This is a genomic window from Paenibacillus oryzisoli, from assembly GCF_001653565.1.
GTDB lineage: Bacteria > Bacillota > Bacilli > Paenibacillales > NBRC-103111 > Paenibacillus_E > Paenibacillus_E oryzisoli.
The window spans coordinates 1-56,038 of sequence record NZ_LYPB01000049.1; the positions used below are offsets into that span (position 1 = coordinate 1).

General features: G+C 44.8%; 62 protein-coding genes, 1 tRNA gene, 1 pseudogene and 1 riboswitch (1 of these 65 cut by a window edge). Of the genes and pseudogenes, 35 read left to right on the plus strand and 29 right to left on the minus strand.

All coding sequences use genetic code 11. The features are described from left to right. The coding region (locus tag A8708_RS36035) for a hypothetical protein (RefSeq protein WP_204787473.1) at positions 1 to 195 on the plus strand (195 nt) is incomplete at its 5' end. Between the two features lie 132 nt (positions 196 to 327). Here the strand turns inward: A8708_RS36035 and A8708_RS06020 are convergent. The 5 genes from A8708_RS06020 to A8708_RS06040 all read right to left on the minus strand — a co-directional run bounded on the left by A8708_RS06020 (position 328) and on the right by A8708_RS06040 (position 4,035). Next, on the minus strand, positions 328 to 540 hold the full coding sequence (locus A8708_RS06020; protein ID WP_068662609.1) for a hypothetical protein: 213 nt from the start codon (positions 538 to 540) through the stop codon (positions 328 to 330). Between the two features lie 99 nt (positions 541 to 639). Then, positions 640 to 1,515 carry a M14 family metallopeptidase gene (locus tag A8708_RS06025; protein WP_068662610.1) on the minus strand — a complete coding sequence of 292 codons (876 nt, stop codon included), beginning with the start codon at positions 1,513 to 1,515 and terminating at the stop codon, positions 640 to 642. Positions 1,516 to 1,646: 131 nt separating this feature from the next. Further along, positions 1,647 to 2,456, minus strand: coding sequence for a glutamate racemase (gene racE, locus A8708_RS06030; RefSeq protein ID WP_068662611.1), 810 nt, complete (start codon positions 2,454 to 2,456; stop codon positions 1,647 to 1,649). A 113-nt stretch (positions 2,457 to 2,569) separates the two neighbouring features. Then, complete coding sequence (locus A8708_RS06035; protein WP_068662612.1) at positions 2,570 to 3,559, minus strand: polysaccharide deacetylase family protein; 990 nt, start codon at positions 3,557 to 3,559, stop codon at positions 2,570 to 2,572. Positions 3,560 to 3,645: 86 nt separating this feature from the next. Beyond that, on the minus strand, positions 3,646 to 4,035 hold the full coding sequence (locus tag A8708_RS06040) for a disulfide oxidoreductase (protein ID WP_068662998.1): 390 nt from the start codon (positions 4,033 to 4,035) through the stop codon (positions 3,646 to 3,648). Positions 4,036 to 4,271: 236 nt separating this feature from the next. On the opposite strand from A8708_RS06040, the gene A8708_RS06045 reads away from it, so the two are divergent. Next, the gene (locus tag A8708_RS06045; protein WP_068662613.1) at positions 4,272 to 4,934 is read left to right on the plus strand and encodes a helix-turn-helix domain-containing protein; all 663 of its coding nucleotides are present in this window, start codon (positions 4,272 to 4,274) and stop codon (positions 4,932 to 4,934) included. A 119-nt stretch (positions 4,935 to 5,053) separates the two neighbouring features. Then, a complete protein-coding gene (locus tag A8708_RS06050; protein ID WP_068662614.1) occupies positions 5,054 to 6,181 on the plus strand; it encodes a phosphodiester glycosidase family protein in 1,128 nt (375 codons plus the stop codon). 52 nt (positions 6,182 to 6,233) lie between these two features. Here A8708_RS06050 and A8708_RS06055 read toward each other — a convergent pair whose 3' ends face one another. After that, positions 6,234 to 6,599 carry a YtxH domain-containing protein gene (locus A8708_RS06055; protein ID WP_068662615.1) on the minus strand — a complete coding sequence of 122 codons (366 nt, stop codon included), beginning with the start codon at positions 6,597 to 6,599 and terminating at the stop codon, positions 6,234 to 6,236. Between the two features lie 14 nt (positions 6,600 to 6,613). Beyond that, the gene (locus tag A8708_RS06060; RefSeq protein WP_068662616.1) at positions 6,614 to 7,060 is read right to left on the minus strand and encodes a DUF948 domain-containing protein; all 447 of its coding nucleotides are present in this window, start codon (positions 7,058 to 7,060) and stop codon (positions 6,614 to 6,616) included. Between the two features lie 180 nt (positions 7,061 to 7,240). On the opposite strand from A8708_RS06060, the gene A8708_RS06065 reads away from it, so the two are divergent. After that, positions 7,241 to 7,876: a bifunctional 4-hydroxy-2-oxoglutarate aldolase/2-dehydro-3-deoxy-phosphogluconate aldolase gene (locus A8708_RS06065; protein WP_068662617.1), complete on the plus strand. Its 636-nt coding sequence runs from the start codon at positions 7,241 to 7,243 to the stop codon at positions 7,874 to 7,876. A gap of 79 nt (positions 7,877 to 7,955) precedes the next feature. Here A8708_RS06065 and A8708_RS06070 read toward each other — a convergent pair whose 3' ends face one another. From A8708_RS06070 to A8708_RS06085, 4 genes are all read right to left on the minus strand, one after another. After that, positions 7,956 to 9,206, minus strand: a complete 1,251-nt coding sequence (locus tag A8708_RS06070) for a S1C family serine protease (protein ID WP_068662618.1) — start codon at positions 9,204 to 9,206, stop codon at positions 7,956 to 7,958. Positions 9,207 to 9,481: 275 nt separating this feature from the next. After that, positions 9,482 to 11,101, minus strand: coding sequence for an S-layer homology domain-containing protein (locus A8708_RS06075; protein ID WP_068662999.1), 1,620 nt, complete (start codon positions 11,099 to 11,101; stop codon positions 9,482 to 9,484). 432 nt (positions 11,102 to 11,533) lie between these two features. Beyond that, positions 11,534 to 12,166: a helix-turn-helix transcriptional regulator gene (locus A8708_RS06080; protein WP_068662619.1), complete on the minus strand. Its 633-nt coding sequence runs from the start codon at positions 12,164 to 12,166 to the stop codon at positions 11,534 to 11,536. 83 nt (positions 12,167 to 12,249) lie between these two features. After that, a complete protein-coding gene (locus A8708_RS06085) occupies positions 12,250 to 12,681 on the minus strand; it encodes a DUF86 domain-containing protein (RefSeq protein ID WP_068662620.1) in 432 nt (143 codons plus the stop codon). Between the two features lie 269 nt (positions 12,682 to 12,950). Between A8708_RS06085 and A8708_RS06090 the strand changes: the two genes are divergently transcribed. Then, on the plus strand, positions 12,951 to 14,012 hold the full coding sequence (locus A8708_RS06090) for an acyltransferase (protein WP_068662621.1): 1,062 nt from the start codon (positions 12,951 to 12,953) through the stop codon (positions 14,010 to 14,012). 11 nt (positions 14,013 to 14,023) lie between these two features. Here the strand turns inward: A8708_RS06090 and A8708_RS06095 are convergent, their stop codons facing one another. Then, complete coding sequence (locus tag A8708_RS06095; protein ID WP_068662622.1) at positions 14,024 to 14,689, minus strand: tetratricopeptide repeat protein; 666 nt, start codon at positions 14,687 to 14,689, stop codon at positions 14,024 to 14,026. Between the two features lie 157 nt (positions 14,690 to 14,846). On the opposite strand from A8708_RS06095, the gene A8708_RS06100 reads away from it, so the two are divergent. After that, on the plus strand, positions 14,847 to 15,110 hold the full coding sequence (locus tag A8708_RS06100) for a hypothetical protein (protein WP_068662623.1): 264 nt from the start codon (positions 14,847 to 14,849) through the stop codon (positions 15,108 to 15,110). Between the two features lie 16 nt (positions 15,111 to 15,126). Here A8708_RS06100 and A8708_RS06105 read toward each other — a convergent pair whose 3' ends face one another. Further along, positions 15,127 to 16,947 carry an SgrR family transcriptional regulator gene (locus tag A8708_RS06105; RefSeq protein ID WP_068662624.1) on the minus strand — a complete coding sequence of 607 codons (1,821 nt, stop codon included), beginning with the start codon at positions 16,945 to 16,947 and terminating at the stop codon, positions 15,127 to 15,129. Between the two features lie 113 nt (positions 16,948 to 17,060). On the opposite strand from A8708_RS06105, the gene A8708_RS36040 reads away from it, so the two are divergent. Continuing rightward, complete coding sequence (locus A8708_RS36040) at positions 17,061 to 17,210, plus strand: hypothetical protein (protein ID WP_204787474.1); 150 nt, start codon at positions 17,061 to 17,063, stop codon at positions 17,208 to 17,210. On the opposite strand, the gene A8708_RS06110 is transcribed toward A8708_RS36040, so the two are convergent. Beyond that, positions 17,188 to 17,706 (minus strand): VanZ family protein, encoded by a 519-nt coding sequence (locus tag A8708_RS06110; protein WP_068663000.1) that lies wholly within the window; start codon positions 17,704 to 17,706, stop codon positions 17,188 to 17,190. The two genes, A8708_RS36040 and A8708_RS06110, sit on opposite strands and share 23 nt — an antisense overlap. A gap of 17 nt (positions 17,707 to 17,723) precedes the next feature. After that, complete coding sequence (locus A8708_RS06115; protein WP_068662625.1) at positions 17,724 to 18,011, minus strand: hypothetical protein; 288 nt, start codon at positions 18,009 to 18,011, stop codon at positions 17,724 to 17,726. A gap of 213 nt (positions 18,012 to 18,224) precedes the next feature. Here A8708_RS06115 and A8708_RS06120 point away from each other — a divergent pair. Continuing rightward, positions 18,225 to 18,297 (plus strand) — tRNA-Ala (locus tag A8708_RS06120). Positions 18,298 to 18,832: 535 nt separating this feature from the next. Here A8708_RS06120 and A8708_RS34710 read toward each other — a convergent pair. The 4 genes and pseudogenes from A8708_RS34710 to A8708_RS06135 form a co-directional block, all read right to left on the minus strand. Further along, positions 18,833 to 19,104, minus strand: a pseudogene (locus A8708_RS34710) (PD-(D/E)XK nuclease family transposase); the annotation flags it as partial. A gap of 99 nt (positions 19,105 to 19,203) precedes the next feature. After that, on the minus strand, positions 19,204 to 19,428 hold the full coding sequence (locus A8708_RS06125; protein ID WP_068662626.1) for a hypothetical protein: 225 nt from the start codon (positions 19,426 to 19,428) through the stop codon (positions 19,204 to 19,206). Between the two features lie 117 nt (positions 19,429 to 19,545). Further along, complete coding sequence (locus A8708_RS06130; protein WP_068663001.1) at positions 19,546 to 20,451, minus strand: VOC family protein; 906 nt, start codon at positions 20,449 to 20,451, stop codon at positions 19,546 to 19,548. Between the two features lie 145 nt (positions 20,452 to 20,596). Continuing rightward, on the minus strand, positions 20,597 to 21,358 hold the full coding sequence (locus tag A8708_RS06135) for a metallophosphoesterase (RefSeq protein ID WP_068662627.1): 762 nt from the start codon (positions 21,356 to 21,358) through the stop codon (positions 20,597 to 20,599). Positions 21,359 to 21,539: 181 nt separating this feature from the next. Between A8708_RS06135 and A8708_RS06140 the strand changes: the two genes are divergently transcribed. Next, positions 21,540 to 22,019, plus strand: a complete 480-nt coding sequence (locus A8708_RS06140; protein WP_239696565.1) for a CBO0543 family protein — start codon at positions 21,540 to 21,542, stop codon at positions 22,017 to 22,019. A 49-nt stretch (positions 22,020 to 22,068) separates the two neighbouring features. Continuing rightward, positions 22,069 to 23,247, plus strand: coding sequence for a PQQ-dependent sugar dehydrogenase (locus A8708_RS06145; RefSeq protein WP_082927294.1), 1,179 nt, complete (start codon positions 22,069 to 22,071; stop codon positions 23,245 to 23,247). Here the strand turns inward: A8708_RS06145 and A8708_RS06150 are convergent. Continuing rightward, positions 23,244 to 23,864, minus strand: a complete 621-nt coding sequence (locus A8708_RS06150; RefSeq protein ID WP_068662629.1) for a DUF5701 family protein — start codon at positions 23,862 to 23,864, stop codon at positions 23,244 to 23,246. The genes A8708_RS06145 and A8708_RS06150 overlap by 4 nt on opposite strands. A 156-nt stretch (positions 23,865 to 24,020) precedes the next feature. On the opposite strand from A8708_RS06150, the gene A8708_RS06155 reads away from it, so the two are divergent. Further along, on the plus strand, positions 24,021 to 24,602 hold the full coding sequence (locus A8708_RS06155) for a TetR/AcrR family transcriptional regulator (RefSeq protein WP_068662630.1): 582 nt from the start codon (positions 24,021 to 24,023) through the stop codon (positions 24,600 to 24,602). 62 nt (positions 24,603 to 24,664) lie between these two features. Continuing rightward, positions 24,665 to 25,375, plus strand: a complete 711-nt coding sequence (locus tag A8708_RS06160; protein ID WP_068662631.1) for an SDR family oxidoreductase — start codon at positions 24,665 to 24,667, stop codon at positions 25,373 to 25,375. Positions 25,376 to 25,510: 135 nt separating this feature from the next. On the opposite strand, the gene A8708_RS06165 is transcribed toward A8708_RS06160, so the two are convergent. Then, a complete protein-coding gene (locus tag A8708_RS06165; protein WP_068662632.1) occupies positions 25,511 to 26,635 on the minus strand; it encodes a serine hydrolase domain-containing protein in 1,125 nt (374 codons plus the stop codon). 121 nt (positions 26,636 to 26,756) lie between these two features. Here A8708_RS06165 and A8708_RS06170 point away from each other — a divergent pair, with 121 nt between their 5' ends. Both A8708_RS06170 and A8708_RS06175 read left to right on the plus strand, forming a co-directional pair. Next, positions 26,757 to 27,296: a PadR family transcriptional regulator gene (locus A8708_RS06170; RefSeq protein WP_068662633.1), complete on the plus strand. Its 540-nt coding sequence runs from the start codon at positions 26,757 to 26,759 to the stop codon at positions 27,294 to 27,296. Positions 27,297 to 27,391: 95 nt separating this feature from the next. Beyond that, positions 27,392 to 27,550 (plus strand): hypothetical protein, encoded by a 159-nt coding sequence (locus A8708_RS06175; RefSeq protein WP_056616564.1) that lies wholly within the window; start codon positions 27,392 to 27,394, stop codon positions 27,548 to 27,550. An 83-nt stretch (positions 27,551 to 27,633) separates the two neighbouring features. On the opposite strand, the gene A8708_RS06180 is transcribed toward A8708_RS06175, so the two are convergent. Further along, positions 27,634 to 28,215 (minus strand): NAD(P)H-dependent oxidoreductase, encoded by a 582-nt coding sequence (locus A8708_RS06180; protein ID WP_239696567.1) that lies wholly within the window; start codon positions 28,213 to 28,215, stop codon positions 27,634 to 27,636. A 111-nt stretch (positions 28,216 to 28,326) separates the two neighbouring features. Between A8708_RS06180 and A8708_RS06185 the strand changes: the two genes are divergently transcribed. From A8708_RS06185 to A8708_RS06200, 4 genes are all read left to right on the plus strand, one after another. After that, a complete protein-coding gene (locus A8708_RS06185) occupies positions 28,327 to 29,361 on the plus strand; it encodes an AraC family transcriptional regulator (RefSeq protein WP_068662634.1) in 1,035 nt (344 codons plus the stop codon). A 239-nt stretch (positions 29,362 to 29,600) separates the two neighbouring features. Beyond that, complete coding sequence (locus tag A8708_RS06190; protein WP_068662635.1) at positions 29,601 to 30,197, plus strand: TetR/AcrR family transcriptional regulator; 597 nt, start codon at positions 29,601 to 29,603, stop codon at positions 30,195 to 30,197. A 20-nt stretch (positions 30,198 to 30,217) separates the two neighbouring features. Beyond that, the gene (locus A8708_RS06195) at positions 30,218 to 30,667 is read left to right on the plus strand and encodes a DoxX family protein (RefSeq protein WP_068662636.1); all 450 of its coding nucleotides are present in this window, start codon (positions 30,218 to 30,220) and stop codon (positions 30,665 to 30,667) included. An 80-nt stretch (positions 30,668 to 30,747) separates the two neighbouring features. Continuing rightward, positions 30,748 to 31,203: a VOC family protein gene (locus A8708_RS06200; protein WP_068662637.1), complete on the plus strand. Its 456-nt coding sequence runs from the start codon at positions 30,748 to 30,750 to the stop codon at positions 31,201 to 31,203. Positions 31,204 to 31,217: 14 nt separating this feature from the next. Here A8708_RS06200 and A8708_RS36745 read toward each other — a convergent pair whose 3' ends face one another. Beyond that, positions 31,218 to 31,349 (minus strand): hypothetical protein, encoded by a 132-nt coding sequence (locus A8708_RS36745; RefSeq protein ID WP_275667872.1) that lies wholly within the window; start codon positions 31,347 to 31,349, stop codon positions 31,218 to 31,220. Positions 31,350 to 31,500: 151 nt separating this feature from the next. Further along, positions 31,501 to 31,902 carry a TetR/AcrR family transcriptional regulator C-terminal domain-containing protein gene (locus A8708_RS06205; protein ID WP_068662638.1) on the minus strand — a complete coding sequence of 134 codons (402 nt, stop codon included), beginning with the start codon at positions 31,900 to 31,902 and terminating at the stop codon, positions 31,501 to 31,503. A 95-nt stretch (positions 31,903 to 31,997) separates the two neighbouring features. Between A8708_RS06205 and A8708_RS06210 the strand changes: the two genes are divergently transcribed. The 6 genes from A8708_RS06210 to A8708_RS06235 all read left to right on the plus strand — a co-directional run bounded on the left by A8708_RS06210 (position 31,998) and on the right by A8708_RS06235 (position 39,453). Next, a complete protein-coding gene (locus A8708_RS06210) occupies positions 31,998 to 32,411 on the plus strand; it encodes a VOC family protein (RefSeq protein ID WP_068662639.1) in 414 nt (137 codons plus the stop codon). 261 nt (positions 32,412 to 32,672) lie between these two features. Next, complete coding sequence (locus A8708_RS06215; protein ID WP_204787475.1) at positions 32,673 to 34,460, plus strand: sensor histidine kinase; 1,788 nt, start codon at positions 32,673 to 32,675, stop codon at positions 34,458 to 34,460. Continuing rightward, positions 34,438 to 36,039: a response regulator gene (locus A8708_RS06220; protein WP_068662641.1), complete on the plus strand. Its 1,602-nt coding sequence runs from the start codon at positions 34,438 to 34,440 to the stop codon at positions 36,037 to 36,039. The genes A8708_RS06215 and A8708_RS06220 overlap by 23 nt, the downstream gene beginning before the upstream one ends. Positions 36,040 to 36,128: 89 nt before the next feature. Next, entirely contained in the window at positions 36,129 to 37,496 is a 1,368-nt protein-coding gene (locus A8708_RS06225; RefSeq protein ID WP_068662642.1) for an ABC transporter substrate-binding protein, read from the plus strand. A 146-nt stretch (positions 37,497 to 37,642) separates the two neighbouring features. Beyond that, on the plus strand, positions 37,643 to 38,548 hold the full coding sequence (locus A8708_RS06230; protein WP_068662643.1) for a carbohydrate ABC transporter permease: 906 nt from the start codon (positions 37,643 to 37,645) through the stop codon (positions 38,546 to 38,548). A gap of 20 nt (positions 38,549 to 38,568) precedes the next feature. Continuing rightward, complete coding sequence (locus A8708_RS06235) at positions 38,569 to 39,453, plus strand: carbohydrate ABC transporter permease (RefSeq protein WP_239696569.1); 885 nt, start codon at positions 38,569 to 38,571, stop codon at positions 39,451 to 39,453. Between the two features lie 57 nt (positions 39,454 to 39,510). On the opposite strand, the gene A8708_RS06240 is transcribed toward A8708_RS06235, so the two are convergent. Beyond that, positions 39,511 to 40,701, minus strand: coding sequence for an oxalate decarboxylase family bicupin (locus A8708_RS06240; protein ID WP_068662644.1), 1,191 nt, complete (start codon positions 40,699 to 40,701; stop codon positions 39,511 to 39,513). Positions 40,702 to 40,868: 167 nt separating this feature from the next. Here A8708_RS06240 and A8708_RS06245 point away from each other — a divergent pair, with 167 nt between their 5' ends. From A8708_RS06245 to A8708_RS06260, 4 genes are read left to right on the plus strand one after another with little or no spacing between them, the layout of a single operon-like run. After that, positions 40,869 to 42,434 carry a spore germination protein gene (locus A8708_RS06245; RefSeq protein WP_082927295.1) on the plus strand — a complete coding sequence of 522 codons (1,566 nt, stop codon included), beginning with the start codon at positions 40,869 to 40,871 and terminating at the stop codon, positions 42,432 to 42,434. A gap of 30 nt (positions 42,435 to 42,464) precedes the next feature. Continuing rightward, complete coding sequence (locus A8708_RS06250) at positions 42,465 to 43,628, plus strand: Ger(x)C family spore germination protein (protein WP_068662645.1); 1,164 nt, start codon at positions 42,465 to 42,467, stop codon at positions 43,626 to 43,628. A 36-nt stretch (positions 43,629 to 43,664) separates the two neighbouring features. Next, entirely contained in the window at positions 43,665 to 43,910 is a 246-nt protein-coding gene (locus tag A8708_RS06255) for a hypothetical protein (protein WP_068662646.1), read from the plus strand. 41 nt (positions 43,911 to 43,951) lie between these two features. Continuing rightward, positions 43,952 to 45,070 carry a GerAB/ArcD/ProY family transporter gene (locus A8708_RS06260; protein ID WP_068662647.1) on the plus strand — a complete coding sequence of 373 codons (1,119 nt, stop codon included), beginning with the start codon at positions 43,952 to 43,954 and terminating at the stop codon, positions 45,068 to 45,070. Positions 45,071 to 45,094: 24 nt separating this feature from the next. Here A8708_RS06260 and A8708_RS06265 read toward each other — a convergent pair whose 3' ends face one another. Continuing rightward, positions 45,095 to 47,347: an FAD-dependent oxidoreductase gene (locus A8708_RS06265; RefSeq protein WP_068662648.1), complete on the minus strand. Its 2,253-nt coding sequence runs from the start codon at positions 47,345 to 47,347 to the stop codon at positions 45,095 to 45,097. Positions 47,348 to 47,541: 194 nt separating this feature from the next. Here A8708_RS06265 and A8708_RS06270 point away from each other — a divergent pair, with 194 nt between their 5' ends. From A8708_RS06270 to A8708_RS06280, 3 genes are all read left to right on the plus strand, one after another. Then, on the plus strand, positions 47,542 to 48,369 hold the full coding sequence (locus tag A8708_RS06270; protein WP_068662649.1) for a helix-turn-helix domain-containing protein: 828 nt from the start codon (positions 47,542 to 47,544) through the stop codon (positions 48,367 to 48,369). 95 nt (positions 48,370 to 48,464) lie between these two features. Beyond that, positions 48,465 to 49,217 carry a hypothetical protein gene (locus tag A8708_RS06275; RefSeq protein WP_068662650.1) on the plus strand — a complete coding sequence of 251 codons (753 nt, stop codon included), beginning with the start codon at positions 48,465 to 48,467 and terminating at the stop codon, positions 49,215 to 49,217. 27 nt (positions 49,218 to 49,244) lie between these two features. After that, positions 49,245 to 49,925: an NAD-dependent epimerase/dehydratase family protein gene (locus A8708_RS06280; protein ID WP_068662651.1), complete on the plus strand. Its 681-nt coding sequence runs from the start codon at positions 49,245 to 49,247 to the stop codon at positions 49,923 to 49,925. A gap of 34 nt (positions 49,926 to 49,959) precedes the next feature. On the opposite strand, the gene A8708_RS06285 is transcribed toward A8708_RS06280, so the two are convergent. Then, positions 49,960 to 50,715: a PIG-L deacetylase family protein gene (locus A8708_RS06285; RefSeq protein WP_068662652.1), complete on the minus strand. Its 756-nt coding sequence runs from the start codon at positions 50,713 to 50,715 to the stop codon at positions 49,960 to 49,962. Positions 50,716 to 50,894: 179 nt separating this feature from the next. Between A8708_RS06285 and A8708_RS06290 the strand changes: the two genes are divergently transcribed. Then, positions 50,895 to 51,566: a DUF559 domain-containing protein gene (locus A8708_RS06290; protein WP_068662653.1), complete on the plus strand. Its 672-nt coding sequence runs from the start codon at positions 50,895 to 50,897 to the stop codon at positions 51,564 to 51,566. Between the two features lie 811 nt (positions 51,567 to 52,377). Then, positions 52,378 to 54,258 carry a molecular chaperone HtpG gene (gene htpG / locus A8708_RS06295; RefSeq protein ID WP_068662654.1) on the plus strand — a complete coding sequence of 627 codons (1,881 nt, stop codon included), beginning with the start codon at positions 52,378 to 52,380 and terminating at the stop codon, positions 54,256 to 54,258. Positions 54,259 to 54,323: 65 nt separating this feature from the next. On the opposite strand, the gene A8708_RS35265 is transcribed toward htpG, so the two are convergent. Next, complete coding sequence (locus A8708_RS35265) at positions 54,324 to 54,497, minus strand: hypothetical protein (RefSeq protein WP_157264563.1); 174 nt, start codon at positions 54,495 to 54,497, stop codon at positions 54,324 to 54,326. An 81-nt stretch (positions 54,498 to 54,578) separates the two neighbouring features. Beyond that, positions 54,579 to 54,684, plus strand: a riboswitch (cyclic di-GMP riboswitch). Positions 54,685 to 54,725: 41 nt separating this feature from the next. Here A8708_RS35265 and A8708_RS06300 point away from each other — a divergent pair. Next, positions 54,726 to 54,914 carry a hypothetical protein gene (locus A8708_RS06300; RefSeq protein WP_068662655.1) on the plus strand — a complete coding sequence of 63 codons (189 nt, stop codon included), beginning with the start codon at positions 54,726 to 54,728 and terminating at the stop codon, positions 54,912 to 54,914. A 336-nt stretch (positions 54,915 to 55,250) separates the two neighbouring features. On the opposite strand, the gene nrdR is transcribed toward A8708_RS06300, so the two are convergent. Beyond that, complete coding sequence (gene nrdR / locus A8708_RS06305; RefSeq protein ID WP_056616650.1) at positions 55,251 to 55,730, minus strand: transcriptional regulator NrdR; 480 nt, start codon at positions 55,728 to 55,730, stop codon at positions 55,251 to 55,253. Positions 55,731 to 55,841: 111 nt separating this feature from the next. Between nrdR and A8708_RS06310 the strand changes: the two genes are divergently transcribed. Beyond that, positions 55,842 to 56,038, plus strand: partial view of an alpha/beta-type small acid-soluble spore protein gene (locus A8708_RS06310; protein ID WP_068662656.1) — the 5' portion only. It continues 22 nt past the right edge of the window; 197 of the gene's 219 nt are visible here — the first part of the coding sequence; its start codon is at positions 55,842 to 55,844; its stop codon lies off the right edge, out of view.

Sequence of the window (56,038 nt, forward strand, 5' to 3'; positions counted from 1 at the left end):
ACCAGAATGGAGGGTGTTCTTATCCAGTGGTGTTATTTATCCTGCCAACATTCCAATATTTGGCTAATCAACAGGCCTGTACTTTTTCCATCTAAATGGGATTTCGTGCGAAATTCTATTGAATTAACTACAGAAAATACAGTTATTGCTGACAAGCAGCTGATTGCAAGAAGATGCGGGAGTTGGTTCGGCTAATTTTGACGGAGAATTGAGCTAGTTGGGCATGGTGGACTTGGTGAACTAATTTGTGCTTGGGAGCTTGGTGAGGTGGTGCGCTATCCCCACAGAAAACCAAAAATCCACCCCCTAGAGAGGGGCGGATCCAAGTTAATTGATTTTCCTTCGTGTCAAAATACACGGAACGCCTCTGCCGACAGCCCCGGGCTGTGACATCATGTCTAGATAGCGCATTCCCCTTGCGCATGGTGTTTTGCACACCGAACAAGTGGCAGATTCAACAATTCTCATGGTGTATTGCGCACGAGATGAAATTTCCTTTTTCTTCTTAACAACTTTGCCTTTACCTTTAGGTGGTGCCATGTTCACGCCTCCCCAGCAGCTTCCTCTTCACAGTATATGAAGTCTGGGCAAAGTCGGTTCGTGGCGAACACAAGCAAGTTAGAGAGACTTGTCTCGCGATTAGTTATCTAAGGCAGTCAATAAAATCGGAACGACTTCCTCATATAGTAACGCAAAAGTTTCAATCGGCAGCGGATTTACTCCTAACCCTACCTCGACTGTAAAGCCTGGTCGCCCAAAGTGCTGGATGAACCAATCCTTATACCCCGCGTCACTTCCCGTGAGCTTCACAGCTTCGTACTGACTAGCTAAAGCCATTCTCACTGCAAGTGCTTCAGCTTCAGCTGGTTCATAATCACGGTAATTCCAGTAGATTTCTCTCCCCTGAGTATGTAAAGCAACAACAAGCTCGAAGTCATGACACTCGGTGAATCCAGCCAATGCCGCGGCTTCTGGCTCAGATAACGGTGATTCGCCACCGTAGTCACGCTCACCTGGTCCATCATGATCTCTTCGCAGTTTCTCCTCTTCCCAATGAGCTGGGAATTGATCATTGAGGTCGACGCCCCGTATATTTGCTTTCCAATTAATAAACGATAACGAGCCTTTATTCCATGCCAATAATGCATCACGATGCGGGTGATCTTCTGGCAGTCCATGTATAACAAGTTCAACGCCATCTGGATTAACCATGGGCACAACCCACAAGGCATACTCGGACAAAATACGTCTAACATTCCGCCCCTGCCACGCGGTCCCTCTTGCATAAGCACACGCCAGATCCTCAACAAACTGCACCAGCAAGGGTGCTGTTATCCATTCATTCGCATGCATCGCTGCATTAAAATGGATTTCTTTCGTACCGTGCCCGATACGCAGCGCATAAATGTCCTTTCCCATTACACTCTGACCAATACAAGTGGTCTGCAAAAAAGGATATATTTTGCCTAAACGATTCAACTCACTCACCAATGTCTCATAGTCATAACCCAGCATACAATCACCCCACTGCCTTTACTTCTTTCGTATGGCTATTCTTATGATGAGGTTGCTGGAATCATGCGGCATCTCATTTGCACGTAATGAAATGAAATAAAAATAGACCCCTGAGGGTCTATTTGAACCGATTAAATAATAGTTGGGACCTGCCACACGACAGGCATGAAGGCAATATATTCCTTGAGCCAGTTCTCCGCAATCTGCCGGAAAACAGTTGGCGTACCACTGCAGAAAAACTGATGAATCGGCGTTTCTTGGGATTTCGAATGCATGCCTCTCTGAGACAGGATCGTACTTATATCTCTGGCCGTCTCTTCCGCCGAAGAAATTAATGTCACTTTAGGACCCATGACTTGAGAAATGGATTCCATCAGAAATGGATAATGGGTGCATCCCAAAATTAAACAATCGATCGGCTTATCTTTCAAGGGACTCAGGGATTGCTCCACGATGGAATGTGCACGATCACTACTATAAAGTCCTCTCTCAACGAAAGGAGCTAGTAACGGGCACGCCTCACTATAAACATGTATATCAGGCGAAATCTGCTTCAACGCCGTTTCATAGGCTTGACTGCGTATCGTTCCATCTGTGCCAATGACACCGATCATGCCGCTTTGTGTCGTTTTGATTGCTGCTCTTGCCCCTGGTGCAATCACACCTACAACAGGAATCGAGACACGCGCACGTATGTCTTCTATCGCGACCGCGGTCGCTGTATTACAGGCAATCACAATCATTTTGGGATCAAACTGAAGTAAGTAATCTACGATTTGACGTGTAAAGTGACGAACTTCATTAGCAGGACGGGGTCCATACGGGCTCCTAGCCGTATCACCAAAATAAATGACTTTTTCATGCGGCAGCTGTTTCATGACTTCTTTTACAACAGTTAACCCTCCGACTCCGGAGTCCAGTACGGCTATCGCTTGCCCCACACATATCCGCTTCCTTTGCCGGTTGATGAATTGATATAAACCACATGGTTAGGATATGTGCGGCCAAGCTTAAAGGTACCAAGAGTACGACACAGATTTCGACCTAATCTTCTTTACTTTTTGGGCTGAAGCTCGGTTACAAGTCCGAACTCATAGCCTCTCTTTTTGATTTCTTTACAAATACGATCAAGTGCCTGCATGTTCTCAATGGAACCCTGATGCATTAGAATCACGTTACCCTCATGTAAATTATTCATGATATCGTTGTAGGGATCCTCAGCACCATTCGCTCTAGGCTCCCAATCACGCATGGCCGTAGACCAGAACACAGAGGTATAGCCCAATTCCGATACCAAACTTAAGTTATGGGGATTATAGTGACCATAAGGGAAACGGAAATAGTTGCCGACATCTTTACCGGTAATCTGCTTATACACGACTTCAAAATCCTTAATTTCCTTGCGAATTTGATCATCCGTCAAGTCATTAAAATCTGTGTGCGTCATCGTATGGTTCGCTACATAATGACCGTCTGCCACGATTCTTTTCAAATATTCCGGATTCTTCTTAATGTTGTTTCCTGTGATAAAAAAGTTCGCTTTCACGTTGTTCTCTTTGAGTGATTTCAGCATGAGATCAACTTCTATGAGCGGTCCTCCGGCATCAATAGTTAAATATACTTTCTTCCCTGTACCAACCCAGACCGCTTTCTGGTCGCTGGTAAAGGTTTTGGTTTCATGCGGGAAATCAGGAACTTGCCCTGTTTTTTTCTTCATATAGTACCAGGAATACGGTGTCCGATCCGCAGATATTGGTTTCGTTTTGGCAGGATCGGCTGTAGCTTTAGGCGTTGAACTTGGCTTCGGTGAAGCAGTTGGTGACACACTTGGAACAGCCGTTGGCTGTGGTGTTGGTGTAGGCGTTGGAGATGGTTTAACTGTTTGGGTTGGAGAAGGTGTTGGTGAAAATTTAGGGGAAATCACTGGACTGGCTGTGGCAGAGGCTTCCGTGCCGACAGGGGCCGTTAGGCTTATATCTGCACAACCGACCAACGAAACACTCAGTACGATCAGCAGTGCAGCTTTATGGGTATGTTTAGTCATGATATACACCTCGGTTAGGATGGATTCTTCTTCCATCCTATTCGACAGTGAATGACAAATTACCTGCCTAACGATAGATTTTGGCGTTATTTTGTAGCGCGATAAGTCAAGTATTGTAGAACCGTCAGTAGGATAAACGCTGTTCCAGCCAGCATTGGAATGGTAATAAATCCAAGCCAGTTCAAATAGTCGGTATCACAAGCAATGGGACCACACCCTGTACCCGTTTCTTTGAAAACACCCATTTGTAATAAAACATGATAGATGGAGATACAGGCTCCCCAAATCGTTAAGGGCAATACATAGATGGTTAATTTGTAATCTCTGCGCACGGATGCAATACCGAGAATGACAACCAATGGGTACATAAGAATACGCTGATACCAGCATAGTTTACATGGTGCATAATGCAAGATTTCAGAAAAATATAAGCTTCCAAGTGTCGCAACTAAGGCAACTAGCCATGAAATATGCATGCCGTTGTCTCTCAGCCATTTTTTTAACAATGAAATCGTCCCCTCTCTTCTACCCTATTATAAAAAAATAGAAGAAAGAAGTCACGGGGTTGATTCTCCCGACCTACTAAATTCGCATTTTGCTTGCGAATCATATAAGATGTTCACATTCCACTCAGGTAATTAGTACCAATAAGTGCTACAATCGTTTCAATTTTGAGCCAATTCAATTACAATTAACATATGGAGGGATTCCTATGATGAAGCAATTTGAAGGATTCGGTAAATTTCTGGAGAGCTTGCGAGGGAAGATGTCCTTACGTGAAGCTGCCAATAAGAGCGGTCTGTCCCATGCCTATATTCGTGATTTGGAATTAGAGCGTAACCGTTCGACGAATGAAAAGATTAAACCATCCCCTATCACACTAAAGAAACTGTCGGATGCCTATAAGTTTTCGTATACAGATCTTATGGAGAAAGCTGGTTATCTTGAAACAGGTAACCAAGATAGTCAAGCGGGACCGCCCACTCTCCCCCTTGCTGACATCCTTTTTATAGAAATTGGATCTACCGAAATGACGTATCATACTAGGATCGGCAATCGTACGATTCCGATGCAGTCTCTATTAGATTTCAGCCATTTCCTAGATCAACTAGAAGATCAAGGTTTCAAGAAAATGGATACCGATCTATTCGTCAATTTAACACACGTGAAGAAATATGATGCCCAAGCTGGTAAGCTATATTTCGATCCGCTTGGTGTGAGTCTGAGCGTGACGATTGCTGCCTTGCGTCAAAAGAAATACCATGAACTTATCTTACGCAGCGTCGCCTATCATGCAGGAAACGATCTTGAGTATCAATTTGAGAAGAGTCCGATTACGGACTCTCTACTAGCCTCACTTCAACGACAAAATTAAACATTTTACAAAAAAAGGAGAACATTTTCAGGGAAATCTGAAACTTATTCTCCTTTCTTTTCGTCTTACTAGGTGACAGTGTGGACTCCATTAGCGTTAGAGAGGATAGATGCTTAAGCATGGCTGTTCAACAATCAACTACCCGACAGACTACCTTGCAAGCACGCGTAAAGCACAAACGTTCTGCAGGCATACGCTTTATGTCGTATACACTACTTACGATTACACTCCTAGCCATTTTAGGTTTGTGCTGGTTTTTCCTTACTGCTTCGGGATCGAACCTGCGTTATATGATGGCAGACACGATTATCACCACGCAGCATCGAGATTGGGCCAAATATTTCATAGGCACATCCGAGTTGCAGAAACGTGTAGCCGCATATACGAAGAGCTTTGACGAAATGGGTACGGAGAAAGATCTAGGACTTGTAGAACTCACCCCTCTGCCATCCTACACACCTACAGAAGCTCTAGCTCCAGTCAAAAAAGATTTGGTAACCATCGAGAACATATCGGGCCCTAATTTCAAAGGTAAACTTGTTACGATTTCAGATCCTACCAAGCTTCGCATAGCTGTGCCTGAGAAAGCAGGCAAGGGGGAAAAAGTGTCTTCCATGGTCAAACGTACGGGGGCGATCCTCGGTGTGAATGGCGGGGGATTCATTGATCCGAACTGGGAGGGCAATGGCTTTCAACCAGAAGGCGTTGTCATCTCCGGAGGCAAAATCTTTTATAATGACAAGGGCATGAACGGTACCGTACAGATCGTTGGGATTGATAAGCAAGGCCGAATGATATCAGGCAAATACAAAGTATCTGAGCTGCTTGAAATGGGCGTCCAAGAAGCCGTTTCTTTCAGCCCTCGGTTCATCGTAAATGGTGTAGGCCAAGTCAAAAGCCAAGCGGATGGCTGGGGAATCGCACCACGCACATGCATGGCTCAAACGAAAGACGGAGCGATCCTCTTCGCGATCATTGACGGCAGACAAACGCACAGTATCGGTGCAACGCTCTATGATGTGCAAGAAATTTTCTTAGCGCATGGCGCGATTACCGCGGCGAACTTGGATGGTGGCGCTTCAACCGTATTGGTCCATAATAATGCTATTATTAATAAACCTTCAAGTGAATACGGTGAACGCTATCTCCCCACCGCATGGTTGCTCTTCGATCATCCAGAGACCGCTGATATTAAGAATGTGTGGGAAGGTCTGGATATTAGTAAAATTGATCCTTCCAAATGGTAAACAAAAGAAGCAGAGTACGCCTAGACGGTGCACTCTGCTTCTTTCTTTGGAATTAACGTCCTACGATAACTAAATCTTCTGCGGCTTCCGAGGCCGCGATCTCATCTTGGACCTCGTCTTCCGATTGCGAATCTTTCCATGAGCGAACTGTTTCGACAACACTTGCTGCTGTATCCTTAGCTTTACCTACGAGATCCGTAGTTGTCGTACTTACTGTTTTAGCAGCCGCTTGCGTTTTTTGACTAACTGTCGTAGCCAACTGAACGGTTTTGTCACTAACAACAGTAGCTCCTTCTGCAATATCACTACGTAGTTCACGACCTGATTTCGGTGCGAACAACAGCGCTGCTGCAGCCCCAACTAAACCACCTACGACTGCACCGATGAGAAGATCTTTACCTTTTTTTCCATTGGACATGTGATATCCACTCCTTATTGATCTGATTTCGCACTCCGCTGCGCCTTCCATCTCTGCCATAGCTCATACCCTGTGGTTGCCCATTCCATGATGTCGTAGATACGCTTCTGGTGCGTATGTACGACCTTTTCCGCACCTAGTAAGGAATCGTTCATCATCCGTGAGGCTTTGCTTAGTAGGGAAGCAACTTCCCCGACTGCCTTTCCTGCCTTTTCAACCGATTGCATACTTGGCTCTAAAGCAAGAACTTGCAAATGTACCTCTTCCGTAAGCTGCCCTAATTGCTTCATTAGATTCTCCGCGTGCTCTGTCGTATGGACAACTCCCTGCTTAACTTCAATAACCGTGTCCCCTAACAAGCGAAGCGTTCGCGTAGCTGTAATGAGCATTCGAACGATAAAAACAATGAGCACTAAACAAGCAACTGCCAAGCTGACGATACTAATCTCACTCCATGTCATGTAGGTCACCTCCGATGAGCTGAAAGCTGTGAGAATTGATGCGGCTTCTAGACGAATGCCTATGAATTACTACAGTATAGGTAGGTAGGGCTTGTTTTGACACAAACGGATTGGAAAAATTTCTGGAACCTGTCATAATAAACAACAAATACTTAGGAATTGATTTGGGGGAATCCGGAAATGAACCGAGAACAAGGCATACAAGAAATTGAACATACACGGATCGTGGCAATCGTTCGAGGCGTGAAGGAAGATCACATTCTGTCTGTTGCTGAGGCACTTCACCAAGGTGGAGTCACCGTTATGGAAGTAACGCTAAACACGCCTGGTGCACTCTCTATGATCTCGAACCTACAAAAGCAATGGGGAGATCGCATGTTCATAGGAGCCGGCACTGTACTGGATCTGGAGGACGCCAAACAAGCTGTTGCTGCCGGAGCTGCTTTCCTGGTTACTCCGAATTTGGATGAAGAGGTCATCCGTTGGTCAAAACAAGAGGGGATTCCGATCTTCCCTGGTGCGATGACGCCAACCGAAGTTGTGAAAGCATGGAAAGCCGGGGCTACCGCCGTTAAAATATTCCCAAGCGCAAGCCTAGGCTTGCCTTACATCAAAGAATTGATGGGACCTTTGGATACCATTCCTATGATTGCTGTAGGTGGCGTAACCGAAGATAATATCAAGCAATTCCTGGGCGTTGGCTGCTATGGCTTAGGCATTGGCGGCTCGCTCATCAACCTGAAAGAGATTGAAGCTGGCAATTTCGGCTGGATCACGGATAAGGCGGTTCAATTGCTCGCGGCAGCGCGTGCATAAATAATAACGTTGTCGATACATAAGGAAACGGAGCTCGCGAGGGATCGCGGCTCCGTTCTTTAGTGTCTATGTGAACTATTTAACTCTGATAAGCAGTTGCTGTATTTTTATCGCCAACGAGTACAGACACATCCTTCGTTTGACCATCGCGCGAAATTTTCACCTTCAAAGCATCGCCAACTGCCGCGGCTTGCACCGCTTTGGTCAGTTCCTCCGTATTAGTGATTCCTTTACCATTCACTTCCGTAATGACATCATACTGGCGAATTCCCGCTTTGAAAGCGGGTGAACCTTGCTGCACTTCAGCTACTACCACACCATTGGTACTATTAATCTTCAAATCCTGCAGCATGTCTTCGGTAATATTTTGCAAGGAAACGCCAATGTAAGGAGCTGGATCTTTCGGAATGGCTTCATTGTTTTTCAATTTATCGACGACCGCGCTAATCGTGCTTGCCGGAATCGCAAAGCCCATTCCCTGCGCTTCGGCATTGACAGCCGTATTAATCCCAATGACTTCACCATTTAAATTTAAGAGCGGGCCACCGGAGTTACCCGGGTTAATCGCCGTATCCGTTTGTAACAAATGCTTGTAGTTACGTGTCCCCTGCTCATCATCAATGCTGATTTCACGTTCCTTGGCGCTTAGAACACCTGTTGTCACGGAATAATCAAAGTCATATGGATTACCAATCGCAACAACCCACTCACCTACTTCGGCAGCATTTGAATCGCCAATTTTCAAAGCGGGAAAGGCTTTTTCTCCTTGAATTTTGAGTACTGCCAAATCTAAATCATAACTGTTGCCAAGTAGCGTTGCCTTAAATGGGGTATCATAACCTTGTACATATACATCGATTTCATCTGCTCCGTCTATCACATGCTCGTTCGTTAATATATAACCGCTATCTTCAAAAATGAACCCAGATCCGATCCCATTTTCGATCGTATCTCCGCTTTGCGTTCCTTGCTGCTGTGAATTTCGGCGATTGCCTGATGTGCTTGCTTGTTTTACTCTCGTTTCAATTTTGACAATGGCTGGACTCGAAGCTTTCGTAATTTGAGAAATACTATTGGTTCCTAAATTGTTCAGCGATGCTGTTTGGACACCAGCTCCTGCTGCGTTCACTGCTGAAGCAGCGGAGCTACTTGACTGCACTGTCTGCGAATCATAACCAAATAGGTTCAATTTGTCCGATGTAAACATCAACCCGCCAACGACAACTGCCCCTGCCATGAAAGCTGCAAATATTGGCTTTACTCTAGAATTGCTAGTCTTTACAATTTTTATGTCATTCAAGTTCACTTTATTGTTCGTATCTTCATTCATACGATTACCGCCTCTCGATTGCTGTCATTTGGTTATCTTGCTGATAGACCAAGTATAGAACGATAACCTGAAGTGATACTTAAATTGGGCTGATAGCTGTATGAATATAAGCTGAAAGTATGCTGAAGGGTATGGCAAGGGGCGGAGCGCTGGCGCGGTTAGCGGCGTGTAAGTCGATTTTTCGACTTACGGCGGCTCCAACTGCCTTCAGGTCCGTAAAAAAAACCTGATCTTGGGACACGTTAGTCCACAGATCAGGTTTCCTTTTTAATATATTAGTTAATGAATCCTGCTTTACTTAGGAAACGTTTCAACATAGTAGCGGCTTCTGCACGAGTTGCTTGGTTGCTTGAACCGATCGTTGTATCCGTCAACCCATTGATAATGCCCGCATCGATCGCAGTAGCAATTTCTTTCTGTGCCCACACGATACGGTTAGAATCGCTGAATTTGCTTAATAACGCGAGTTGTTGTGAATCAGAAAGATTTGATTTCAATCCTGCATAATTCATCGTTCGTACAATCATAGCGGCAAGCTCTTCACGAGTGATCTGAGCATTTGGTTTAAATGAACCATCTTCATAACCATCAATAATGCCCGCTTTCGCTGCCGTTGCTACTGTTGTAGCGTACCAATCGGACGCATCTACATCGTTAAATGTGGCTGTTGTCGTATTCAGAGATAAGCCTAAGGAACGAACAGCCAAAGCTGCAAATTCTGCGCGGGTAATAGAAAGGTCAGGAGCGAATGTTGAATCTGTCATCCCATCAATCACGAGCTTGTTGGCCAGGAGGCTTACATCAGCTCTAGACCAATGGAATGCCGTGTCTGTAAAGTTTTTGTTCATCTCGACAACCGTGTAGATACTATTGCCGTTACGCTTCAGTGTTGCAACTGTTTTGCCATCTTTAACTTCGAAGATTGCTGGAACAAAACTTAGCTTCTTCGTAGTCTCATTGTAGAGAACACCTGTAACCATCTTCGTATCTACCGTATCGGAGATGTTAATAGAACGTGAAACATACGTTTTGCCAAAATCAATCGAAGTCGTTTTGTCTCCAGGTCCTAGTGCAACAACATTAAAGTCAACTGCATCAGTAATTGCTTTAGCACCGATCGAAGTGGCTGCTGAAGTCACCGCGGCTGCAGAGTCGCCGGTAAGCTTCGTAATACTGACTTTGATCTTCAGATCCTTCATAGGGATTCCTAGTGCTTGGGCTAGCGCATTTAGATCTAAGATCGAAAGAGGAAGCATATAAGTGCCATTGTCTGATCGAACAGTAAGGGTCGAGCCCGCTTTACCTACAGCGTCAACTAAAGCAGAAGCTGGAATAAGGGCAATGTCGCCGGATAATGTGAGTTCTATGTTGGTATACGAAGCTAACGCATTTCTCAAACTATCTTCGTTAACTTCACCTGTCATAGGAACAGAAATACTAGTCCCCGCTACTGGTGGATACCAACCTCCTCCGCCATACCCTCCACTACAGTAACTCGTACATCCTGGTACATCGGGGTTGGCATCCGTCGCATATACGCGGCTTGAAACTGTAGAACTATATTGGCCTGATAAATATACGGCATCATATACATTAGCTGTTATCCCTGTGTTAAATGTAAAATTGTAATATGTAACGCCATTTACAGTCTCTGAATTGGTGTATCCCGACATGTAGGCTTTCTTCAATAAATGAAGATCAGGAGCATACACATTCAGATACACAGCCCCAGATACATTGTCATAAACGTCGCTATAAACGGTTGCTGTTACATTTCCAGTTGTTTTGTCGTATGTGTACGACTTGATGCCTAGCGATGCTCCGAATGCAATGACAGGTACGAGAATAGAAACAATCATGAAGAGAGCCAAAGCATGAGAAATTTTCCCAATCATTGATTTCACTCTGAAAGCACTCCTTTTTCTCTCTATTTGACTAGAACTATTTTTCTTCAAATTCAATAGTTTCACCTCCTCTGCTATCTAGGTAATATAGACTTCGATAGATTAGGAGTGATTTCAGTCCGTAACTTGGAAATTTGTCCCAAAATTATTCTCCCTATGTATGTATAAACAGATCCTGAAGCCGTGAAACGGATAAAGTGAAAATAATAATGTGAGGTTAGGATGTGTTACCGAGATAGTCGAAGAATTCGACTATCTCAGGGGCTACAGGGGCGAATTTGCTGGCGGTAGTCGAAGAATTCGGCATTCGGCATTCGGCACCGCTCCGTGTGTCTCCATGAGCTCAAAGATCAACGCCTAACCCCAAAACGGCAAAAAAGAAGTTAAGCCAGACATAGTCTGCTTAACTTCTTCCCTTCCAAACTATTTATTTTGACGTATGATATACACACATTTGTTAGCACCTTTGGCAAGACACTCTGTCCGTTCTACTTGGGCATCAAGCAAATTACGGAACAACGATAATTCACATTGACATGCCTGCTGAAAGGTATTGGCTACCTTCGCAATCGGACAATTGTGTTCATTGAAGATATAAGCATCGTCGCCTTGCCGGTACCAATCAACCATGTAGCCATTCTCATTCTGAATGTGTGCTAGTTCAGCCACGCGATCCTCTAAGCTTGCGGCTTGCATCCTTGATTGATAACGAGCTTCGAGCTTCCCCTGTCTGCCTTCAAAGAGCCGTTCAATTTTATCTTGACCTTCGTCTTCCAATAACTCATCTAATAAATCCAAGGTTAACTGCGAGTATTTCTTGGGAAATAATTCGTCCGCTTGTGGCGCTAACGTATACACACTTGTTGGACGCCCCATGGCTTGTCTGACAAGCTTAGCCTCAAGCAGATCATCCTTCTCCATCGAATGAATATGTCGCCTTACTGCCATCTCTGTAATTCCGAGTTGTTTGGCCATATCTTGAACACTCAACGGCCCTTGCGTTTTGAGCATAGAAAGAATCACTTTACGCGTTGATGTTTCTAGTGTTGGATTCATGCTCTCACCTGTCCTCGGAACTCGTTTAAGTCTCATTTTACAGCATCACAGGCAATAAGTAAATTATGAAACACTTATGTATGTTATGCCAATTCACTCTTAATAAACGCGCGAACAGAAGCCGCGAATTCCTCAAAAGCCGCTGGGAGTTTAGGTATTAATGGATGCAAGTCCTGACGTTGCCATACTACAAAGTCTTGTACAAGCGGCTTACGCAGCTTCACTAATTGGAGCAAGGTCTCCGTCAAAGACTCTGAATATGCTCCTTCACCATGTACGATCTCTACAATATCCTCATAACTGCTTGCGTCTCTTAGAATAAAAGCATCTATAAGCAAGCTCCCAACATCCGTCACGGTTTCTATCGCCAAATGAAGTACGCGTTCTTGGGAGAGCTGCCAAGTCAGATCTTGCTTACCTTGTGCCCACTGTGCCTCTAATTGCTGACTCGCCTCGGCTAAAACCGATAGAAACTGAATACGTCCATCGATTTGTTCATGATTAATAAAGTACATGGTCTATCTCCGTCCTCTTTTTCGCCATTTCGTCCATACCAACATCGCAAAAAAAGTGATAATCACCAAAAATATGAGCAAAACCGCCTGCATCAAATATTCATAACTCACGTTCATTCACCCTCTTGATTGATCTCATTACATGCTATCAACAGTTTATCTCGGGTAGGTGAGAGCGTCAAGCTGCACAGGCTTTCATTCCTAGAGGCATTGTCCTCCTATGGGGATCATGTTACAGTGAAACGAGAGAAAAAAGGAGAGTTCCCCCCATGTTATCAAAGCCCAAACTGTCGGAAATCGACATTGTACGCGCGCTTGCGATCTTCGCCGTTGTACTCATTCATGGTACCTCTGGCGCCACTCAACTTCCTGTTGGAACAGGGTCTCAGGCATTCTTTTTCATGCTGAATAAAGCAAGTTTGTTTACTGTTCCTTTGTTCATCTGGATTAGTGGTCAAGTCTTGTTCTATTCCTATTATGACCGCTGGGAGTCAGGGATGGCACTTGCATTTTGGACAAAAAGACTGCAAAAGATATTAATTCCTTATGTCAGTTGGTCTATCTTCTATTATTTATATAATCAAATCATGTTTCATGGCACGATACAGGTGGATGCGCTTCATCTATTTAAATTACTTCTGTCAGGCAATGCGAGCTATCATCTCTATTACATTGTCATTATCGTCCAGTTTTATGCGCTTTTCCCCTTGATGATTGCTGCGATTAAACGTTACGCATGGCTTCGTCGCGGCCTGATCCCTCTAGGTATCGGCATTCAAGCAGCTTCCTATACTCTACATCATTGGTTAGTTCCACTGCCTGAATATGCCACGTTGTGCTTAAGCTATACGGCTACCTTCTGCTTCGGCGCTTTCATGGGGATCTATTATCCAGCGATAGTGAATTGGGCGATTCGTTATAAAATGGGGATATGGAGCGCCGTCTATCTGGCTGGTGGCGCTTATGTAGGCATGCTCCTGATTCAGCAGTATGGTTTGGCTATGATCGAAAATACGTGGTTCGAGCTTGCCTTGCTCGTTTACTGCCTGACCATCCCACTCGTCTGCGTGCCGTGGGCGCGCAACCAACTGGCGCGCGGCTCTCGCTTCAGCGCCTTCTTGTCTGCCTTAGGCGCAGCCTCCTTCGGCATCTATCTCGTGCATCCCGCGATCCTCACCCTGTGGGATCGCGTCACACCAGAGCCAGCGCCTGGGCGCATCTGGCTCTATGATGTGCACACCGCAGCAGCCGTACTGATCGGGCTGCTGGGCGCTTGGCTGCTGGCGCGCGGTTACGCGCGCGCCATGCAAAAAGGTTCCGCTCGCAGATGAGCGGAACCTTTCTATTTCATGCGCGCTAGCCAAGCCCAGCGCCGCTGCTGTCTGCGGCTGTAGCGTGGCAAGCCGCGGTAGATATCAAGCGCTTCGCGGTACGCGCGCTTGGCGTCTTCCTGGCGGCCGAGCTGCTGATACAGCTGGCCCAGTCGGTAGTAAGCCTCGACCGACGAAGAGTGCAGATCGCGGAATTGTTCAATAAACTGCGCCGCACGCTCAGGTGCATGGGGAGCCAGAGCCTCGCCAAGGCGCAGGTAGGCTTCGCCATATTTTACGCGCGGATTGAGTTCAATTGCCCTCAGCATATAGGTTTCACCCTTGTCAATCCTGCCTAGCTTCAGTTGACACAGCCCAATTTCATAATGAACGTCGGCAGACTCCTGCATAATTGGCAGTGTTTGCTCCAAGTAGGGCAGCGCATCTTGATATTTCTTGCGTTCAATAAGAATACGTGCCAAGTCCAGCTTCGCTGACGTATTGTGCGGGTTCGCGTGGAGGTCAATTCGCAGACGTGCTGCTTTTCGTTTTAACTGAAACGGTCTCCAGACATTCGGCAGAATGCCAACGTATCTTCTATCCAATACATATAGAATAACAAGTAAAATAAGCAGAGCGAGAAATGGATTACCCACGATTCGCCAGAGTAAACCAAATAGTAGTATTTTGATAAGCATGGTGTATTCCCCCTTTTCAACTTCCTTATACTACCATATTATGCTGATTATGTTTACCCCTCTCCTAAGAAAAACGACTTTTCAAAGTGTGGAGCTTCTATCATTCGAGATTTTTCGCAAGCAGTGCTATACTAGAAAGAAAAAAGGGAGCTTTGACATGAAAGATTCGCATAAGGCTATATGGCTTAAAAGAAAGAACCTAGGCCGCTCCAGATATTTAGTTACGTTCGGCATCGTTCCATGGGGAATCGGAGCCACACTCTTCACGACCTTGCTCGAATTGCTAGTCTCCCACTCCATTAATTCTACGTGGATTCCAATTCGACTGATCGTTTTCGCATTCATCGGCTTTTTCGTTGCGAATGGACGCTGGGTTGCGATGGAACACCGTTTTGAGCCACCTGCTCCTAGACGACCGTGAGGTCGTTTTTTTTCATTCAACCACTAGGTGTAAACCAAATTTCCCGGAAATCAATCCATCCTAAATCGTTGATCCTTACCCCTTTAATTGAATCATGATACGTCGTTTGTTGGGAGCGATGCAAGACGAAAAGGAATGATTTCTCCTCCTGAAGCTCGGCAACCAATTCATGTAATCCTGCAATTCGACCATCCATATTAGGATTACTAAGAATCCCCTGCATTTTCGAATCTACCCACTCCTGCCGCTCTTTGTTCAAATGTGCACGCACATAGCTGTTGCTTTGTTTCAATGTTTGTATGATATGAAGGTCATAATTGCTTTCCATGCATATGTGATAAAAAATAAGATCAGCTTCGTCAATGGTGTCCATTTGCGTCATATCAGACTCACTTCGAATGGTAATCTCGATAGGAATTCCAATCTGCTCGCACTGCCTGCAAATCCACATGGCATCATCATTATTGTTCCGATAGACATACATATGTAGCGTCTCGCCCTTGTAGCCCATTTCATGTAGCAAACGCTTGGCTTCCGCAATATCGGTCCTTGACCCGCTAACTAGTGGTTCCATCGTCGGGATAAAACTGCTTGCAGGCGCTTCACGAAATCCACCAAGCTCACCGATCATACGCTCACGATCTATAACCAAATCTACGGCTTTACGGAAGTTGGGATGGAACTGCGGCCCTCTTTTATTACGATTAAACGTGATTAAACTGCATCCCATTATCGTTTGTTCAATTTGATGCCATTCTGAATCTTTATCGATCGCACCTACTGGCTTCATCGAATTCGATTGCCCGCGATACACTTGAACCATATCCCAACTTGGTGTTGATTCCTGCAGATCGGTTGGCAGCAGCCAGAATTCAACGAGATCCATATGCGGCCTTACACCAAAATAACTATCAAACGCACGCAGCTTGCAAATGTAATCATCGTTTCTCTCCAGCCTGAACGGCCCCGTCCCAATCGGCATTCGCCCGAAAATCGATTCATTATCCCGGCAAATTTCCTCAGGAACAATAGCCATCGAGGTATGTGCCAACTGTTGAAGAAACAGCACGTTCGGCTGGCTTAATTCAATTGCAATCGCACTGCGATTCAGCACGGTAATCGTCTCGATACTTTCGGTCATCCAACCTTGCGTGGCGGCCTGACCAAGCTTCTTTAATCGCGACAACGAGTAACACACATCATGCGCAGTCATTTCCCTACCGTGATGGAACAGCACCCCTTTGCGCAGATAAAACGTATAATGCAAGCCATCCTCACTCTTCTCCCAATAGTGTGCCAAATGAGGCTCGATCACCATTGTCTGCGGATTATAGCGGATAAGGGTATCGAAAATTTGACTCGCCAGATGGAAATCAAACGCAAAAAAAGTCTGCGCAGGATCCAAAGTCACCAACCATTTGTATACGGGGACACGTAAAGTATCCTTGAAACGCTCCTCATGCTCAACCGCCCGGTAGCCAAAAAAGCTGAACAACCACTCGATAAAGGAGTCCTGCAGTGTTTCTCCCTTGCCTAGTTGATGTATCAGCTCAATCGTGCCTAAGTAATCACCTCGATTGGCAAGCTCCACTGCTTGTTTCGAGATCATATCTTCCGATGAAACCAAAAAAGTAAGCTCTGAAATGTTCCCTCTACCCCGTCCGGGTTTCCAAGAAATCCAGTTATGCTCACTCATTTTTTTCAATAAAATCTTCACATTCCGTGTCGAACAATATAATCTCTCTGCTAATTCTTCTAGCGTAATAGGTTGCGGTTTATGCTCAACACCATGCTCAAAACCTGCGCGTAGCTCTAGAAAATGAGTAAGAAGCTGCATTGTTGGCTTCCTTTCTAAAAGGGGAAATCTTTGAAGTGAATTATACACTTTTTGTTCCCCTTATTCTAGCGTAAACTAAACGTATCAGGAAAAGAAAGGAAAGTGACCCTCGTATGCAACCAACAGACCTCTATGTATCAGAGAAATTAATGGAGTGGCAACAACATGATTTGGAAAGCCAATCCCGCGAACATTGGAAATGGCAAGCAGGTAAAAAAAGAAAAGTCTACGTGCTTCTAACTAGCTTATTCTTCTGGCTTTAATTCGATTCCGTATCGTAACTACTAGTACAATCAGAATGAGCGCACACACAATACCAACTCCGTCGACGACTACATCGATGCCGTGCCCCGTTCGGTCTTTCACGAACGATTGATGCCATTCATCCGACATTGCGTACAGCAATGAGATTAGGAAGGAGCTGATCAAAGCTATGTTCATTCTGACAGGTTTGGCAAGTAAAGCAATCGACCAAAGCAGGGCAAGCACAGCGTATTCGCTAACGTGCCCTGCTTTTCTTATGAAGAATTCGATCATATTAATGGGATCTTGCCATGAAATTACTTGTTGATCATAGGTAAACTTCACTTTGGGTATATGTTCTTTTAATTTATCCGTCGAAAATTTCGATTCCAAATAGGGCTTCAAGCTTTGCTGCTGGTAGGGTTCGGCAGACTTCATATAAATGAAAGCCATCCACAGAAGGGCTGCCACTAAGAACACGTAGAATACCGTTTTCGATTGTGTTGACTTTGGCATAACGGCACCTTTCTCTCTCACAGATTCATTTTCTTACGAATACTGAATAAGGCAAAGAATTCAATAACCATTAAATTCACGGCGGATACACCATAGAAGGCCATCCCAAACATCATCTGAAACTGATCTGTGGTGACCGATTTCCACCATAAAACGGCGAGCCCCGTCAACACCATATTTAACGCCGTCGTGATCCAAAAAGAGAATCCTAAACGATTCGTTTTTCGCATCAAAAGGACACCAATTACAAACGGAACAACGAAAGCGATCCCCAAGTAAACCCAATACAATACTGCGTTTGACACTTCTACTTCACTCCCAAACGATCAACTAGTTAATACTACTAGGTTAGCATGAAAATAACTATGAAAACAACGTTCAGCCCCCCATTGCAACAGAATCGCCATACAGCTTGAAGGAATAAAAGCCATTGAAAAAATCCTATGTCTCAGGTATTGCTTGCCCCTTGATATTCATGTATAATACAAAAAGTCGACGTTACTTGTAAGCGACATCACGGGGCCTTAGCTCAGCTGGGAGAGCGCATCGCTGGCAGCGATGAGGTCAGGGGTTCGATCCCCCTAGGCTCCATACAAGATAAACCACGATCCTTCAGGATCGTGGTTTTTTGTATGGATCATGGGGGTAAGAACCCCTCAGGGTTCGCCCGCGCGGACGGAGCGTAGCGTAGGAGCACGGCGTCTGAATCTACCGCTAAAAGTCCTCTTCGAGTTCGCTTCGTCAGCCATTTAAATCAGGATTCGGACATCCCTTATCGGGGTGCCATCCAAGTGGCAGCTCCTAGGCTCCATATTGAACAAAAAAAGAACATGTCATGCGACATGTTCTTTTTCGTTCTTGGAGCCGTATGGGGGTGAGAACCCCTGAGGGGTTTGATTTATATATTTGAGGCAGTGCAATTAATAATGGCGAGCGAGCGCATCGCTTACAGATCATACAAAAAACTTGATCAAACACCATTAGAAAAGGCTGCCAAGGTTAAACCCCTGGCAGCCGTTTAGTTAATGATCTTGATTCAATTTCTTTAATTCTTCAATTGAAAGTCCTGTTAATTCCGAAACGGACTCCATGTCCATTCCTTTTGCCAGCATTTTATTAGCTACTTCAAGTCTGCCTTCTCATTGTCATATCGGTTAAATAACTGCATCTCGATATTAATCAATTTGCCATCTGCTGTTTTAGCTAGGATATCAAATATGGATTGCTTACCTTGAGGTGAATCTTTATCAGTGTATGGATTCATGAGTAAGATTTCGGTATGCGGTTGCTCTCCGGTTTCTTGAAAGGTACGTTTAGGAAAGCCAGTAGCACGTCTTTATTCTCTTCGGTTAGGGCAGCCTGCTCTGAACTTTTGCAGTACTTCCTTTGCCAACCCATGTAGAATTCCTCTGCGTTAATAATCATTCTATAGAAAAAGGGCTAAGCAAAACGCTCAGCCCCTCTCTCTTGGTTACATGCTATACTTATCATCCGATGTTAATGCATCTGTTTCAACTTCTCCAAATCATCTGAGGAAATACCCGTCAACTCTGAGATTGTTGCTATGTCCATGCCTTTACCGAGCATATTCTTTGCTACTTCAAGCATTGAAGCTTCATCATGTAGTGCCTTCTGTCGCATTTCATACATTCGCCTCGCTTCTGTATCTTGGCTCAAGTAATCTAGTACGGTCATAACCTTGCTCAATGCCGGTTCCTTCATCTTCAACGCCACCCAGTGTTTTGTATCTTCACTTAATACTGTTTGCTCCAGTAGTGCAGGTAAGGGTTCATTAAAGTAATCTTAGTCAGAGGTGATGACTCTCCTGTCTCCTAATCACTAACCCCCGTCAAATGCCTTTTGCAATTCCGCGATATTGAACTTCTTCATCTTCATAAAAGCGAACGTAAGACGAGCCCGCTGCTCTTCGGAGCCCCCAGATAACAGTTCATCCATGATGGCAGGAGAAATCTGCCAGGATACACCGAACTGGTCTTTAAGCCAGCCACACTGCTCAGCCTCAGGCACGTGGGAGAGCTTATCCCAATAGTAGTCAATCTCTTCTTGTGTTTCACAATTGACTAGAAGTGAGATGGCTTCATTAAATTGAAAATCGTGCTTGTGCGCGCTGTCCATTGCCGTAAACCACGTATTTTCCAGCATAAAGTCGGAGAACAATACTGTTCCTTCTTGATCCGGTTCGGCACCAGAGCCATGACGCAATAGAGCGCCAGGTTGAGAATGGCGGAAAACCGAAAGATAGAATTCACGGGCCGCCTCCGCCTTGCCGCAGTTACTGCCAACGAATAACATGGAAGGAATAATCGCAGGACGAGGCTCTCCATACGGATTCGTCAGCATAAGCTGCCAGGACACACCATACTTGTCCTGAATCCAACCATACCGTTTACTGAAAGGGTACTCACCTAGCGGCATAAGCGCGGTTCCTCCATCAGACAGCTTGTTCCACACTTCGTCGATCATTGCTTCTGCGTTCACGTCCCGAGACGGATCAAAATTCACGATAAATGAGATTGCTGGATTGAGCTTGAAAAGCGGACCAGCAGAAATAGCCATAAATGGCTGTCCCCAGATTTGGAACGATACTAGGTCACAATCGCCTGATGGCGTCTCGTACAAAACCGTCGTGTTTGTGATGTTGGATTGGGGAAACACTGCGCAGTAGAACTCTGCGGCTTGTTTCGCTTCCTTGTCGAACCATAGGTGCGGCGTAATCAATGGCATCTTGCCTCTATTGGCTTCCATATTCAAAACGAGCTCCTCCCTTGGAATAAGACTTCTTCCTAATTTTAACATAGACCCGCCTGAAATGGAACAGACGTTCTGTATCCCTTCCTTTTTCAAACCCCTCCTCCATCCATCCTTAATTCTACAAATAATGCATTGTCACCTCACTTCTGACTAAAAATCTTGCGTTGATACCCGTCTGCCCAATTCCCTTGGATATGTAGTAAGCCCCGTGCTGTGTTGTATGTAGCCCCTTATATATGCCCATGCGAGGCAATTTACCGGCATCTTTCAGTCTGAATAAATAGGGTAGATTGAATTGTTTCCCATGCAAATGTCCAGCCATTAAATAATCGTAGGGCTTTTTCAAATCAAGAACGATGTTAGGATCATGCGTAATCACGATTTTGGGTCTAGTAGGATCAACATGTCGAAAAGATTTTTCGATGTCGCTTTTACCTGAATCATAATCATCAATGCCAATGAGTTCAATTTGATCTACATGAACCGATTCATTTCTTAATACATGCAGCCCATACTTTCTAAGCAGATTTATGACATCCATGACATTTTTTTGCTGATAATCGTGATTGCCAAGAACACAATAAATAGGTACATGGCCTATCGTCATAGCTCTTACATACTTTTCAAGTTTGACGAGACTCTTTCGATGCTTGGTAAAATCGCCTGTTATACAGATAAGGTCAGGTTTTTCAGCATGGATAATCGATGCAATTTGGATTGGACTTATTCTTAATCGTTCTACATGCAAGTCACTAATCTGTAGAATTTTCAAGTGTAGGTCTAGTGGATAATGGATCCGTTCAATTTTTAGCCATTGCGTAGGTAAGATTAATAGCATATACCCCAATAGGATTAGAATCATTATGTATACAACGATCATATCTCCATTCTCCTCACATACAAAATTCATTTGGATGAAGTAATATGTATTCAAAATAATCTAGAATATCCCCTCGGACAACGCATTTTAATGGGGAGTACTTCACGCCTAATTACAGGTTTGTGTAGCCTAATGCAAGGTCATACTAGAACTTATTACAACATAAGGAGTTCAAATAATTGTGGTAGATCGAATCGTATTATTATCCGTGTGGTTTGGAACCATTTTGCTGCTAGTTCTATTCACTCCTAGGAAGAAAATTAGAGAAGCAAACGTAGTTTTTTTATTTAAACAACTCGTAACGTGGCCCCTTGGATTACTGGTCGTTGAATTTCATTTGATTGAGTATCCCGTTCGCGAATTCGCATATGCAACGCAGACAAGCTTTGCTTTTGAATATTTTATCTACCCTGCAACATGTGTAATTTATATTCTCAGATATCCAGAAAATAAAAGCAGACTGAAAAGAATAGGTTGGCAGCTATTCTGGCCTACTTGGATGACCCTAATTGAAGTCGTAATTGAACGCCATACGAACTTAATCGATTACATTCATTGGGCATGGTACTGGACTTGGCTCTCTCTTTCAGCTACATTTTTCTTATCCCTTGTTTATTACAGATGGTTCTTTAGAAAAGGGATCGGAAAAGCATCCACATAAATGTGCAATTATCTTTACATCCCAAATCGTTTCATGAAGGAGGTTGATTATGCCTAAACGTTATCATCTTGCTTGTATGAGCCTAATCTTACTACTTGTCTTACCAGCCTGCCTATGGTCCCAAGATTCAGAACCCTCTACCGCGACTGCGACATCTACTTCGATATCGACATCGAATAGCATTGCGCTGAAGGCAGTGTTCGAGCCCAACAGCTTCGATCATCCCGTAGGCATAGAGCATCGTGTTAACTCACCGCAACTCTTATATATCGTTCAGCAACCGGGTAAGATCGTTAGTGTGAATATGGAGAAACCGCAAGAAAAGCCCTCTCTCATTCTTGATATTACGGATCGTGTCAATGATAGTGGGAACGAACAGGGTTTATTAGGCTTAGCCTTCGATCCGAAAGATCCTTCCTTGGCCTATGTCAACTATACGACGGAAACCCATACGATCATCGCACGCTACAAGACGCTGCCTACTAATCCTGCTCTTCTGGATCCAGCTAGTGAGCAAGTACTTCTTACTTTCAAACAACCTTATCCGAATCACAATGGCGGGCAACTCGCATTCGGCCCAGATGGGTACTTGTACATTGCTACGGGAGACGGTGGCAGCAGCGGAGATCCTCAGAATAATAGCCAGAACTTACAGTCCCTGCTAGGCAAAATACTGCGTATCGATGTAGACAAGCAAGAAGGTGGGCTTCACTATGCAAGCCCTGCTGATAACCCTTTTATCAGCAAAGGTGCTAAGGAAATCTATGCCTACGGACTACGAAATCCATGGCGATTCAGTTTCGATTCTGCAACTGGAAAGCTTTGGGCAGCCGATGTTGGTCAGAATAGATTCGAAGAAATTAATCTCATAGAAAAAGGTAAAAACTATGGGTGGCGTATTCAAGAAGGATTCGAATGCTACGAACCAAAGACTGGCTGCAATAAAACCGGCTTAGAGCAGCCTCTGTTTACCTATGGTCGTGATCAAGGCGTATCGATTACGGGCGGCTATGTGTATCGGGGCACGAAGCTCCCTGAACTGAATGGCTGGTACGTGTACGCAGATTATGGGACAGGAAACATCTGGGCGTTATCTCAACAGAAAGATGGAACGGTCACGAACCGAACCTTGCTCAAATCAGGTTTGAATATTGCTTCGTTCGGAACGGACGCGGCAGGCGAATTATACCTTTGCACGCAAGATGGAAAGATCATGAAAATAGTTTAGCTTCTCGATCGACAAGAGGCGGAGCCTAGCCACGTATGTGGATTCCCCGCCCAACACCAGCCCAGCTTTGGCCTTTTATCACTCATCCATAGCGCAGTGACTCTTCGGTCACCACAGCGAGAACCGAGTAGTGAGAAGCCATTATTTTTGCGCAACCTATCCGGAAAATGGGTAATCACACTAATCCCCTCTTCCAAAGTGAGCGGAGAACGATTTTCTTGCGCTATGAGGGCCAATGCTGCGTTTGGTGTCACGTTTAATGTGCCTGTGCCCGTATCAATATCCCACGCAAGATAAGCCCTCCCCTTAGGGAGCTCAATTCCCTCAATAGGTTGAAAGCGACTAATCTCCTGGGCATCCATGACGCTGAACCCCTTCTTCCCTTCTCGTTCCACTGCCTGCATCGCCTGTCCTGCATCTAACCAATCCCTAGTAATCACAATGACAAAAGGAATCTTGCTTGCTTCTATATCCATTTGGACTGGATTCATTTCTAAAATCATATGCTTAAGCGGTTCTAGTTCCTGTGTAAATTCATCCACGGTTAATCCTACTAACGCTGGATAGTCTTTATGTACAAGATTGCCAACTTGCCGTTCGTATTCTTCATTCAACATAAGTGCGAGTGTCCCTCCTTAAGAAAATGAAAGATCGTCACCTTACAACATAGCAAACAAATATAATAAATGCACGCACACTTTACAGTTGACGATTGGTTATATTTACTATATGCTCGTTATGTACCGTTGAGTACAGAAAGAGTGATCACGACGATGGTTCGACCGCGGGAGTTTGATGAACAGCAAGCATTGGCTGCAGCCATGCACGTATTTTGGGAACAAGGGTATGAAGCGACTTCCATGAGTGATTTGACCACTAGAATGGGCATTCAACGTCCCAGTCTTTATGCAGCATTTGGCGGAAAGAAAGAATTGTTCGAAACCGTGCTTCACAAGTACGCAGACATGAGCCTCTCTTTTATTGACAAGCGGATGCAGAACGCCGTTTCAGTGAAAGAAGCGCTGCGCTTGTATTTCCAAGGAATCATTGAAGGTGTTGGTGGGAGTAATCCTGACTTGGGCTGTTTATGCATGAATACGATGGTTGAGCTCGCACCTCACGACGAGATTTTTGCTCACATTACGAAGGATTTCCAGCTGAAGCTAACCGAATTAATCCAACAAACACTTGAAAAGGGGATCCGAACAGGGGAACTCTCGCCTTCGTTGAATCCAGTTGCCGTATCGCGTTTATTGACGATTTCAGCTATCGGACTTTCCGTTACGATGAAATCACGGCCAGAACGATCGTACGTCGATAGTGTGGTAACGGAGATATTAACGGTGCTCGAATGAGCATTTTTTTATCCTTTTTGTACCGAATGGTATATAACTAATTTAATGGGAGGCAACAGGAAATGACGAAGAAAATTGCGTTAATTACAGGTGCGAATAAAGGAATAGGATTAGAAATTGGCCGCCAGCTTGGGCAGCGAGGTATCCTTGTGCTACTCGGAGCCCGTGATGTGCGTAAGGCTAAGAGTGCTGCCCAGCAGCTGCGTGCTGAAGAAATCGAGGCTTATCCGATTGAATTAGATGTAACGAATCCTGAACACATTAGGCAGGTTGTCGCGAAGATTGAGCAAGCATATGGAAGACTAGATATTCTAGTTAACAATGCAGGTACTTATTTGGACCATGAAGGCAATAACACAGATGTCATGCGTCGTACATTTGACGTTAATATATTTGGCCCACATGCCTTAACGGAAGCGCTCCTTCATCTACTGAAGGCGAGTCCTGAAGGACGCATTGTGAATCAATCCAGCATCCTCGGATCATTAACCACTATTCTAACCAACGAGATGTATGCCGGTGCTGCTGTACCTGCTTACACGGCATCGAAAGCAGCGCTGAATGCATGGACGGCACAGCTATCCATTGCACTTCGAGGCTCCAACTTAAAGGTGAACGCTTGCCACCCGGGATGGGTAAAAACGGACATGGGTGGGCCCGCTGCCCAGATGGAAGTCCAAGAAGGTGCTGAGACGGCTGTATATCTTGCGACGTTACCGGCTCATGGTCCTTCAGGTGGTTTCTTTCATAAATCGGAGCCACTCCCTTGGTAGACCCAGACTCCGTTCTGGCTTTAGCGTAAATTGATCCTTCTTGGGAAAACGGACACACTCGATGTTAAACGATCATGATCAGCGATGTTTGCAAGTTCAATTGCGCTTGTTGTGTCCGTTCCCCCTCTGTAATTGCTATCCCCATCCTCCCATCTTCTTCAACGTCGTCACCACTTCAATCAAAGCTCTGTAGCTTCTAACAACAGCTGTACTCGAACCGAAGTTCATCACGATATGCGTTTCGGATTCTGGATGGCTGAACATATGTGTACCGAGAATCCCACTGTGGCCCTGAAGCCTTGGTAAATCTCGGAGCAAGAAGAAAAAACCCTCGAAATGAAGCTCCATCATCCCCAAACCGTAATGAATGCCATTTCGGAATTTATGTGTGAAAGTTGTCATGGCCTGTAACGAAGCTGCATCCAGGCATGTGCCATGCCAGAGCGCTTTCTGAAAAAGCAGCAGATCCTGAGGTGTTGTTACGATGCCTCCGCCTGCCCAATCGCAGCTTAAGCAGGGGAAGCGACTGATTTCAACTTGGTTTAACCAAATGTCTTGAATCGGTTCTCCAGGCGTATGTTGCGGCTGCGAATAGAACATTAGATAGGAATCGTTCATTTGTAAGGGAAGGAAGATCTCATCATGAAGATTGTCGTTAAAGGATTTTTCCGTTATGCACTCAATTATTCTTCCTAATAAAATATAACCGGTATCCGAGTAATGGAAACGCTGCGCTGGTGGTCCGAAGCTTCGTTGGTTGTTCCTGGAAAAGGCAAGTAACCGATCCGGTGTCCATGATTCCTGAGGATTGGCAACAATACGCTGAATAAACTTCGGTTTGTGGATGACAGGGTCCTCGAAATAGTCTGCCGCCCCCGACGTATGCCCAAGAAGTTGCTTAATCGTCACTTGATTCACATAATCAATACCGCGATATACGAATAGATTTTCCAGCTCAGACGGTGGCAGTAAAGTCGCAACTGGCGAATCTAGCGTGAGCATCCCTCTCTCTACCAGCTTCATAATTAAGACAGCCGTAAACACTTTTCCAATACTTGCTGTATGAAAGGGTTGATTAGGGGCGATCGCTGCGCCATTGCTTGCTGATAGTTGCCCTACGGCATACCGATATGTAAATCCACGGCTATCCACCGCTGCTTGCACGCCAGTCTGATGGCGACTGCTCTTGCTTACCTTCTTGAAGTAAGAATCGAGATGTTGTGAGGCTGCCTCATGGCTCCATGATTTTCGTGCACACATCGCTTTGTGAATCCCCCTTGGACGAATTGTATTTGCCAATAAATAATGTTACTATTAGTAATATATCCAATAGTAATGTAGGGACAAGTTGTATGTCAACACGAATAAGGGGACTCGCCAAATGGAATTCGTCATTCTCGGTTTATTAATTTTGAAGAATCAGACAGTGTATGAGCTCAATAAGGCATTCCAACAAGGCATTGCCTTGTTCTATAGTGCCAGTTATGGCAGCTTGCAGACGGCTTTAAAGAAATTACTCCTTCAGGGTGATATTGGCTTTATGGAGGAGGTCGATCGCGGGCGCAACAAGAAAGTGTACGTGATCTCTGAGAAAGGTCGAGAAGCCTTCTATACCTGGATGGGTTCAGACATTCCAACAAGCAGGTTAGAATCTACGGCCTTGGCGAAAGTATTTTTTCTGGGACTAATCGAATCCGCCCATGATAAACGTGCCCTCCTTGAGCATATTATTGCTAAGATTGAACAGGTTGAGCAGGAACTCCAACAGGTGGATCAAGGGCTCCAGAACATTCAAGTCCCAGAACCCTATGCAGAAATTCTTGCTTATCAAATCAAGACCCTTGATTATGGCATTCGTTCTCATACTTTTGCCAAGGAATGGTTTGAAGCCCTGCTTGCCGAGCTCCCTTCACAAACGTAATTTAAGATCAATTTGTAACAGCCTGCATATGTTTACGACTTTGATGCAAACTAAGATGTCTTGCTAACCCAAACAAACTTGGAGGAGTGATGTTCATGCGCGAGGGATTGATTCCTGCTGTTCTCGGAACTGTCGTTTCTGCATCTGGTGCTACTATGCTAAAAAGCAAATATAAGCTTCTTGGTGTTGGTGTGCTTGGCTTTGGGGTTGCTCATGTGATTCTAGGGGCAATTGATTTGGTGGAACATCGTTAGGTTGGTAAGATCAAGAGGTAGGTCCCTGGGGACCTACCTCTTGTTCATATAATTACCTTACCCAGTTTTTCAAGAACAGATAACTAAGCTAACTTCGATCCAAACTGCTTTACTTTCTCCAACCATTGGGCTCGCTTCTCACCTGAAGATGGTTTAACGGGTCCGATCTCCGTTAGACGTACAGGGGTAATCCCGCAGAATTGCAATATATTATGCTTCATTACACGATAACCCGCATGCCTATTAACCCATCGACTGTACCATCCAGGTGTATCTGTTGTGACGATGAGATGGGCAGATTTCCCAACAAGCAGCTTATCCCATAGCGCAGACTTCTCCCGATATTTGAAAGCGAAGCCAGGTAAGAAGACTCGATCAATGAAACCCTTCATCAACGCCGGCATCACTCCCCACCATGTTGGATAAATAAACACGATATGATCAGCCCAGCGTATGAGCTCTTGCGCATGTAGCAAATCTTCTTCGAGCTCTGTACGCTTCCGATAACCAAACTGCAGATTCGGATCAAATGTTAAGGTATGAATGTTGATGCTCTGAATTTCGGCGTTCGTGTGTGAGACCCCATCGATATACGCTTTCTGTAGGGCTGCACAAAAACTCTGTGGGTCCGGGTGTCCATTAATAACAAGAATATTCGATTTCAAGATGATTTCCTCCCTATTTGCGACTATAATCAGCATAGAATGATTACGGTTCGATTTGAATGATGAAACACGCAATCCAATTGCTGATTCACGCAAAGGAGAGATTTCAACTTGAAAAGCCAAGGTATTGCCATTTCTATGGTGTATCCCATTATGAAGACCGTGGTGCAAAAAGGCTTTGATTCGGAGCAATTTTGTAAGTATGCTTCCTTCGACGCAAGTCTACTCCAGGATGTTGAGGCACGCATCTCAGGAGAAGAACTGGAGCGACTAACCCTGGCTGCAGCCCAATTTACGGGGGATTCCCATTTCGGTTTACATCAGGGACAGATCATGGAGTTCGCCGATATGGGCATCCTTGGCTATGTCATGCTGCATTCCCCCTCCGTCGTCGATGCTTTAACGGCTTACCAGCGATATAACGTGCTGCTCTGCAATGGATTTAATTTGGACTGGGACGTAGAAGGAGATGATGTGCGGGTTTCCATGTTTCTACAGCATCCCGGTCAGGGACCAATGTCACGTCATTGTATAGAAGATATGGCAAGCTCTTTATTTCGTTTGATCTGTAGACTAAGCAACCGCACGATTCCTCTGCTAGAGGTAGCATTTCACCATGAGGCAACAGCAGATTTAACGCCTTATCAGCCTGTATTTGGATGCATCCCCCGCTTCGCCGCGAAGGGCAATTACTTGCGTTTCAGCAAGGATGTACTCCAGTATCCCATCCTCTATTCCGATGCTAAGTTACTGAGCATATTCGAGAATATCGCCCAAGAAACAAGAGGAGAACTTACACAAACTAGCCGATTTACGGATCAAGTTATCCAGTGGATACGCACCTCTATGCCATCCTTTTTCCCAACTTTGCAACAAACGGCAGAATCTCTCCAAATGAGCGCACGAACACTTCAGCATAAATTGAAAGAAGAGAATACCACGTACAACGATCTCACGATGCAAGTACGCAAAGATTTAGCCATGGGCTACCTTCGCAAATGGGAGTTTTCCGTGGGGGACATCGCTTATGTACTGCATTTCTCAGAACCCAGCGCATTCCAAAATGCATTTAAGAAATGGACTGGCGTCACACCTGGTCAGTATCGAGCCACGTTTCAAAGCAGAGAAATGCGTTTGAATGGATGAGCAGTGCTGAAGTTTACAGGGATATGGAATGCTGCTTGCGGTCGGGCAACTGCGATAAAAGGGATAGACAGAGCTTCGCGGTCAGACAACTGTTAAACAATGACGCTGTTAGGAGTCTGGTTCCTGTGGCGTCTTTGATTTAGGATATTTACAAACCGACGGTCTGTTTGTATAATGAGGAAAGAAAATAATTGGAGTAATCACCCAAATTAGATGCAAGAGGTGGAGGGTCATACTTTATGAAGAATGAGGAACGCAGAGAAATTACCACACGTAAGCTCCTTGAAGCGACGATACACTTGTTGAAGTTAAAAAGCTGCCACGCCATCACGATGAAAGATATCATGGATCAATCTTCACTTTCCAAAGGAGCTATCTTTCATTACGTAAACAGCAAGGACGAGATATTTGCAATGGTGCTTCATGAACGACTCGAAGAAACGAATGCGAAATTTATACGAGAGACGGAACATGCAACGAAGACTTTTGATGGACCGATGCAACGTATTTCTCAGAACCTCATCGCGCTAGAAGATCCCCATGAGATTACGAATAAAGTGCTCAAATACTTATTAGGTAAGGAAGAAGATCCGACTGTAGCGGGCGTGCTGCAGCATTTCTATGAACGATCCGTATCATTCGCTAAAAACTGGATCACTCTCGGCCAGGTACATCGTGTCATTCTCGCAAACATTGACCCCGAGCAGACAGCTGAAATGTTCGTCCTGCTATCCTTGGGATTACGCGTCCGGTCGTCTTTTGCTTCAACTACCGCACAGTTCTCTACTGAGGTGTCTACATTTATGTCGACCATTTTAAAAAGCCAATCCCAATAAACTCATAAGGAGGTACTCGTATGGCACCTTTCGTTGCGTTGTTGTCATCTTTTCTACTTTTACTAGGAATAGGTTCTCTCGGATGGTCATATTTCGATGATTGGCACACCGCGCTGCAAGGTGCAGTCGCTGTCATGTTTCTGCTTACGGCCTCTGCACATTGGGGCAAAAGACGGCCAGATCTCATTCGCATGGTCCCTCCTGCGTTCCCAAGACCCAATTTAATCGTAACGATAACCGGCTACTTAGAAATTGCTGGAGCCATCGGGATACTCATTCCCATGATGTCACTGGCTGCATCCATCGGTCTATTCCTTATGCTGATTGCTATGTTCCCTGCTAACATCTTCGCGGCGCGCAATAGATTGAGTATTGGCGGCAAGCCAGTGCCTCGATTAGCGGTTCGGACTATCCTGCAGCTCGTATTTATCGGAGCCGTTGTGTTGGCATCACCTTGGTTTGGGGGTTAGTCGCGCTGCAGTTTCTGCTGCGATTCGCATGAATTCATCCGCATTTGTGTTACAATACCTAATAAAAAGGAGCTGCTGACATGCAAAAAATCTCTCCATTCCTATGGTTCGACGGCAATGCCGAAGAGGCAATGAACTTCTACACATCCATATTCAGCGATTCCGAAATTGAAAGTATCCATCGTTCTGGGCCTGAGGGAAAAGTTATTTCAGGAACATTTTCGCTTGGTGGAGTGCGGTATATGGCATTAAATGGCGGACCGCATTTCAAATTCACTCCTGCCTTATCGCTATATGTAAACTGCGAAACCCAAGAAGAAGTCGACACGTTGTGGGCTAAACTTTCTGAAGGCGGCCAGCCTCAGCGATGTGGTTGGGTACAGGATAAGTTCGGCCTCTCATGGCAGATCATCCCCAGCATCTTGGGGGAACTGCTCAACTCAACGGATCGTGTGAAAGCAGCTCGTGCAATGAATGCGATGCTCGGCATGCAGAAACTTGACATCGCCGCGCTTAAACAAGCATACGAGGGGTAAAAATTATAAAGGAGCTAAGCGCGTTTTGTGCTTAGCTCCTTTTTGGGTGTAGAAGGCGCCGCTGAGGCGTACTCGGGAGTTGCGTAAGCCGTAACGGTGAAAATCAACGTTACGGCTTCTCGGCGCGCTGCTCGCGGACGATTCATTTGTGTGCGTATGAGCAACCTTTTGCACCGAAATGCTCCAAACTGGCTTGTATCCGTAAAAGTAGTGGAAACTTGTTCAAACCAGCTTGGGAGTACCGCACCTATACGGCAGTCAGAGCGCATTTTTTTCACACAATACGTCCTACTTGTGCTAAGCTTCGAAACCGTCGACTAACACCTTAAGTCCGAACAAAAACTCCTCATCCCAATTGACAGCTGTCGTATAGGGCAACAGCCGAACAAAATGGGAATAGTGCTCCGCGGACAACGACTTCATATGTGTTGCTGGGGGTTCGCTGGTTGTATCTGCTGATTCAACTGCTTCTGCTCTCGCTGTTAAGCGGTTCTCCTCTTCGACGAAACTATAGATGTAGTTCTTAATCATACTGGCGAACCACGGAATATGCGGATCACGGAAGCCTGATTGAGCAAATAATCGGTATAGAAACTCGATATGTGCGCTAACCGTTTGGGACTGCCAGCCATCGTTGCGCTCATGATGGATATCGCATCTCGATAACGATGCAGCACGAGTCGGAAATGGAGCGCCCACTCGCGAACTATCTAATTTCCAACATTTGACGTGCTAATTTACGATCCATTATGATAGGAGGAGTACTACCAATAACTCATTGAGGTGATTCTATCGTGGCCATTCAATCAGATAAAATTTTCGTTAATTTACCTGTAAAAGATTTGGACAAGTCGGTCGCTTTCTTTACTTCTATGGGATTCACCTTCAACCCTCAGTTTACGGATGAAAATGCAACCTGCATGGTGATCAGCGAACACATCTATGTCATGCTTTTGGTCGAGAAGTATTTCCAAACCTTTACGAAAAAACAAATTTCCGATGCTACGAAAACGACTGAAGTACTCGTTGCTTTAAGCTTCTCTAGTCGTGAAGAAGTCAACGAACTCATCGAAAAAGCCGTAGCCGCTGGAGGTACACTTTATAGTGACCCTAACGATCTCGGTTTCATGTATCAGCACAGCTTCCAAGATCTTGACGGCCATCAATGGGAACTATTCTGGATGGATCCGAACGCTGCGAATCAATAAGCATACCCGAGGTAGTGAGAATCTCTCACGCCTCTTTTTTTTGCCTATCTGCCTACTGTCTTCCCCTCTTCTGTCTGTTGTCTGTTGTCTGTTGTCTCCCACCTGCATTCCCAACAATTGACCAAGCATATTCTTTGTTTTATACGGCATATTCTTTGAAATACCACGTTGCTGCCTTCTCTCTCTAGCAGGATAACTATCGTCCATTGTATGATAGAGGGGATTCCTAATCCTAGAAGTTGAGGGCATGGTGTGACATCGATGAAACTTCGCAGTCCAATCAAGACTTTGCGCGGAAAGATTCTGATCTCCTTATTTTTCCTGATTATCCTTCCCGTTGTGACCATTCTCTATCGATTCTATAAGTCCTCAGAAGATATTGTGCAAATTGGGCTCGACCAATCCAATCAAGCCGCCGTCTCCCAGAAAGCAACAGCCATGAACGAGATGGCCGTTCGTATGATTACTGCTTCCAGTCTGATTATTAATGATCCAGAAACAGAGAAATTCCTAAAAGAACCTGCGGACTGGTCGAATAATTATCTCTCTTTCATTCAGCTCACGAACCTGCACAAGAAAATGTCCAACGTCAAAGATCTGCTTCTCGACAGTACTACACAGCTTGGATTGTACGACAACAGAGGATTTACACATACCACATGGTCTGCCGTTACCCCAACGAACGTTGAAACATTCTATAAGGAAAGTTGGTATGAACCAACGCTTAAACGCAATGGCTTCCCTTACTGGACGGTTCCCTACTCACTTCCTTCCTCTACTGCCAAGCAAGATCTAGTCGTCATGACAAGACAAATTAATGGCGAATATACGAGTAACTATGGTGTCTTTTTCATAAGCGTACCTATTCCCGTTTTCTTCTATCCGAACGCCGAAATCCAACGCCAACAAGCTTCAGGTATAACCTCTGCACTCATCGATGAAAATCAAAAGCTCTTAATTGGTGATCAAGCGGCCGCAGAATTGTTAGCCAATCATGCCCTTCAGAATGTTCGTACCAACGCAAATGGCATTCAAGAAGTGAAAATCAAAGACCACGTCTATTTTATGAATGACGCTTACGTACCACAATTAGGTTGGCGGCTAGTCCAATTTATGAATCAGAAGGATTTTGCTACACAGCTTAGTCGGGAAAAAGACAAATCCATCACTTGGGTTGTCGCCTGGTTCCTTCTATTTGCCATCGCTTTCATTGTTCTCATGCTTCGTGTAACGAGTCCCTTCAAACAATTGGCCAAATCCATGACCAAGGTGGGCAAAGGGGAATTTAATACGCTGGTTACGATAAAAGGCGAAGACGAGATTGCCATGCTCGGCAATTACTTCAATCGCATGGTACTGCATCTGCAAGATCTCATCTCAGATCTATATGATGAGCAGCGGCGCAAGCAGAAAGCTCAGTTTCAGGCGCTTCAAGCCCAAATTAATCCGCATTTTCTACTGAACACTCTTAATTCCATTAAATGGATGGCATTGCTCTCTGGCGCTGATCATATCAGTGAAATGATTACCAAACTGGGGAAATTGTTGAATTTCACTATGCGGAATGAACAAGAATTCGTCACGTTGCAAGAAGAACTTGACTATTTACAGGTCTACCTTTCACTCCAGGAAATTCGGTATCATGATCAGATCACGTTTACCTATCGTATTCCTGAAGCACTGCTCGATTGTGAAGTGTTGAAATTCACGCTGCAGCCTGCCGTAGAGAACAGCATAATTCATGGCAATCGGTTCCCGCTTCTTATCGAACTTCAAGCTGAAGAGGTAGGCGGCCATCTGCATATTGTGATGCAGGATAACGGTGTAGGCATGAGTATGGAGATGATTGAGCAGGTCGAATCTTCGCTGAATCAGCCTCACGCAAAGTTCAGCGGTATCGGCATACGCAATGTTAACGAACGAATCAAGCTCCACTTTGGCATGCAGTACGGCATGCATATCTCAAGTGTAGAAGGCGAAGGAGTCCGACTACGATTGATACTGCCTTTGAAAAGGAGGAATACAGATGCTGAGAATTCTGATCGTTGACGATGAAATCCTTGTACGTATCGGCCTCAAAACAATCATCCCTAGAGATAACGAAGAGTTCCAGGTTATTGGCGAAGCTGCTAATGGATTGGAGGCTTTGAAAATATTAGAATCACAGGCCTGCGATGTTGTACTAACCGATATTCGTATGCCCGAGATGGATGGCCTGGAATTATTGCGACAAATTCGGGAACGCTGGCCAGCGATCCCCTGTCTTATTTTATCCAACCATAACGACTTCAACTATGTTCAACAGGCCTTACGTCTAGGCGCCATTGAATATGTCACGAAACTAGAAATAAACCCCTCCGAGCTAATGGAGAAGCTGCGCGCAATCCGGGATCAATTGGATAAAGAGAAACAAGGCCAGAATGCACGAACACAACTCGAGCAGAAAGTGAATCAATACAGCAATGAGGTCAAAGAAAAACGGTTGCGCGAGCTCCTCCAAGGCCATGTTTCTCGTGGGGAAATCGAACAAGTATGGCATGAGTTCCAATTGGATTTATTCTCAGCGCCTTTAACCGCAGCCGTGATCCAGATCGATGCCTACGAGGAATTAACGCAGAATAATCGCTTCCAAAGCGATCGACTTTTGACATATACAGTGAAAAATGTTCTCAATGAGATTCTCAAGAAATATGGCAATGGAGAGCTGGTTGAGATGGCAGTTGGGAAGTTCTGCGTCCTGACAGGCCAAATGAACACGAACATGCTAGTAGAAATGCAGAATGCCGTTCAGGTTTTCCTAAAAATTTCATTGGCTATTGGTGTTTCCCCCTCCTACGAGGATACCTTTGCCCTTCATCCCGCTTATGAAAAAGCAGATCACGCCTTGAGCTACCGGTTCTACTATGGGGATTCATGCATCGTTCACTATGATCAATTACAGGCTGCACCTCCAACGTTATCTGAGCCATGGCAGGAAGAAGAATGGACGAAACGGATTGAAGAAGGTGACGAAATCGGCTTGCGTGAGAAGATTATGGCATGGACAGAGGAACTCTGCCGCAATAAGCAGATTCCTCCCGCCCTTTTGCGAGAGCAGTGGCTGCGTTTGCTTCATATTTTCGCACGTTGCTTGAAGGCAGATGGCGGCGATATTTACTCCGTTACTCTGCATGAGCAGCAATATCCGTATCATGTCATTCGCAACGCTGAAACCGTACAGGCATTATCCAACTGGTTCATCGGGTGGCTCCCTGTCTTCCTAGCCTACAAGCGTGAACATGGTAAGGAGAAGTTCCGACCTGAGATTCAAATCGTGATTCGGCAAATTATGGAGAAATACAATTTACCTCTCAAAGTAGCTGATTTGGCTAGTACCGTTGGGTATACGGAGAATTATTTGAGCATTTTGTTCAAAAAAGAAACCGGCAAAACCATCACTGATTATATGACCAATGTTCGAATGAAAAATGCCCGCGAGCTGCTCAAGAATCCAGATTATAAGATTTTCGAAATCTCTGAGCTCATTGGGTATGCCGACCCCAACCATTTCAGCCGGAGCTTTAAGCAAATGGAAGGCATGTACCCTACCGAATTTCGAAAGCTAGTCTTCGGTCACCGAACATCATAGAATAATGCTTACTTCGTAAAGAATACTCCGTGTCTTTTTGGGAAAATTTGCATTACGATTTACTTACCAAAAGAAAAGGGGATGAACAAATGAAAAAAGTATTTGGCATGGGGGCATCAATCGCCCTTGCTGTAAGCGTTCTCGTAACCGGTTGCTCCAAAACACCTGAAGCTTCACCTTCTGCTGCTGCGTCCGTCGCACCTGCCGCAACAACAGCAGCTCCAACACCTGAAACACAGAAACCTGTTACCCTTAAATTCTGGGGAGGCGTTCCGCCAGAAAGCGGACCACAAGATGCCGTTGATGCTTGGAATAAAGCGAATCCTACAATTAAGGTCGAATATACACGCTATGTGAATGACGACCCAGGCAACCTGAAACTCGAAACCGCCCTTCTCTCTAATACAGATGCACCTGATATTTACATGAACTACGGTGATGCCTATATGACGAAACGCCAAGCGGCTGGCATGGCGGAACCTTTGGATGATCTAATCGCCAAAGCCGGCTTTGATGTGGAGGGCATTATCGGAGCAGCGAACATTAAGAAATTCGCAGACAGTAAATATTATTATCTTCCTGCTAACAAGAACGTAGGCGCTGTCCTTTTCAATATGAAAGCCTTAGATGCAGCAGGTGAGAAGCTCCCTACGGCATGGACATGGGATGATTTCAGTGCAATGGCCACCAAGCTTAACAAAGGAGATATGAAGGGTACCATGCTAGATCCAGCTTTGAGTTGGTTTGGTGATACCGTTCTACAAACAGCCAAAGCACAAGACTGGGTGATCGCAGCTGACGGCACATCCAATTTCAACAGCCCTGCCGTGAAAAAAGGTTTGGAAATGCAAAAGAGTTTGGAAGATAAGGGCATCATGATGAAATATTCCGAAGCTGTTGCTGGTAAAATTACCGTACAAAATGAGCTTCTAACAAGTAAAGCAGCCATGTCTGCTTCCGCTATTTACATCATCCGCTATATCAAAGACATCAAGAGCTTCCCACATGATTTCAAAGTCGGTTTTGCTCCTTATCCGCAATTTACGGCTGGCAGCAATATTAATCCAGGTGGCGGTATGGGCGATTACATGTCCATTAATAAAAACAGTAAAAACAAAGAAGCTGCTTTTAAATTCATCTCCTGGTATTTACAAGAAGGTAATATGTCTATGGTTCCAGGCGGCCGGATCCCTACGAACAAAAAAGCCGATGCTGGTAAAATCGCCTCCATCCTCATTGGAGATGCGAAGGATCTGATTGACGAAGCTTCCTTGAAGGCGCTATTGGCTGGCAACTATACCTTCCCAACCTCCTACAACGTGCCTGTTCCAACTGAACTTAGAGCTATCTTTAAAGATGAGATGGAGAAATATTTGCTTGGTGCTCAATCCATTGACAAAGCTATAGAAACGATGAAAACGCGTGCCGATACGACGATTAAAGGCGCCAAAAAATAATACGTAACACGCTGAAAACCTCTAGCATCTTCTTGCTGGAGGTTTTTCAATGAAACTACAGAAAGGGTCACGTTCACGCTATGGGAATTCTCTTCCTCGCTTGGTAAAGTTACGTTAACACATGATTTGGAAAGGGTGGCTTACGAATGAAAAGAAACTTCTGGCATAACGCCAAATTCAGGGAAAACCTCGCTGGCTACCTATTCATTTTGCCCAACTTCTCGGGGTACCTCATCTTTATATTGCTGCCGATTTTATTCAGTCTGTACCTTGTATTCGTGGATTGGGAGTATCTCAAAGGGTTCGCGGGAATCGAATGGGTTGGCTTAGATAATTTCAAAGCGCTGGGCAGCGATCCGAAATTCGTGAAAGCGCTGAAAAACAACTTAATTTTCACCTTGGTCAGCGTTCCCGCTTCCATCCTCATAGGGCTCCTGTTTGCTGTCGTTCTGAACAAGTATGTGTTCTTCAAGCAAACATTACGTACGTTGATCTTCCTGCCCTACGTCAGTTCGCTCGTTGCAGTATCCGTCATTTGGAGCATTATGTACCGTGCTTCCGATGGTCCAATTAACCAAGTGTTGAGATCCGTTGGCATTGATCATCCCCCAGGCTGGTTGTCGAGCCCAAATTCAGCTTTATTTGCAATTATCATCATGCAGGTATGGGTAACGATTGGGTATGCGATGGTCATTTACTTAGCTGGACTGCAAGGCATTTCCAAAGATTTGTACGAGGCTTCCGATATTGACGGCGCTTCGAAAGTACGCCAGTTTTTCCAAATCACCATTCCGATGCTCACACCAACTACCTTTCTCGTTGCCATTACTCTCATTATCGGCTCCTTCCAGATCTTCGGACCCGTCAACATTATGACACAGGGCGGTCCTATTGATTCGACGATGGTGTTATCCTATCACATCTACTTACTTGCATTCCGATTCTACAAAATGGGCTATGCCGCTACAGTCTCTTGGGTGTTATTCGCCATCATCTTCGTCGTCACCATCATTCAATGGCAAAGCCAGAAACGTTGGCAGCAGCACTTCTAATTGGAAAGGAGATTCTCCCTATGGAAACTACTATTGTATCTACGCAATCCACGCGAAAAATAGCCATTGCCAACATGAGAAAGGGCAGTTTCTGGCTTAAGCTTTTCGTTACCCTCCTCCTAGGCGCGATCTCCATCGTGATGATTCTGCCTTTCCTATGGATGATATCGACTTCCTTCAAAATTAATGGCGACGTATTCACATATCCGATTGATTGGATTCCGAATACATGGCATTTTGAGAATTATAAGAAAGTCTGGGCAGGCGCAGATCCCTTCTATTTATTCTATTGGAACTCGATCAAAATCACGGGCATTACGGTTGTAGGTAATCTATTGACGAGTTCCATGGCTGGCTATGCGTTTGCCAAAATACGCTTCAAAGGCCGTAACTTCCTGTTTCTGCTCTATTTATCTACGATGATGATTCCAGGTCAGGTTTTACTTGTCCCTCGCTTCATCTTGTTCGATCAGTTACAGTTGATTAACACACATGCCTCTATCATTTTACCAGGTTTATTTTGGGTATTCGGCACGTTCTTGATGCGTCAGTTTTTCAGTACCATCCCAGGTGAACTGTTGGAGTCGGGGCGCGTTGATGGCGCTAGTTACTGGCGGACATTCTGGCAAATTTGTTTACCATTAACCAAACCTGCATTAGTCACACTCTTAATCCTTTCCTTTACTTGGCACTGGAACGAATATGAGAACCCGCTTATCATGCTGCGAGAGAAAGAATTATACACCATACCACTTGGCTTAACGAGTTACGTAGAGGAGTTTGGTACGAATTATGTGCTCACCATGGCAGCTTCCGTTTCTGGGCTTGTTCCCTTGCTCATCGTCGTAGCCGTTTGTCAGAAATGGTTCGTAGAGGGAATTGCAAGCTCGGGATTGAAAGGCTGACCTCACATGTAAAAGGCTATCTTCGTAGACCTACTACGGAGATAGCCTTTTGCGTGCCTATTTCGGGTAATAAGAGAATCCCGGATATTTGACGACTGGCCATTTTTCCTTCCGCAGCGCATTCAATACCTCTTGGCCGACATTCAGATTCGTACTAACTAGCTCGCGAGGCGTCAGCGCCATCCATTGGTTTAAGGACACATCCTCAAACCGATCACTCTTGAACATTTCCAAAAACCATAGGGATTGCGTACCGGTATTCTGTATATAATGTCCCAGTGCAAATGGCACATAACCAACATCACCAGCACGATAATCGAACGTACGCGCATTGCCATCACCAGCGAAAACGGTCATACGCCCCTGACCAGTCAGATAGTACTGCCATTCATCATTATTCGGATGCCAATGCAACTCTCTCATTCCGCCAGGTTCTATCTCAACAAGCGCTGCAGCAATATTTTTGGATATCGGAAAATTGGTAGAGTCTACTATTCTAACACTGCCGCCTGGCGTTTTAATCGGAGTTTGAGCGAGCAGTTGATGCTTAAAGCTTAGGGGGATCGTTCCATAAGGGGACTGTACCTTCTGGCTATCAATGGGACCAGGAACCTTGTCTTGATAGATGTAGACTTGCTCTTTGGGAATGTTGTTAAAAACACCGATAGGAACCCCAAAATTAGCAGATAGCACATCTTTCGGGGTTCGTGAAAACCAATCGGAGATAGATATCGTATTCAAATCCGAGAAGTTTCCATCATCGAATACAAGCAAGAATTCACAGTGCTCTAACCCCTGAATGGAGTGTGGAAGTCCCGGCGGGAAATACCAAAGATCCCCTGGACCTACATCGGCAATAAAATTCCGTCCCTCTTGGTCAATTGATGTAATTCGAGCTGAGCCTAATATCATGTAAGACCATTCTGCTTGTTGGTGCCAATGCAATTCGCGAACGCCACCAGGTGTCAAACTCATGTTTACCCCTGCCATCGTTGTCGCTATGGGTAATTCCCTGACCGTGACTTCTCGTGACCAACCCCCGAAATTCAATTTCATCGATGTGTCTGAGAAAGAGAATTTCAAATTCGGAAGCAAGCCAGAATCTGTTATTGGCGGAACCAGCATGTTAGGATTTTCCATATCCCGCATAATATCCCGCGGACCCGTATCCATCCCGCCAGCCCCATCAGGTCGAATCGGCTGTGGCACATTGCCGTACATACCGTGATTCCTATTCGGAGTATCCATGTGGTCATCTCCTCTCCATATAGGTGAATTACGTTGCAACTCATCTTAATTGATATATGAGAAGATTTCAGTGTTCATTACTTTATCATCACCGAACCACACATAATTCCCCTGCAAATTGGAATAATAAACCTGCACACCCAACAAATATTAGAAGGAAATTTTGTATGGATATACAAAAGTTATTCAGGAAGAGTAGGAGAGCAGCACCTTCACTGGCACCAACGACGAGTACGCCTCCCTCTTCAGTGGCATTTCCTCTGGCACTATCCTTAGAGGAAAATCGAAAATGGATCGAGCAACAACTCGCGAATTGTTCCGACATTTGCTATCAGCCTCGATTTTTTGGCGCCGAATTGCAATACGGTGCACTTGTTGTGTATTGCGATTCACTTATAAACGATAAAGAATTGATATTTCTTAAGAACGTGCTCCAAGATCTTGTTTTTCAAGAGGCAGGCTTTGATGCAACAACCATTGAACTTAACAAATTGATTTCGTTTATTGAGAATCATGGTGTCTCTTCTCGAAACGTGACAATTATTGACCAATTACCAATTGCAGAACAAAACATCCTGCTTGGTCAAGTTGTGATTTTTTTGGATCAGTGGAACAAGGCACTATGCTTTAATGCGCTTACTTTAGAATCTAGACAAATTAGTGAACCCATGAATGAACCGGTAGTTAGAGGACCTCAAGAAGCTACTGTGGAAAGTCTGAGAATTAATTTGGGGTTGCTGCGGAATCGTCTGAAGAGCGCTAACTTCAAGATTGAAAAGTTCAATGCAAGCGGAGAAACACGGACTGAGATTGCCGTCGGTTATTTAGAAGGGACGGTAAACCCACGAACGTTATCAGAATTTAAAACACGTTTCGAAAGATCCATACAAGAGGAAATTTTGGAAGTCGCTTATATCGAAGAACTGATTGAGGACTCTACGTATTCCCCTTTTCCACAATATCGACATACCGAACGTACGGATACGGCTGTTGCTGCTCTTCTTGATGGGAAAATCATTGTTCTTACCTCTGGTTCTCCATCCATTATGATCTGCCCAGGCCTCTTTATCGAGTTTTTCCAATCAAGTGAAGATTACTATATTCGTTCCCTGTATTCCTCACTCATTCGATTACTTCGACTATTCGCATTCATTATGGCTCTTACATTGCCGAGCCTCTATATCGCTATCTCAACTTTTCACTCTGAGCTCATTCCCACCGTGTTGCTGCTAGCTATTCTGGATACCCGTGAAGGTATCCCATTTCCCGCATTCATTGAAGCTTTGTTGATGGAATTTTTCTTCGAAATTATGCGGGAAGCCGGTATCCGTCTTCCTAAACCCGTGGGTTCAGCCGTGAGTATCGTCGGAGCACTTGTCATTGGGCAAGCGGCAATTGAAGCCAAAATCGCTTCCCCCATCATGGTCATCATCGTGGCCTTGACAGGTATCGCTTCCTTTTCGTTACCCAACTACAATATGGCCATCTCTCTACGCATCTTGCGCTTCCCGCTCATGATCCTTGCTGCCAGCTTAGGGGGATTCGGATTCATGATTGGCTTTCTGTTTATTTTTCTACATTTAGTTAGCCTACGCTCTTTAGGACAGCCCTATCTAAAGCCTTGGGCTCCTCTGATAATGAATCAATTAAAGGATGGATTCGTACGAGCTCCCTTAAAGATTCTCCTACGCTCACCGCGAAACCGACATCGGCCTAACCGTTCCAAAAAGTAACGGTATGACAGAGAAGGAAGGAAATACAACATGAGATGGTTAATGGTGACGACATTATCTGGACTGTTATTATTTTCTTTAACAGGCTGTTGGAACAAGGCTGAACTAGTTGAATATGCCTTTGTACAAGCGGTTTCTATTGATCTATCCGACGAAGGCAAGATCAAATTAACCACGCTTTTCTATAAGCCAAGTGGCAGCAGTGCACTGACTAAGGGGACTGGTACGAAATCCTCTTTCACAATTAAGACAGAAGGCGAGAATATCTTTGATGCTATTCGCGACGTCACCATCCATTTAGGACGAAAAGCCAAATTGGATCACATGCGAGCCGTTCTAGTTAGCGATGAGGTACTTAAGACACATGATTTAGGTGTTATTCTTGATTTTTTCAGAAGAGATCATGAACCCAGACCTACCAATTTACTCTTAGTGACAAAAGGGAATGCCGGCGATTATTTATCTTTGGAGCCATTTATTGAATACACGTTGGGTCAACAATTACGCTCAATGGATGAAGGTTCCTCGCGATTTGCTGCTAAATCCATGAATCAGAATATCTTGAAAGTCATGATTCAAATGAAAAGTGAAACAGGCGTTGCAGAAATTCCTTACTTATATTTGGATAAAAAACGCGGGAGTGTTCCTAACATTGCTGGAGTCGTTGTTATCAAAAATCAAAAAATCGTTGAAATTATTCCACCCGATGAATTAAAAGCTTTCCTTCTGCTCAATCATCAATTTCGGGGTGGTATTATCATTACGTCTTGCGAAGAGAACAATGGTGGGGGAGAACGCGCACTGCAGGAAGCATTCGAGATATCTCAGGGTAGCACGAAGGTCACTACCTCCATTCAGAATGAAGCGGTAATCGTCAATATCAAGGCCAAGTTGATCGGGGCTGCTGGAGAGTTAAGTTGTTCGAATATGAGCACTGCCCAAGAAGAACTTGCCTACAAAAATCGTTTAAATAACCAAATTAAGAATGAAATCCTTACACTGGTTCATCATCTGCAATCCAAAAAACTAGATGCTTTAGGCATCGGCAACATGATTTATGCCAAACATCCTCAACAATGGCTCGCATGGAAAGAGGATTGGGGAGATCGATTTGCAGACGTTCAATTTAACGTCGAAGTCGATGTGACGATTTCTAACTCAGGAATGAGCGGCGGTAAGCCTCTAGTTAAATAAGTAACTGACATATTTCATCGAGAGGACTAGATACCTATGATGCTAAAGTTAATACTCCTGCTCATCACTTGTGTCCCGTTACTGTTTTTCGATGGGGTCAATTTCAAAAAAGAAAATGCCCGCGCCAAACTTATGTATGGGTTCTTCGTTGCGGTAATGATCTATCTCAGCAGTATTTTCATATTTGAAATGAGATGGCCGATGCTCTATGATGCAGCTGATTTCTTGTTAGGAACACCTGCCCGTCTAATTGTGGAGTTCTTACATGTTACCCCTCACTAACAGTGGCTATCAGGAAGATGAAGGAAAGGAGAGGTCGTTCAATGAGAATTGGAGAACAAATAAGCCCAGGACAGATGTCCGTCTTGTTTTTCATCTATCTAACAGGCTCATCGATTATTAACATCCCTCAGCCCTTAATTAGTTTCGCGGGCAATGGAGCGTGGATTTCGCTTATCCTATCCTACTTATTAAGCCTTAGTTTTCTAAGTTGTATCTTGTATATGCACGGAACATATCCGGATTTAACTTTTATTGAATATTGTAAGAAAACAGTTGGTACATGGATGACTGTTCTCCTCGCGATTCCCTTCATTTCCTACCAGTTTCATATGGCCACGGGTATTGTTATTGATATAGGCTTGTTCATGACCACGACACTAATGCGCGAAACACCTATCTATGTATTTAACTCACTCATATTCCTACTGATTTATGTTACTGTTAGAATGGGTATTGACGTCATCGCACGGATGTTTGTTCTACTTTCCGCAATGGTCATGGTATATGTCATTCTCATCTTAGCTTTGGCAAGCTTCAATTATCATCCCACTTACTTGCTGCCTATCCTCCCTTTTGGTTTCAAGCCTATCTTGCTGGGAAGTTATTTTTCTTTTGGATTTCCCTATGTTGAAATCTTTCTCTTCAGTATGATCCTACCCTTTGTCTCCACAAACCAAAATAAACCACTCAAACGTGGTTTATTTCTAGCTTTATCCCTCAACGCTTTAAGCTTGATCACAGTGACTCTATGCACGATTATGACCTATGGACCTATCGCTGGCGAGCGCAAATACTCGATGTTTCAGTTAGCTCGAACCATTGAATTTTACGAATTATTTCAGCGAATTGAATCCCTCATCGGTATTTCACTGATTGTAGCCTCCTATATGAAAGCTACAATCGTTATATTCGCCTTAAATTTGACGTTCACCCACTTGTTTAATTTGCAAAATAGTCGCTTACTTATCTTGCCTATCACCATGACTTGCTGTTTGCTATCCTTTACTATACCTGTGAAGGGGGAAGCTTTCTGGAGCAACTTAGTATCCTTTATACACCCCTTGTGGGGAACAATCGGATACCTACTCCCAGTTTCCATTGTGATCCTGATTCATGTCGCGAAGCGGAAGAATAAATCTACTCTAACCTCACATGATTAGACACACTCATCCTAGAAGCTTACCCTATCCATAAACCCGGATCTCAACTACCTCCGCACACGGGCAGCCATTCGTCGCCTCCACGACAAGTCGCAACCGATCCGTCGCTATAGCTGCCTCCAACTGCAATCTCCTTGACCGTTTACGGTTGTTCGTTACACGCTGTAGAAGCACCCAATTGCCACCCATCCAAGCTTCCAGACGATAGTCCTTTACTAACTCCGGTCTAACTTCCTCGCTCGTCCTGAATGCGTGAAGATTGATTAAATCCTCATGCACATTATCGTTAAAAGTTACTTGTAGATACCGCAGAATGTGAGTTTCGTCCCAACTAAGTTCCACCCACTCCTCTTTCGTTGGCACCATCGGCTCCGACATCCATTGATGCGGCGCACCATAAGGACGCAAATACCCATCCGTTACCTTATCTGCTGAGAACGCGCTCGTCGCTGAGGAGAGTCGAAAGCAGATTGGCTTGCGATCTACACCATCCTTCATACTCCACAGGACGACAGGCTGATCCCGTTGATGATTCTCCAGCTTCGGATCAACAATCGGCTTCGCACCTCGTACGAAACCAATTGCCCCCGTGTGGTGTTGATCAGAATGGTACACAACTACGTGTACATTCGCTTTGATAATCACGAATGCGTTCTGTATCTCGTCAGGCTGCCACCGCAACGGGAAGCTGACCCACTGCTGTTCCCCAGCTTGCACGGATGACTCCGTCTGCATGATCATCGACGCAGGCACATAATTCTCTGCCCGCCCCGTCTCCCACAGCTCCACTTGAATCGTCGTTGCTTCGCTCGCATCAACCAGCAGCTCGAAGCCCTCCAGCTGCGGTGCAACTGGGAATAGAACAGCGACATCGCCGCTTAATCGCCTTGGTTCAACAGCATGCGATACACTCAACTGAGTTAGGGTAGAGGATGCCTTCAACTTGGCCAATCGTCCAAGGTCCCGCTCATCTTCATTGCGAATGCCAATCAACGCCGCATCCTGCCTTAGCAGCACCTGCTGAAGTTCTTTCGTGTGGTGCTGGTATAGCTCACGCGGTGTAAGATGTTTCTGTACGCATAGCGCGGCACCTGTTCCAGCTCCTTCCCCAATGACAGCGCAAGTCGCCATGACGCGTGTCGTTCCAAAGGCCACATGAGATGCGCTTATATTGCGTCCTGCCATCAGCATATTAGACACATTAACGGAGTACAGACTGCGAAACGGAATATGATAGATGCCATCCGCGTGCAGATGCTTGGAACCGCTCTCCGTCGAATACATCCCCTGCGGGGGGTGCAGATCGATGGACCAACCGCCGAAAGCGACGGTATCTTCGAATTTCGTCTGAGCCAGAATATCATTCTGATTCAGCATATAGTCTCCGACGAAACGGCGATATTCTCTTTTACCAGGCAATGCCCCTACCCATTCCAATGTCATATTCGCTGAGTCGAATTGCCCTGAATTTTTGATATAATCCCAAATCCCATAAATAACCGACCATAATTCATCCCGAATGCGCTCGTTCTCATGAACAGTATCCAGCTCCCCGCCCCACTCAATCCACCAATAATGACAGCCCGAATCGCCGCTTCGAATAACACGTTTAATTGGAATGGAGGTCCTTGTGATGTCTTTGGCGAAACTTGGCGCACGATATTTAACCGGGTGACCCACGTCTTTGGTATAAAATAAGATCGTACTCCCGAGTGTGATGTCATCTGCGATCTCAGGCGCCCACTCCTCTTGAAACTCTTCTCGTGCCTCGCGGCCGATACGAAATTTAGCCCCCGCCAAGAATCCAATAAGACCATCGCCGGTACAATCTAGAAACACCTCGCTCTCGAAACGAATGCGCCGCTCCGAGCCCATCATCCAGCCCGTAACCGAACGAATGATTCGATTGCTTTCATCCCCATCCGCTTCCACCTCATGCACATCCGTGTTAAGGAAAAGCTGAATATTCGCTTCAGCCCGTACAGCTTCCAGCACGATAAGATCCCATAGATAGGGATTCCCCTCCGGATTCTGGAACTGATTCTCTACGAACAACTCCCCCATAATACCCGTTTCGCGTGCGTAACGATTAATGCCATGCGCAGTTGCACCACAAACCCATACACGGACTTCACTTGATGAATTCCCCCCGAGTACGGGACGATTTTGAATCAATGCCACCGTCTGACCTAATCTTGCAGCAGCTATGGCAGCGCACACACCTGAAAGTCCGCCTCCGATGACCGTAATATCTTTAATTACCCTTTCTTCCCGCATACGACAACCTCCTTAGAAACAGTGATTACCTTTATTCTAAAGGATTGGCAGCGCTTTAAACCATGCACGCTTTTAGCATTAACTTATACAAAATTTCAGTAACAGAACTTCCTTCTGCCCTACTAATCGACTATGATGAAAGTAGATATGCCAGGTAGATGACCATTCAAAATGTGAGAGGATAGGTAAGCGCGATGCCACTTCAAACTGATCAGACACAACCAAAGTTGCTCAGTCACATGTATTGGCGGGAGAAATCTGTCTTTCAGCTTCAGGAGGATTCCAATGAATGTTGGGTGCTTTTTGCAGTAGAGAATGGGAGCTTCTCCTACCAGATTCAAGAGCACGAGGGGATTGCTGCATTCGGAGATCTAGTGCTCTGCCCACCGGGGGTTATTTTTCGAAGAGAAATCATTCAGCCCTTATCGTTTCATGTCCTGTTGGTGCAATGGGTCGATTCCTCAGGACTTCCTTTATCTATAGAAACTCATATACCCGCAGGGAAAATCGCCGTCCAAGATCTCAATCGGCTCTCATCTGACTATGCCTACTTGAAAAAATGGTTCCAACACGAAGGATACGTCGCTTCCTCCTTGCGTCAACATGTACTCTCAGACTTATGGATGTTGGTTGTGGAAGAGGCTTATTCGGCAAGCCCGGAGGCAGTTTCTCCTTGGACACCAGGAATTTTAAACAATAAAGATACCCTCATTTATAGGGCAACTCAACGCCTGCACGAACTAGCGTCATCCACCTGCATCATGAAAGACATCGCCATGGAACTTGGCTTGACACAGGTGCAGTTTACACGTCGATTCACCAAATCTACTGGCATGCTGCCCATCGATTACTTAACGACAATACGTCTGCAGAAGGTTCAGCAGCTTCTGTTGGATAGCGATATGACCTTGGCGCGGATCGCTGGGCTATGCGGCTTTGAGAACGAATTTTATTTGAGCCGTGTATTCAAAAAACGCATGCATGTAACGCCGTCTTACTATCGTAAGCTTCACCGCCTATGAAGGGCATCTTCGCATAACAAATGCATCTATACGAGAAGCGTTTAAGTTTAGTATGATACTAACATCACATTGATTAGAATGAGGGATGTACCGCGATGACAGATCGACTGTTAAAATTTCCGCAATGGATCGGATTTCTCATCATTTTGACTATTCTTTCCTTCGGCACCACCCTTACTGCCTTCTCACCGCTTTACGCAAATGGCCTTATTAATATTGTTATCCCTATTTGCATTTTGTTTGCCTTACGATCTGACTTCTTCGAAAAATTAAAACTATCAACCTTAGTCATTGGAAGAGTATTAGTTGTACTGACGTTCGTGGGATACTTCCCTAGTGAATGGCTAGTGCCCATTATCGTGTGGCTGTTGCGAGTTAACATTTTGGAAGCGACTTTGACCGATTTTAAAAACAAGAATTACTACAATGTCTTTTCGGGACTTGCCCTAGTTGCAACGTCGTTCGTCATCTCGGGTGCATGGCTTGGAAGCTATTACATAACTGTTAATGAAGCCATGATTTACTGGGTTATCGCTTATACGTTTTGGAATTGGAACTTCGTCATTTATGAATTTAAGCAGCCCATTGGATTTTACCATCTCGCCGTTTTGACTACCCCGTTGCTGATTGTTTGCCTTACCTTGAACCCAGGGCTATGGCTGATCATGCGTGCTAACTCCTTGACGTTTGCGGGTATTATTCAAATATCAGGAAAAGCTTATATCGAGTCGTATCTTGCAAGTCCTGCCATGCTTACCTTTATTACCACTGTCAAAAAGTCCCCCGTACAAATCAGCATCATGGTGATTAACGCTATACTGTGTCTCTTAGCCCTTCTGCTCTCTTAATTTATTTGCGAAAGGTGGCACCCATTTATGAACATTCTCATCTTCGGAGCAACGGGAATGGTTGGTCAAAGCGTGTTGCGTGAATGTTTGCTTGATCCTCAAATCAACAACGTCGTTTCGATTGGTCGAAGCGCGACCCAACAGACTCAATCGAAGTTCCGCGAACATGTCGTCAAGGATATCACCAATCTATCCTCATTAACGGATGAGCTTTCAAGTATCGATGCTTGTTTCTTCTGTCTCGGCGTCTCATCTGTAGGTATGAGTGAGGAGAAGTATCACGCAATCACCTACGATCTGACCATGAGCATCGCTAACACGCTAGTCAACATCCAACCACAGATGACCTTCATCTACGTGACAGGCGCGAGCACGGATAGCACCGAGCAAGGCAGCAGTATGTGGGCGCGTGTCAAAGGCAAAACGGAAAATGCGCTCCTCAAGCTGCCGTTCAAGTCAGCCTTCATGTTCCGTCCTGGCGCGATTCTGCCGAAAAACGGCGTCAAATCCAAAACCAAGCTATACCAGACTTTCATTGTCATCCTAAGTCCAATTTTCCCGCTCCTACACAAATGGTTTCCGAATTCCGTCATTGACTCCGAGCAAATTGGCCGTGCCATGATCTCGGTCGCGAGAGACGGATATCCGAAGGCGATACTCGAGAGCACTGATATTCGTGAGGCTTCGGGGAGATCGAAAAGGTTCTAAGGAATCTTCGAGCGATGTGGGGAACAGTTAACTGCTAACTATATAGGGCGGATGGGAATAAGTGCAGTTGATGCGATGTAAGTAATTTAAACGCTTCTGCATATCCTTTGGCGTCTGGTTGTTGCTTTAATTTGCTGTACAATTGGACAGCATGATAGTCAAAAAAACCCTTAACCAACGGCCAATTCACATTATCAAATTGACTCTTATGTGCCAAGATGGACGCTATTTTCTTGTCCCAATGAGGCGATACATCAATAAAGGTGTTCGGATGCGACGTCGCATAGAACGCGATTTGCGGGACATCATGCGGTTTGGATCCTGGGAACAGAACCTCATTGGAGGAGAAGAGCATAGCCGAAGCTACAGCTTTTCCGGTCTTTATATGATCTGGATGAGCTTCATACGGCATCCATGGATCTACCGTCATCAGCAAATCAGGTTTCTCTTCGCGAATAATCGGAATTAACTTGGCTAGCAATTCCTCTTCGGTATAACTGCCCATATCCGGGTAATCCAGCGTAATATGCTTGGTCACACCCAAAATATCCCCTGCGGCCAATCGCTCCGCTCGGCGAATCGCTGCAATTGCTTCTGGCTCTATCTCCCCAGTTGACCCGCTGCCGCTTCCATCAGTTATGGTGATATAAACGATTTCGCAACCGCGCCGTCCAAGTTCGTATAATGTTCCTGCGGCCCCAACTTCATTATCATTAGGGTGGGGTTGTACGCATATGACTTTTTTCACATCTAATAACTCAGGAAGACCTAATATTCGTCTAATATCCATGTGATATCCCTCCAACCTGTCATATTTTATCATAAAAAATAGACAAATGTCGAAAATGTTCCCTAGTGTAATCTGGGGATTTCCATTATACTGTTAGGCAAGAGACGAAGAACGTCCCTGTCCATTTTTTAATATGGCACAGGGGCGTTTTTTTTCATTTTTAAGGAAGCATTGATCCTATGAGTTTCGACCACAACCATGCTTTCTGGATTCAAAACCATCTATACCAAAGAACCGGAGAACGCAGAGGCCGCTTGGAGCGCGGACATCAGGAGGCAGAAAAACTTTTCTGTCAGAACGTCTGGTGGGAGCTCCGTGGCAATTTCGATCAGTTGCACCCCGAATTCGAAGTATTGGATTGGCGCGGACGTTCGTATTTCTGTGATTTCGCCTGGCTTACCTCATTTGTGAAATTGATCATCGAGATCAAAGGATACGGCCCTCATGTACGCGACATGGACAGGCAAAAATACTGCAATGAGCTTAACCGAGAAACATTTTTGGCTGCGATGGGGTATCAGGTGATTTCATTTTCATACGATGACGTGGCTAACCGCCCTGACCTCTGTCTTACACTACTTCGCATGTTGATTAGTCGATTTCAGACTTGCACCTCGCCTGTCAACCTTGATAATGTGATGGAAAGGGAAATTATTCGGCTTGCCTATACCCTCGCGCAGCCAATCCGCCCAATTGATGTAAGAACACATCTAGCTATCAACTACCGTTCATCCGTTCGCGTGCTCCAGTCCCTCTGCAACAAAGGTTGGTTCATCCCGCACGCCGGAGCTCAAGGCAAACATGTTCTTCGTTATGAGTTAGTAAAACGGGAGCATATTCGTTTATTGTGATGTGGTGATAGGCTGGGGTACGAGCGGCTGGGATGTGGCAGCGATGTGGTGGGAAATAGTAATGTAATGGGATGGAAGAACTCGGGGAGTGGTAGCTAGTTGGGATCTGTATGGAATGCGATAGAGACTGGTGGCTGGTGAAAATGTGACGGGAGATGGAAGAACTGGTGGTGTGGTAGCTAGTTACTATGTGTAATGGAATGTGATAGAGACTGGTGTATGGTGGTGTGACGGAAAGTAGTTGAGATGGGTGGCCGCGATGTGACGGAATATGGTGCAACCCTCTCCCCAAAAATGCAAATATACAACCTTTTATCCTTATTCCCCCTCATAATTGGGAATAAGTGCGAATAGGCATCCTTTTTTTCGAATTTCTATAATTTCACGTTAAAACACACTAAAAAGATGCCTTTTTGCATCAATTTTGATTAAATCAGGGAAAACTGTACTTCAAAAGTGCCTTTTTGCATTTTTGACAATCGGGATCGAGGGATTGCAGGTTCACTTCTCATATACACTTTCCCTACTATCACTACTATTCACCACTATTCGCTACCAGCTACTAACTACTATTCCTTTCCACCTCCACATCCCTCGCCCTCATTCGCCTTCACAGTTCTCTACCAATACTTCCCCGGATACAACTTGCCGCAAATCGTCATCACAAATGATTTCTACACGCAACTTCTCATAATTTCTCTCGGTGCTAATTGACATTAAATTTCAGGGATGTTATAAAGTTAGTGTATAGCACTCACAGTGTGCGAGTGCTAATTATATAAACCTGTACATATCGAAAGGAGATCTATCCGTGGAAAAGAAACAGTTTCAAGCCGAATCCAAGCGTCTTTTGGAAATGATGATCAATTCGATTTACACACAACGTGAAATCTTTCTAAGAGAGCTTATCTCCAACTCCAGCGATGCGATTGACAAAATTTACTACAGGGCGCTTACAGACGACTCGCTCGTTTTTGACAAAGATAGCTACTTCATCAAAATTACAGCTGATAAAGACAATCGTATCTTAACGATTCGCGACACAGGGATCGGGATGACGAAAGAAGATCTTGAGAACAACTTGGGGATTATCGCGAAGAGTGGATCTCTGGCTTTTAAGAAAGAGAACGAAAGCAAAGACGGCCACAACATTATTGGCCAATTCGGGGTAGGCTTCTATTCCGCGTTCATGGTTGCTGATCACATCGCCGTCACAAGTAAAGCCCTTGGCAGTGACACAGCTTACAAATGGGAATCCGATGGCGCAGACGGGTACACGATTGCACCAGCAGAGAAAGATGCGGTTGGAACGGAGATTGTCCTTTCGATTAAAGCGAATACCGAAGATGATAACTACGACGAATACTTGGATGAGTATCGCCTGAAAGCGATTATCAAGAAGTATTCCGATTTCATCCGTTACCCGATCAAAATGGACATCACAAGCAGACGTCTACAAGAAGGCAGCGAAACCGAATACGAGGACTTCCAAGAAGAGCAGCACGTGAACAGCATGGTGCCGATCTGGCGCAAAAACAAAAGCGAACTCACGCCTGATGATTACGAGAAGTTCTACCATGAGAAACACTACGGCTTCGACAAGCCGCTTAAGCATATTCATGTAAGTGCGGATGGCGCGGTCGTATACCAAGCAATCCTCTTCATCCCAGAAAATATGCCTTATGACTACTATTCCAAAGAATACGAGAAAGGCCTCGAGCTTTATGCTAACGGCGTTCTCATTATGAATAAATGTGCGGATCTGCTTCCTGATTACTTCTCCTTCGTGAAAGGGATGGTTGATTCCGAAAGTTTATCACTCAACATCTCCCGCGAGATGCTGCAGCATGATCGTCAGCTTAAATTAATTGCGAAGAATATTTCCAGCAAAATCAAAGGCTCACTCCAAAGCCTCCTGAAGGACGAGAGAGAGAAATACGAGCAATTCTACAAGTCCTTCGGCAGACAGCTTAAATTCGGTGTTTACAGCGACTACGGCACGCATAAAGAGCTTCTGCAGGATCTATTGATGTTCTCCTCCTCCAAGGAGAAACAGCTTGTCACGTTGGACGAGTATGTTGCGAGAATGCCAGAAGATCAGAAGTACATTTACTATGCTTCCGGTGAGTCAATCGAACGCATTGATAAACTTCCACAGACGGAACTGGTTACCGATAAAGGCTACGAGATCCTATACTTCACAGATGATATTGATGAGTTCGCAATCAAGATGATTATGACTTACAAAGAGAAGGAATTCAGATCTGTATCAAGCGGGGATCTGGGTATTGATGTAGAGGATAACGCCAACGATTCTGAGTCGGATAAAAAGGAAAATCAAGACCTATTCGACTACATGAATGGCCTATTGGCGGGTAAAGTATCGAGCGTCAAAGCTTCCAAGCGTCTGAGAAAGCACCCAGTATGCTTATCCACAGATGGCGATGTCACCATCGAGATGGAAAAAATCTTGAACGCGATGCCGAATAACCCGAACGTTAAAGCAGAGAAAGTATTAGAAATCAACGTTAACCATGACGTATTCGCTTCCCTGAAGGATGCTTTTGAGAAAGATAAAGAAAAATTGAATCTCTACACAGCGCTCTTGTACAATCAAGCTCTTCTAATTGAAGGTCTGCCGCTGCAAGATCCGGTTGAATTCACGAACGATATTTGCAAAATCATGGTGTAATCCCATGCATGCAGGCACTGCAACTTCCATGTTGCGGTGCTTTTTTACATATAACATATGTATGATTAGGAAGCATCCGAAGGCGTTGCTGGTTCATCTAGGAGAAACGCCTGAATCGCTTCTGATCGATTATAAACATAAGCGAGTAAACGAGCCTGATCAAGACCAAGCGCCTCTGCTACCTTAACAATATCCAGTTCATGAGTAATTTTACTTAATTTTGCGCTATTGACGGACATATGCTTCAACCATCCTTCGAATTAATGTAATTAATAGCACGTTAAACCTAACCTGTGATATAGTTTTCATAAGACGTTATCGGTTGATAAGGGCAAAACCGCTGAAAAGTGGTGACGCAAAGCTAAAGGGACTAAATTGGCAATGATATCCCGTATCCCATATCCAATATGTCAGCCAGCTACCGCCTCCATCCGATAATGGAAGTTCGACAAAGGAGGAATCTCAACTTGAATAAAATGGTCATTGATGGCAGTATGAACACAGACGTTAAGCACTTAATCGACAACTTGCATCTCCCTGATGATAATATTTTGGACATGTTTTCCTTTTCATTCAGCGGCAGCCTATTAACATGCGACGAAGCCATCCGATTTATTCATTTTCTTCGAAGTGAATTGGACAAACGCACTCAATAACCGAATTATGCCTTATCGCTCTCAAAAATACAGTCGGTTGATGTCATTAGAATAATTTTTTTTTCAAAAGCTCATGAGGGCGCGTCATGATTGACTTTCTCTGATGAAACAACGAAAGACAGCGCACTTGCCGCTGTCTTTTATTTATTTTTTGTCACATTTCGAAAAAAAACAAATCAATTCGTGTCACCATCTAATCACCCCAAGCAAACTAGTGATTTCTAACATAACATATAGCAAATACTAGAATTACCCTCTACAATCGCAATATAAAGCCGCGTTGCCTCATGAAATCATCCATGAGACAACGCGGCTTCTATTTCGAGCATATGCTGCTTATTTATCGCGGAGCAGCCCGACGTCATGCTTTCCCAATATTTGCGTTAACTCCTTCAAAAACATGTTAATGTCCTTGAACTGCCTATATACAGAGGCGAAGCGAATGTAGGCCACTTCATCGACGGGGTACAATTGCTCCATCACAATTTCACCAATGCCAAGGCTATCGACTTCAGCATGTGCTGTCGTACGAAGCTGCATTTCGACTTCGGAGACGAGCATCTCTAGCCTCTCCATGGAAACGGGTCTTTTTTCACAAGCACGAATTAAGCCACGTAAAATTTTCTCTCGGCTAAATTCTTCCCGGCTTCCATCCTTTTTAATCACAATTAACGGTGTTTCTTCTACCATTTCGAAAGTCGTGAATCTTCTCGCGCATTTCTCGCACTCACGGCGCCTACGAATGGATTTATTCTCATTGGCAGACCTGGAATCAAGCACTTTCGTACCAGAATGGTCACAGAACGGGCATTTCATTCGCTTTCATCTCCTTTCTCACTTGGAAAAATCATTACCAGATGTTACATGTCTTGAAGTTTGAGGTTCTGCACACAATAGATTTACCAACCGACAAGGAGGTGAACAGACATGAGTTCAAACAAAAGCAGTAATACTTTAGTCGTTCCACAAGCTAATGCAGCCTTGGATCAGTTGAAGTACGAAGTAGCTCAAGAGCTTGGTATTGCTATCCCACAAGATGGCTACTATGGCAACATGACTTCTCGTGACACTGGCTCTATTGGTGGTAGCATTACTCGTCGCCTGGTGCAAATCGCAGAACAATC

What these genes read in the sequence shown, in the direction of transcription:
- A8708_RS06020 (WP_068662609.1), bottom strand. Translation starts at nt 540, where the DNA reads ATGGCACCACCTAAAGGTAAAGGCAAAGTTGTTAAGAAGAAAAAGGAA.
- A8708_RS06025 (WP_068662610.1), bottom strand. Translation starts at nt 1,515, where the DNA reads ATGCTGGGTTATGACTATGAGACATTGGTGAGTGAGTTGAATCGTTTA.
- A8708_RS06035 (WP_068662612.1), bottom strand. Translation starts at nt 3,559, where the DNA reads ATGACTAAACATACCCATAAAGCTGCACTGCTGATCGTACTGAGTGTT.
- A8708_RS06040 (WP_068662998.1), bottom strand. Translation starts at nt 4,035, where the DNA reads ATGCATATTTCATGGCTAGTTGCCTTAGTTGCGACACTTGGAAGCTTA.
- A8708_RS06045 (WP_068662613.1), top strand. Translation starts at nt 4,272, where the DNA reads ATGATGAAGCAATTTGAAGGATTCGGTAAATTTCTGGAGAGCTTGCGA.
- A8708_RS06050 (WP_068662614.1), top strand. Translation starts at nt 5,054, where the DNA reads ATGGCTGTTCAACAATCAACTACCCGACAGACTACCTTGCAAGCACGC.
- A8708_RS06055 (WP_068662615.1), bottom strand. Translation starts at nt 6,599, where the DNA reads ATGTCCAATGGAAAAAAAGGTAAAGATCTTCTCATCGGTGCAGTCGTA.
- A8708_RS06060 (WP_068662616.1), bottom strand. Translation starts at nt 7,060, where the DNA reads ATGACATGGAGTGAGATTAGTATCGTCAGCTTGGCAGTTGCTTGTTTA.
- A8708_RS06065 (WP_068662617.1), top strand. Translation starts at nt 7,241, where the DNA reads ATGAACCGAGAACAAGGCATACAAGAAATTGAACATACACGGATCGTG.
- A8708_RS06070 (WP_068662618.1), bottom strand. Translation starts at nt 9,206, where the DNA reads ATGAATGAAGATACGAACAATAAAGTGAACTTGAATGACATAAAAATT.
- A8708_RS06075 (WP_068662999.1), bottom strand. Translation starts at nt 11,101, where the DNA reads ATGATTGGGAAAATTTCTCATGCTTTGGCTCTCTTCATGATTGTTTCT.
- A8708_RS06080 (WP_068662619.1), bottom strand. Translation starts at nt 12,166, where the DNA reads ATGAATCCAACACTAGAAACATCAACGCGTAAAGTGATTCTTTCTATG.
- A8708_RS06085 (WP_068662620.1), bottom strand. Translation starts at nt 12,681, where the DNA reads ATGTACTTTATTAATCATGAACAAATCGATGGACGTATTCAGTTTCTA.
- A8708_RS06090 (WP_068662621.1), top strand. Translation starts at nt 12,951, where the DNA reads ATGTTATCAAAGCCCAAACTGTCGGAAATCGACATTGTACGCGCGCTT.
- A8708_RS06095 (WP_068662622.1), bottom strand. Translation starts at nt 14,689, where the DNA reads ATGCTTATCAAAATACTACTATTTGGTTTACTCTGGCGAATCGTGGGT.
- A8708_RS06100 (WP_068662623.1), top strand. Translation starts at nt 14,847, where the DNA reads ATGAAAGATTCGCATAAGGCTATATGGCTTAAAAGAAAGAACCTAGGC.
- A8708_RS06105 (WP_068662624.1), bottom strand. Translation starts at nt 16,947, where the DNA reads ATGCAGCTTCTTACTCATTTTCTAGAGCTACGCGCAGGTTTTGAGCAT.
- A8708_RS36040 (WP_204787474.1), top strand. Translation starts at nt 17,061, where the DNA reads ATGCAACCAACAGACCTCTATGTATCAGAGAAATTAATGGAGTGGCAA.
- A8708_RS06110 (WP_068663000.1), bottom strand. Translation starts at nt 17,706, where the DNA reads ATGCCAAAGTCAACACAATCGAAAACGGTATTCTACGTGTTCTTAGTG.
- A8708_RS06125 (WP_068662626.1), bottom strand. Translation starts at nt 19,428, where the DNA reads ATGAAGGAACCGGCATTGAGCAAGGTTATGACCGTACTAGATTACTTG.
- A8708_RS06130 (WP_068663001.1), bottom strand. Translation starts at nt 20,451, where the DNA reads ATGCCATTGATTACGCCGCACCTATGGTTCGACAAGGAAGCGAAACAA.
- A8708_RS06135 (WP_068662627.1), bottom strand. Translation starts at nt 21,358, where the DNA reads ATGATCGTTGTATACATAATGATTCTAATCCTATTGGGGTATATGCTA.
- A8708_RS06145 (WP_082927294.1), top strand. Translation starts at nt 22,069, where the DNA reads ATGCCTAAACGTTATCATCTTGCTTGTATGAGCCTAATCTTACTACTT.
- A8708_RS06150 (WP_068662629.1), bottom strand. Translation starts at nt 23,864, where the DNA reads ATGTTGAATGAAGAATACGAACGGCAAGTTGGCAATCTTGTACATAAA.
- A8708_RS06155 (WP_068662630.1), top strand. Translation starts at nt 24,021, where the DNA reads ATGGTTCGACCGCGGGAGTTTGATGAACAGCAAGCATTGGCTGCAGCC.
- A8708_RS06160 (WP_068662631.1), top strand. Translation starts at nt 24,665, where the DNA reads ATGACGAAGAAAATTGCGTTAATTACAGGTGCGAATAAAGGAATAGGA.
- A8708_RS06165 (WP_068662632.1), bottom strand. Translation starts at nt 26,635, where the DNA reads ATGTGTGCACGAAAATCATGGAGCCATGAGGCAGCCTCACAACATCTC.
- A8708_RS06170 (WP_068662633.1), top strand. Translation starts at nt 26,757, where the DNA reads ATGGAATTCGTCATTCTCGGTTTATTAATTTTGAAGAATCAGACAGTG.
- A8708_RS06175 (WP_056616564.1), top strand. Translation starts at nt 27,392, where the DNA reads ATGCGCGAGGGATTGATTCCTGCTGTTCTCGGAACTGTCGTTTCTGCA.
- A8708_RS06190 (WP_068662635.1), top strand. Translation starts at nt 29,601, where the DNA reads ATGAAGAATGAGGAACGCAGAGAAATTACCACACGTAAGCTCCTTGAA.
- A8708_RS06195 (WP_068662636.1), top strand. Translation starts at nt 30,218, where the DNA reads ATGGCACCTTTCGTTGCGTTGTTGTCATCTTTTCTACTTTTACTAGGA.
- A8708_RS06200 (WP_068662637.1), top strand. Translation starts at nt 30,748, where the DNA reads ATGCAAAAAATCTCTCCATTCCTATGGTTCGACGGCAATGCCGAAGAG.
- A8708_RS36745 (WP_275667872.1), bottom strand. Translation starts at nt 31,349, where the DNA reads ATGAATCGTCCGCGAGCAGCGCGCCGAGAAGCCGTAACGTTGATTTTC.
- A8708_RS06215 (WP_204787475.1), top strand. Translation starts at nt 32,673, where the DNA reads ATGAAACTTCGCAGTCCAATCAAGACTTTGCGCGGAAAGATTCTGATC.
- A8708_RS06220 (WP_068662641.1), top strand. Translation starts at nt 34,438, where the DNA reads ATGCTGAGAATTCTGATCGTTGACGATGAAATCCTTGTACGTATCGGC.
- A8708_RS06225 (WP_068662642.1), top strand. Translation starts at nt 36,129, where the DNA reads ATGAAAAAAGTATTTGGCATGGGGGCATCAATCGCCCTTGCTGTAAGC.
- A8708_RS06230 (WP_068662643.1), top strand. Translation starts at nt 37,643, where the DNA reads ATGAAAAGAAACTTCTGGCATAACGCCAAATTCAGGGAAAACCTCGCT.
- A8708_RS06235 (WP_239696569.1), top strand. Translation starts at nt 38,569, where the DNA reads ATGGAAACTACTATTGTATCTACGCAATCCACGCGAAAAATAGCCATT.
- A8708_RS06240 (WP_068662644.1), bottom strand. Translation starts at nt 40,701, where the DNA reads ATGGATACTCCGAATAGGAATCACGGTATGTACGGCAATGTGCCACAG.
- A8708_RS06245 (WP_082927295.1), top strand. Translation starts at nt 40,869, where the DNA reads ATGGATATACAAAAGTTATTCAGGAAGAGTAGGAGAGCAGCACCTTCA.
- A8708_RS06250 (WP_068662645.1), top strand. Translation starts at nt 42,465, where the DNA reads ATGAGATGGTTAATGGTGACGACATTATCTGGACTGTTATTATTTTCT.
- A8708_RS06255 (WP_068662646.1), top strand. Translation starts at nt 43,665, where the DNA reads ATGATGCTAAAGTTAATACTCCTGCTCATCACTTGTGTCCCGTTACTG.
- A8708_RS06260 (WP_068662647.1), top strand. Translation starts at nt 43,952, where the DNA reads ATGAGAATTGGAGAACAAATAAGCCCAGGACAGATGTCCGTCTTGTTT.
- A8708_RS06265 (WP_068662648.1), bottom strand. Translation starts at nt 47,347, where the DNA reads ATGCGGGAAGAAAGGGTAATTAAAGATATTACGGTCATCGGAGGCGGA.
- A8708_RS06270 (WP_068662649.1), top strand. Translation starts at nt 47,542, where the DNA reads ATGCCACTTCAAACTGATCAGACACAACCAAAGTTGCTCAGTCACATG.
- A8708_RS06275 (WP_068662650.1), top strand. Translation starts at nt 48,465, where the DNA reads ATGACAGATCGACTGTTAAAATTTCCGCAATGGATCGGATTTCTCATC.
- A8708_RS06280 (WP_068662651.1), top strand. Translation starts at nt 49,245, where the DNA reads ATGAACATTCTCATCTTCGGAGCAACGGGAATGGTTGGTCAAAGCGTG.
- A8708_RS06285 (WP_068662652.1), bottom strand. Translation starts at nt 50,715, where the DNA reads ATGGATATTAGACGAATATTAGGTCTTCCTGAGTTATTAGATGTGAAA.
- A8708_RS06290 (WP_068662653.1), top strand. Translation starts at nt 50,895, where the DNA reads ATGAGTTTCGACCACAACCATGCTTTCTGGATTCAAAACCATCTATAC.
- A8708_RS35265 (WP_157264563.1), bottom strand. Translation starts at nt 54,497, where the DNA reads ATGTCCGTCAATAGCGCAAAATTAAGTAAAATTACTCATGAACTGGAT.
- nrdR (WP_056616650.1), bottom strand. Translation starts at nt 55,730, where the DNA reads ATGAAATGCCCGTTCTGTGACCATTCTGGTACGAAAGTGCTTGATTCC.